The sequence below is a fragment of the Hymenobacter caeli genome (assembly GCF_013294115.1).
GTDB classification, from domain to species: domain Bacteria; phylum Bacteroidota; class Bacteroidia; order Cytophagales; family Hymenobacteraceae; genus Hymenobacter; species Hymenobacter caeli.
Genome location: NZ_JABSNP010000005.1, coordinates 169035 through 226705, shown reverse-complemented (window position 1 = coordinate 226705; position 57671 = coordinate 169035). Strand labels below are relative to the sequence as shown.

Annotated in this window: 45 protein-coding genes and 1 pseudogene (2 of these 46 cut by a window edge); 10 read left to right on the top strand and 36 right to left on the bottom strand. The window is 62.2% G+C overall.

The features are described from left to right. Positions 1-113, top strand: partial view of a hypothetical protein gene (locus HNP98_RS07575; RefSeq protein WP_173809450.1) — the end only. The gene continues 454 nt to the left of window position 1, outside the view; only the last 113 of its 567 coding nucleotides appear in the window; its start codon lies off the left edge, out of view; the stop codon is at positions 111-113. Positions 114-118: 5 nt separating this feature from the next. Here the strand turns inward: HNP98_RS07575 and HNP98_RS07570 are convergent, their stop codons facing one another. Beyond that, positions 119-637: a DinB family protein gene (locus HNP98_RS07570; RefSeq protein WP_173809449.1), complete on the bottom strand. Its 519-nt coding sequence runs from the start codon at positions 635-637 to the stop codon at positions 119-121. Between the two features lie 82 nt (positions 638-719). On the opposite strand from HNP98_RS07570, the gene lysA reads away from it, so the two are divergent. Then, positions 720-1925, top strand: coding sequence for a diaminopimelate decarboxylase (gene lysA, locus HNP98_RS07565; protein ID WP_173809448.1), 1206 nt, complete (start codon positions 720-722; stop codon positions 1923-1925). A gap of 249 nt (positions 1926-2174) precedes the next feature. Here the strand turns inward: lysA and HNP98_RS07560 are convergent, their stop codons facing one another. The 5 genes from HNP98_RS07560 to HNP98_RS07540 all read right to left on the bottom strand — a co-directional run bounded on the left by HNP98_RS07560 (position 2175) and on the right by HNP98_RS07540 (position 7514). Further along, positions 2175-2789 (bottom strand): Hsp20/alpha crystallin family protein, encoded by a 615-nt coding sequence (locus tag HNP98_RS07560; protein ID WP_173809447.1) that lies wholly within the window; start codon positions 2787-2789, stop codon positions 2175-2177. A gap of 204 nt (positions 2790-2993) precedes the next feature. After that, positions 2994-4064 carry a chorismate mutase gene (locus HNP98_RS07555; protein WP_173809446.1) on the bottom strand — a complete coding sequence of 357 codons (1071 nt, stop codon included), beginning with the start codon at positions 4062-4064 and terminating at the stop codon, positions 2994-2996. A gap of 79 nt (positions 4065-4143) precedes the next feature. Next, a complete protein-coding gene (locus HNP98_RS07550) occupies positions 4144-4989 on the bottom strand; it encodes a prephenate dehydrogenase (protein WP_173809445.1) in 846 nt (281 codons plus the stop codon). Positions 4990-5212: 223 nt separating this feature from the next. Beyond that, positions 5213-6415 (bottom strand): pyridoxal phosphate-dependent aminotransferase, encoded by a 1203-nt coding sequence (locus HNP98_RS07545; protein ID WP_173809444.1) that lies wholly within the window; start codon positions 6413-6415, stop codon positions 5213-5215. Between the two features lie 229 nt (positions 6416-6644). Next, positions 6645-7514 (bottom strand): prephenate dehydratase, encoded by an 870-nt coding sequence (locus HNP98_RS07540; RefSeq protein WP_173809443.1) that lies wholly within the window; start codon positions 7512-7514, stop codon positions 6645-6647. A 442-nt stretch (positions 7515-7956) separates the two neighbouring features. Between HNP98_RS07540 and HNP98_RS07535 the strand changes: the two genes are divergently transcribed. Continuing rightward, positions 7957-10062 carry a M13 family metallopeptidase gene (locus HNP98_RS07535; RefSeq protein WP_173809442.1) on the top strand — a complete coding sequence of 702 codons (2106 nt, stop codon included), beginning with the start codon at positions 7957-7959 and terminating at the stop codon, positions 10060-10062. 117 nt (positions 10063-10179) lie between these two features. On the opposite strand, the gene HNP98_RS07530 is transcribed toward HNP98_RS07535, so the two are convergent. Continuing rightward, positions 10180-11031 (bottom strand): pirin family protein, encoded by an 852-nt coding sequence (locus tag HNP98_RS07530; protein ID WP_173809441.1) that lies wholly within the window; start codon positions 11029-11031, stop codon positions 10180-10182. Positions 11032-11182: 151 nt separating this feature from the next. Then, a complete protein-coding gene (locus HNP98_RS07525; protein WP_173809440.1) occupies positions 11183-12535 on the bottom strand; it encodes a Gfo/Idh/MocA family protein in 1353 nt (450 codons plus the stop codon). Between the two features lie 148 nt (positions 12536-12683). On the opposite strand from HNP98_RS07525, the gene HNP98_RS07520 reads away from it, so the two are divergent. Continuing rightward, positions 12684-13760, top strand: coding sequence for an NADH:flavin oxidoreductase/NADH oxidase (locus HNP98_RS07520; RefSeq protein ID WP_173809439.1), 1077 nt, complete (start codon positions 12684-12686; stop codon positions 13758-13760). Between the two features lie 72 nt (positions 13761-13832). Here the strand turns inward: HNP98_RS07520 and HNP98_RS07515 are convergent, their stop codons facing one another. Further along, complete coding sequence (locus HNP98_RS07515) at positions 13833-14255, bottom strand: hypothetical protein (RefSeq protein WP_173809438.1); 423 nt, start codon at positions 14253-14255, stop codon at positions 13833-13835. A 121-nt stretch (positions 14256-14376) separates the two neighbouring features. On the opposite strand from HNP98_RS07515, the gene HNP98_RS07510 reads away from it, so the two are divergent. The 4 genes from HNP98_RS07510 to moeB all read left to right on the top strand — a co-directional run bounded on the left by HNP98_RS07510 (position 14377) and on the right by moeB (position 18383). Beyond that, positions 14377-14982: a pentapeptide repeat-containing protein gene (locus HNP98_RS07510; protein WP_173809437.1), complete on the top strand. Its 606-nt coding sequence runs from the start codon at positions 14377-14379 to the stop codon at positions 14980-14982. Between the two features lie 35 nt (positions 14983-15017). Continuing rightward, entirely contained in the window at positions 15018-15854 is an 837-nt protein-coding gene (locus HNP98_RS07505) for a tetratricopeptide repeat protein (RefSeq protein WP_173809436.1), read from the top strand. 332 nt (positions 15855-16186) lie between these two features. After that, positions 16187-17224 carry an acetamidase/formamidase family protein gene (locus HNP98_RS07500; RefSeq protein ID WP_173809435.1) on the top strand — a complete coding sequence of 346 codons (1038 nt, stop codon included), beginning with the start codon at positions 16187-16189 and terminating at the stop codon, positions 17222-17224. 61 nt (positions 17225-17285) lie between these two features. Continuing rightward, a complete protein-coding gene (gene moeB / locus HNP98_RS07495; protein ID WP_173809434.1) occupies positions 17286-18383 on the top strand; it encodes a molybdopterin-synthase adenylyltransferase MoeB in 1098 nt (365 codons plus the stop codon). Positions 18384-18455: 72 nt separating this feature from the next. Here moeB and HNP98_RS07490 read toward each other — a convergent pair whose 3' ends face one another. The 7 genes from HNP98_RS07490 to HNP98_RS07460 form a co-directional block, all read right to left on the bottom strand. Then, positions 18456-21002 (bottom strand): DUF5686 and carboxypeptidase-like regulatory domain-containing protein, encoded by a 2547-nt coding sequence (locus HNP98_RS07490; protein ID WP_173809433.1) that lies wholly within the window; start codon positions 21000-21002, stop codon positions 18456-18458. 218 nt (positions 21003-21220) lie between these two features. Next, positions 21221-22495, bottom strand: coding sequence for a WcaI family glycosyltransferase (locus HNP98_RS07485; RefSeq protein ID WP_173809432.1), 1275 nt, complete (start codon positions 22493-22495; stop codon positions 21221-21223). A gap of 31 nt (positions 22496-22526) precedes the next feature. Then, positions 22527-23078: a WcaF family extracellular polysaccharide biosynthesis acetyltransferase gene (locus HNP98_RS07480; RefSeq protein ID WP_173809431.1), complete on the bottom strand. Its 552-nt coding sequence runs from the start codon at positions 23076-23078 to the stop codon at positions 22527-22529. Between the two features lie 54 nt (positions 23079-23132). Then, complete coding sequence (locus HNP98_RS07475) at positions 23133-23672, bottom strand: VanZ family protein (RefSeq protein WP_173809430.1); 540 nt, start codon at positions 23670-23672, stop codon at positions 23133-23135. Then, positions 23673-24839, bottom strand: a complete 1167-nt coding sequence (locus tag HNP98_RS07470; RefSeq protein ID WP_173809429.1) for a glycosyltransferase — start codon at positions 24837-24839, stop codon at positions 23673-23675. 186 nt (positions 24840-25025) lie between these two features. Then, on the bottom strand, positions 25026-29585 hold the full coding sequence (locus tag HNP98_RS07465) for a malectin domain-containing carbohydrate-binding protein (RefSeq protein ID WP_173809428.1): 4560 nt from the start codon (positions 29583-29585) through the stop codon (positions 25026-25028). Between the two features lie 576 nt (positions 29586-30161). After that, positions 30162-30647, bottom strand: a complete 486-nt coding sequence (locus tag HNP98_RS07460; RefSeq protein ID WP_394368140.1) for a transposase — start codon at positions 30645-30647, stop codon at positions 30162-30164. 459 nt (positions 30648-31106) lie between these two features. Here HNP98_RS07460 and HNP98_RS07455 point away from each other — a divergent pair, with 459 nt between their 5' ends. Both HNP98_RS07455 and HNP98_RS07450 read left to right on the top strand, forming a co-directional pair. Continuing rightward, positions 31107-32057 carry an IS481 family transposase gene (locus tag HNP98_RS07455; protein WP_173809426.1) on the top strand — a complete coding sequence of 317 codons (951 nt, stop codon included), beginning with the start codon at positions 31107-31109 and terminating at the stop codon, positions 32055-32057. A gap of 285 nt (positions 32058-32342) precedes the next feature. Then, on the top strand, positions 32343-34334 hold the full coding sequence (locus HNP98_RS07450) for a hypothetical protein (RefSeq protein WP_173809425.1): 1992 nt from the start codon (positions 32343-32345) through the stop codon (positions 34332-34334). A 193-nt stretch (positions 34335-34527) separates the two neighbouring features. On the opposite strand, the pseudogene HNP98_RS22430 reads toward HNP98_RS07450, so the two are convergent. The 20 genes and pseudogenes from HNP98_RS22430 to metH form a co-directional block, all read right to left on the bottom strand. After that, positions 34528-34725 (bottom strand): annotated as a pseudogene (locus HNP98_RS22430) (transposase); the annotation flags it as partial. 160 nt (positions 34726-34885) lie between these two features. After that, positions 34886-35560 (bottom strand): acyltransferase, encoded by a 675-nt coding sequence (locus tag HNP98_RS07440; protein WP_173809424.1) that lies wholly within the window; start codon positions 35558-35560, stop codon positions 34886-34888. 4 nt (positions 35561-35564) lie between these two features. Next, positions 35565-36704, bottom strand: coding sequence for a glycosyltransferase (locus HNP98_RS07435; RefSeq protein WP_173809423.1), 1140 nt, complete (start codon positions 36702-36704; stop codon positions 35565-35567). Positions 36705-36708: 4 nt separating this feature from the next. Next, positions 36709-38085: a hypothetical protein gene (locus HNP98_RS07430; RefSeq protein WP_217425688.1), complete on the bottom strand. Its 1377-nt coding sequence runs from the start codon at positions 38083-38085 to the stop codon at positions 36709-36711. 18 nt (positions 38086-38103) lie between these two features. Further along, a complete protein-coding gene (locus tag HNP98_RS07425; RefSeq protein ID WP_317171060.1) occupies positions 38104-39036 on the bottom strand; it encodes a glycosyltransferase family 4 protein in 933 nt (310 codons plus the stop codon). Positions 39037-39675: 639 nt separating this feature from the next. Then, positions 39676-39906 (bottom strand): hypothetical protein, encoded by a 231-nt coding sequence (locus tag HNP98_RS07420; RefSeq protein ID WP_173809421.1) that lies wholly within the window; start codon positions 39904-39906, stop codon positions 39676-39678. A gap of 68 nt (positions 39907-39974) precedes the next feature. Next, entirely contained in the window at positions 39975-42329 is a 2355-nt protein-coding gene (locus HNP98_RS07415) for a GumC family protein (RefSeq protein WP_173809420.1), read from the bottom strand. A 39-nt stretch (positions 42330-42368) separates the two neighbouring features. Beyond that, on the bottom strand, positions 42369-43166 hold the full coding sequence (locus tag HNP98_RS07410) for a polysaccharide biosynthesis/export family protein (RefSeq protein WP_173809419.1): 798 nt from the start codon (positions 43164-43166) through the stop codon (positions 42369-42371). Between the two features lie 532 nt (positions 43167-43698). Then, a complete protein-coding gene (locus tag HNP98_RS07405) occupies positions 43699-44373 on the bottom strand; it encodes an exopolysaccharide biosynthesis polyprenyl glycosylphosphotransferase (RefSeq protein ID WP_173809418.1) in 675 nt (224 codons plus the stop codon). A gap of 1051 nt (positions 44374-45424) precedes the next feature. Then, positions 45425-46759 carry a family 1 glycosylhydrolase gene (locus tag HNP98_RS07400; RefSeq protein WP_173809417.1) on the bottom strand — a complete coding sequence of 445 codons (1335 nt, stop codon included), beginning with the start codon at positions 46757-46759 and terminating at the stop codon, positions 45425-45427. Positions 46760-46842: 83 nt separating this feature from the next. Continuing rightward, a complete protein-coding gene (locus HNP98_RS07395; RefSeq protein WP_173809416.1) occupies positions 46843-48534 on the bottom strand; it encodes a GMC family oxidoreductase in 1692 nt (563 codons plus the stop codon). A 98-nt stretch (positions 48535-48632) separates the two neighbouring features. Further along, the gene (locus HNP98_RS07390; protein WP_173809415.1) at positions 48633-49238 is read right to left on the bottom strand and encodes a gluconate 2-dehydrogenase subunit 3 family protein; all 606 of its coding nucleotides are present in this window, start codon (positions 49236-49238) and stop codon (positions 48633-48635) included. Positions 49239-49428: 190 nt separating this feature from the next. After that, a complete protein-coding gene (locus HNP98_RS07385; protein WP_173809414.1) occupies positions 49429-49569 on the bottom strand; it encodes an MFS transporter small subunit in 141 nt (46 codons plus the stop codon). Between the two features lie 33 nt (positions 49570-49602). Beyond that, a complete protein-coding gene (locus HNP98_RS07380; RefSeq protein WP_173809413.1) occupies positions 49603-51012 on the bottom strand; it encodes an L-lactate MFS transporter in 1410 nt (469 codons plus the stop codon). 246 nt (positions 51013-51258) lie between these two features. After that, positions 51259-52104: an SDR family oxidoreductase gene (locus HNP98_RS07375; RefSeq protein WP_246275034.1), complete on the bottom strand. Its 846-nt coding sequence runs from the start codon at positions 52102-52104 to the stop codon at positions 51259-51261. Between the two features lie 171 nt (positions 52105-52275). After that, the gene (locus HNP98_RS07370; RefSeq protein WP_173809411.1) at positions 52276-53058 is read right to left on the bottom strand and encodes an MIP/aquaporin family protein; all 783 of its coding nucleotides are present in this window, start codon (positions 53056-53058) and stop codon (positions 52276-52278) included. Between the two features lie 57 nt (positions 53059-53115). After that, positions 53116-53679 carry a hypothetical protein gene (locus tag HNP98_RS07365; protein WP_173809410.1) on the bottom strand — a complete coding sequence of 188 codons (564 nt, stop codon included), beginning with the start codon at positions 53677-53679 and terminating at the stop codon, positions 53116-53118. Between the two features lie 14 nt (positions 53680-53693). After that, entirely contained in the window at positions 53694-54173 is a 480-nt protein-coding gene (locus HNP98_RS07360) for a tetratricopeptide repeat protein (protein WP_173809409.1), read from the bottom strand. Positions 54174-54316: 143 nt separating this feature from the next. After that, the gene (gene metF, locus HNP98_RS07355; RefSeq protein WP_173809408.1) at positions 54317-55273 is read right to left on the bottom strand and encodes a methylenetetrahydrofolate reductase [NAD(P)H]; all 957 of its coding nucleotides are present in this window, start codon (positions 55271-55273) and stop codon (positions 54317-54319) included. Between the two features lie 94 nt (positions 55274-55367). Next, positions 55368-57671, bottom strand: partial view of a methionine synthase gene (gene metH / locus HNP98_RS07350; RefSeq protein WP_173809407.1) — the 3' portion only. The gene runs 1422 nt beyond the window's last position; only the last 2304 of its 3726 coding nucleotides appear in the window; its start codon lies beyond the right edge, outside the window — the gene reads right to left on this strand; the stop codon is at positions 55368-55370.

Genomic DNA, 57671 nt, shown 5'->3' with positions numbered 1-57671 from the left:
AGTCGGTGTACGAAGACAAGAACAAAGCCGGCCGCTACGTGGCCCGGTTCACCGAAGGCGGCCAGACCAAGGAGCTGCGCTTCGACGGCCAGGGCCAGCCGGTGGCCGAGTAGGGCCCCTAGCCGGCCAAAATGCGGGCCGTGACGAGCAGCTGGCCCACGTGGCGCTGGGTGTGCTCGGCGGCGTGCACCAGCAGGCCGATGACGGTGGAGGGCAGCGCGGCCCGGCCCACCGGACGGTAATCGGTTAACGCAGCTTCGGGGGTGCGGTGCAGCTGGGCCAGGGCCTGCTGCACCGCACCCCCGAAGGCTTTTTGCAGCGCTTCTACTTGCGCTGCCGGGGCCCCGGCGCTGGGTGCGGGGTAGCCTTCGGCGGCGAGGTAGGCGAGCTGGGCGGGGCTGAGGGGCTGGTTTTGGGCGTAGGTGAGCATGCGGTCTAGCACGCCGGCCAGGTGCTGAAGGTGGAAGCCCACCGAGGCCACACCGGCCGGGCGCTCCCACAGCTGGGCGGCGGGAAAGCGGGCGAGGGCCACGGCCACGTCGGCCTGGGCTTGCAGCAGGGCGTGGGCCACGGGCTGGAGCAGGGGCGGCACCTGGGGCAGGGGCCCCCGGAGCCATACTTCGGGTTGGTTGGGCATGGGTAAAAATAGCGCCCCTACGCAACCCGCCAGCCGCCAAAACTTCCCGTCGGGGCCCGGGCGGGCCGTACTTTTACGGCCTATGTCCGCTACCATCCCCGCCGAGGCCCTGCTGGCCGCTGCCGAGCAGTTTGGCACCCCGCTCTACGTGTACCAGGCCGAAACCATCGCCCGGCAGTACCACCAGCTCGAAACGGCCTTCACCGGCCACCCCACGCGGTTTTTCTATGCCTGCAAGTCGCTCACCAACCAGGCCGTGCTGCGCTACATCCTGGGCCTGGGCGCGGGCCTCGACTGCGTGAGCATCAACGAAGTACGGCTGGGCCTGCACGCCGGGTTTGCGCCCGAAAACATCCTCTTCACGCCCAACAGCGTCACGTTTGAGGAAATCGTGGCCGCCAAAGACCTGGGCGTGCACCTCAACATCGACAACATTTCGATGCTGGAGCGCTTCGGCACCACCTTCGGCGGCAGCTACCCGGTGTGCATTCGGCTGAACCCGCACATCGAGGCGGGCGGCAACTACAAGATTTCCACCGGCCACATCGACAGCAAGTTCGGCATCAGCATCCACCAGATGCGCCACCTGGAGCGTGTGGTGAAAGGCACGGGACTGAACGTGAAGGGCTTGCACATGCACACGGGTTCCGAAATCAAGGACGTGGACGTGTTCCTGCGGGCCCTGGAAGTGCTGTTCGAGGCCGCCCGCCGCTTCCCCGATTTGGAATTCTTAGACTTGGGCTCGGGCTTCAAAGTGCCCTACAAACCCGGCGACGTGGCCACCGACATGCCCGAGCTGGGCCGCCGCGTGACGGCTGCCTTCGCCGAGTTTGAGGCCGAATACGGCCGGCCGCTGCAAGCCTGGTTCGAGCCCGGCAAGTACCTCGTCAGCGAGGCCGGCTTCCTGCTGGTGCGCGTGGCCGTGGTGAAGCAAACCCCAGCCACGGTGTTCGCCGGCGTCGATTCGGGCTTTAACCACCTCATCCGGCCCATGTTCTACGACAGCTACCACACCATCAGCAACCTGAGCCACCCCGAGGGCCCCGAGCGGGTGTACACCGTGGTGGGCAACATCTGCGAAACCGACACCTTCGCCTGGGACCGCCGCCTGCCCGAAGTGCGCGAAGGCGACCTGCTGGCCTTCCACAACGCCGGGGCCTACGGCTTCGAGATGAGCAGCAGCTTCAACTCGCGCCCGCGCCCGGCCGAAGTGCTGCTCGAAAACGGGGCGCTGCGCCAGATTCGCCGCCGCCAAACATTCGAGGACCTGCTGGCCGGCCAGGAGTAGCCGCGGCGCACGGGTCGCCTGTGGTTCCGCCGCGTGTGTTGGCTGCATGTGTTGTCGAAGCAAGACGGGGAGGGAGGGCCCCGACCAAGAGTTTATCCCAATAGGTGCAAAAGGAAACGGTCATGCCGAGCGCAGCCGAGGCATGACCGTTTCCTTTTGCACCTATTGGGATATACGCTGGCTGAAACCAAAAAGGGGCGCTCCAGCTGGAGCGCCCCTTTTGTGTCTGACTACTCAGAAAGCAACTGGCTAATTGGCCGCGCTGGCGGCCGGCTGGGCCTTGCCGTTGGCGCTGCCGTCGAGTTGGGAGCCGCCGTTGTTGGCGGCACTGGCTGCCTGGGCGTTGGCCACCTGGGCGCTGGTGTGCTGCGTGTCAGCGGCTTGCTGGCCGATGCGCTCCGGTGCGGGCCCCTGGGCGGGCTGGCTGCCCTTCACCTGAATCTGGTGGCGCATGGTTTTCTGCTCGTCCTTGGGCACCGTTACGTGCAAGATGCCGTCCTCGAAGCTGGCTTCGATCTGACCCGGGTTCACGGTGTCGGGCAGCTGAAACGAGCGCCGGAACGAGCCGTAGGCGTTTTCCACCACGTGGTAGCGGCGGTCGCTGCGGTCGCTGCGGAAGCTGCGCTCGCCCGAAATGGTGAGGCGGCCCTGGTGGAAATCCACTTTGATGTTGTCTTGCTTGAGGCCGGGCAGCGCCACCTCCAGCTGGTAGCCCTTTTCGGTCTCGTAGGCATCGACCTGCGGCGAGAACGCCGCCACCCGGCCCCGTCCTGCCACCGAATCATTAAAGAAGCGGTCGAGCATGGTGGAGAATGTCTGCGGCACGAGGTCCCCGAAGGAATCCTGATACGTTTGAATGGCCATGACGTGAAAAAATTGAGGGTTAGAAAAAAGGTTGAGAAGAATGAAAGTCGTTGCCGACTTGAGGATTTTTACGAACCTGTTTTTTTCTGGGTTTCAAAAAAAAGTACCCTCATAAGGCTACGAGGGTACTTTTTTCAACTTTTTTCCTCGCTGGCCGCGGTGCTGGGCGGCAACCCAGCTGCCGTCCGAAACCGCGGCACTGGCCTAGCCCTTCATTACCTTTTCCTGGCGCAGCACCGATTCCAGGTGCACGGCCTCCATGTAGCGCTCCACGAAGTCTTCGGTGAGGCCTACCTGGGCCCCCTGGCGCTTGCTGCGGGCCAGGATTTCGTTGAGGCGGGCGGTTTGGAGGATGGTGATGTCGTTGTCCTTCTTGTATTGGCCAATTTTCTCGGCCACGGCCATGCGGCGGCCCAGCAGCTGCATCACCTCGGCGTCGAGGTTGTTGATTTGCTCGCGCAGGCCGGCCAGGGCCGTCAGGAATTCCTCTTTGTCGGTGGTTTCGTGCCGCCACACCAGGTCGGTGATGAGCTGGCCCAGCACCTCGGGCGTGATTTGCTGCTTGGCGTCGCTCCAGGCTTTGTCGGGGTCGATGTGGCTCTCGATCATCGTTCCGTCGAAGTCCAAATCCAGGGCCTGCTGGGCCACGGCAAACAGCGTGTCGCGCCGGCCGCAGATGTGGCTGGGGTCGTTGAGGATGGGCAGCTCGGGCAGGCGGCGCTTCATCTCGATGGGCAGGTGCCACATCGGCGCGTTGCGGAAGTCGGTGTTGCCGTAGCTCGAAAAGCCGCGGTGAATCATGCCTACCTGCTTCAAGCCGGCTTTTTGCAGGCGCTCGATGGCCCCCACCCACAGCTCCAGCTCGGGATGAATGGGGTTTTTTACCAGCACCGGAATGTCCACGCCGCGCAGCGCGTTGGCAATTTCCTGCACCGAAAACGGGTTGCCGGTGGTGCGCGCGCCCACCCAGACCAGGTCCACGCCGAAGGCCAGGCAGTCTTCGACGTGCTTGGCGGTGGCCACTTCCACGGCCACGGGCAGGCCGGTCAGCTCACTGGCTTTTTTCAGCCAGGGCAGGCCCTTGGCCCCCACGCCCTCGAAGCCGCCGGGCTTGGTGCGCGGCTTCCAGATGCCGGCGCGCAGGGCCTGCACTTTGCCGGTGGCGGCCAAACGCTGGCAGGTTTCTAGTACCTGGATTTCGGTTTCGGCCGAGCAGGGCCCTGAGATGAGGAACGGCTTGTCGTTGGGTTGGCGGTTGAAAAGTTTGTCGAACATGGGGTTGGGGAAATTATTGTTTGCGGAGAGAATAGCAAGCCATAGTTTGTGCTGGCTTGTACTTTTTATTACTGAATCCTTAGGGAATGGTCTTGCGGATGTGGTTGGCTTGGTGGATTTGGTCGGTCAGCCCGGCGTAGTCTTCCTGCGCCAGTAAGTCGCGCAGGTGCTGGAGCTGGTGCAGGTGCTCGTCGAGCACGTCGAGCACGTTGGGCCGGTTCTGGCGGAAGATGGGCACCCACATGGCCGCCGAGCTTTTGGCCAGCCGCACGGTGGAAGCAAAGCCGCCGCCGGCCAGATCAAAAATGCGCTGTTCCTCTTTCTCCTTCTCCAACACGGTGAGGGCCAGGGCAAACGAGGTGATGTGCGAGATGTGCGACACGTAGGCCGTGTGCAGGTCGTGGGCCTGCGCATCGAGGTAGAGCAGCCGCATGGGCAGGGCCCGGAACAGCTTCTCGACCAGCTGCAAGGCGTCGGCGTCGCTGTGGCCGGTGTCGCAGAGCACCACCGTTTTGCCTTCGTAAAGGCCCAGCACGGCGGCCTCGGGGCCCGAATATTCGGTGCCAGCCATGGGGTGCGTGGCCACGAAGCGGCCGCGGCGCGGGTGCCCGGCCACGGCCGCTAGCAGCGTCACCTTGGTCGAGCCCACGTCAATCACCGTCTGCTGGGGCCCCGTGGCGTCGAGCACCTGGGGCAGCACGGTCAGCATGGCATCCATGGGCACGGCCACCACCACGAGGTCGGCGCGGCGCACGGCGGCGGACAAGTCGGTTTCTACCTCGTCCACTAAACCCAGCTCCAGGGCCCGGCGGGCGTGCTCGGCGCTCTGCTCCACCCCGATGAGGTGCGCCGCCAGCCCGTGCTGCCGCAGACTAAGCGCCAGCGAGCCGCCGATGAGTCCCAAGCCGATGATGGTAACGGTCATGATTTAGGGCAGGAGGGTGTGAGGGTAGGCGGGTAGACGGTTTGCATCTACCTAGAAAATTTGAAAATTTAAAATAGAACGTCATGTCGAGCGCAGCCGAGACATCTCGCCCGCTCACTAATGCTGGATTACTGCCGCACGCAAGATGTCCCGGCTGCGCTCGATATGACGTTTTGACGATTTCCTAAACAGCTTGTATCTAATTATTTGGCACGGCAACTAATTAATTAACCAGTGGAAGAACGACTTCGCTGCGCTGGCCTTTTTGCATTGCCACAACCCGGGCCAGGGCCTCGCGCAGCAAGGCTTCTGGCTGGCACAGGCTGGCCCGGATGTAGCCCAGCCCGTTGCTGCCAAAAATGCCGCCGGGCGTCAAAAATACCCGGGCTTCGGCCAGCACGGCATCGCTCAGGGCGTAGCCGTCGGCGTAAGACGGCGGCACGGGGGCCCAGATGAAGAGGCCTACCTGGCCCGGGGCCGGTGCGCAGCCCAACGCTTGCAGCAACTCAACGACCAGCGTGCGGCGGGCGCGGTAAGTGGCATTTAGCTCCTGAAACCAGTCGTCGCCCAGCGCCAGGGCCGCCACGGCGGCCTGTTGCACGGGCAGGAACATGCCCGAATCCATGTTGCTTTTGAAGCGGAGCACGGCGGCCAGCCAATCGGCGCGGCCCACCAGGGCCCCCACGCGCCAGCCGGCCAGGTTGTGCGACTTACTCAGCGAGTTCAGCTCCAGGGCCACGTCCTTGGCGCCGGGCACGGACAACAAGCTGGTGGGTGGCGTCTCGTTCAAGACGAAGCCATAAGGGTTGTCGTGCACCAGCAGGATGTCGTGGGCGCGAGCAAATTCCACCAGCTCGGTGAGGAATGGCCGGCCGGCCGGCGTGCCGGTGGGCATGTGCGGGTAGTTCACCAGCATCATTTTCACTCGCGACAAGTCGGTGGCCGCCAAGGCCCCCAGGTCGGGCAACCAGCCGGTAGCGGCGGTCAAGTCGTACGCGCGCACCTCGGCCCCGCAGATTTCGGCCACGGCGCGGTAGGTCGGGTAGCCGGGGTTGGGGATGAGCACCGCGTCGCCGGCTTCCAAAAACGTCATCCCAATGTGCATCAGGCCTTCTTTCGAGCCCAGCAGCGGCAGGATTTCGGTGGCCGGGTCGAGGGCCACGCCGTAGTGGCGCTGGTAGAACTCGGCCAGGGCCCCGCGCAGGGCGGGCGTGCCCTGGTAGCTCTGGTAGCCGTGGGCGTTGGGCAGCGCCGCCGTGGCCGCCAGCGCCGCCGTCACGCTCGGGTGGGGCGGCAAATCGGGACTGCCGATGCCCAGGCTGATGATGTTGGCCCCCGCCGCGTTGAGGGCCGCCAGCTCGCGCAGCTTGCGCGAGAAATAGTATTCGCCGGTGTGGCTGAGGCGGCTGGCTACGGAGACGTTCATAAATTCAGTTGACAGTCAATAATTATCAGTTGGCAGTTATCAATTGGGCTTTGTAATTAATTAGAACGTCATGCAGAGCGCAGCGAAGCACTTTTTCTGCTTAACTAATTAATTAATTAGGTTGTCATGCTGAGCGCAGTCGAAGTATTTCTCCCGCAGCAGTAATTAATCATTTATTCAGCGGGAGAGATGCTTCGACTGCGCTCAGCATGACGGCTTTATGATAGTCTTATCTATTACCCGCCAGCGCCTTGCTGTCCGTCACTAATTCCCCAAATTCCATGCTGCCGCGCTGGTACACGCCCAGCACGCGCAGCTCCTCCGTCACGCGGGGCAGCTCTTGCAGCAGTGTGGATAATTGGGCGGGGCTGTCGAATTCTACGTCGGCGTGGAAGCCGTAGTGCCAGGGCTGGCGGGGGCGGGGGCACGACTGCAACTTGCTCAGGTTGAGGCCGTGGGCGGCCACCAGCGTGAGCACCTGGGCCAGGCAGCCCGGCGCGTGCGAGGTGTAGAAATACAGCGAAGCCTTGTCGGGCGCGGCTACGGGCTGGGCTTCCGGGGCCCGCTCCAGCACCAGGAACCGGGTGTAATTGTGCGGGTCGTCGTGAATGGCGGGGGCCAGCAATTGCAAGCCGAACGCCGCGGCCGCCTGGGCCCCCGCCACCACGGCCACGCCTGGGGTTTGGCGCTCGGCCAGCAGCTGGGCGCTGAGGCCGGTGTCTTCGGTTTCAACGAGCTGCCAGTGGGGGTACTGGGCCAGGAAATCGCCGCACTGGCGCAGGGCCATGGGGTGCGAGTGCACCGCTAGTACGTCGGCCAGCGTAGTGCCGGGCAGCGCCAGCAAGTGCTGGTGAATGGGCAGGTACACCTCGCCGGTGATGGTGAGGTCGGCCCGCTCCAACAGTAAATAATTAGGTAGAATGCTGCCGGCCAGTGAGTTTTCCATGGCCATGAGGGCGGCATCGGCGCGGCCGTCGGCTGCCTGGGCCACCACTTCGCCGAAGGTGGCGCAGAAACTCAACGCCGCGGCCGTCCCGAAGTACTGGCCGGCGGCTACTTGGTGGAAACTTCCCTGGAAACCCTGGATGGCAACGCGCATGGCAGTGGGGAGTAAAAAACGACAATAAAAAAGGCCGCCGGAAGTCCGGGGGCCTTGCTGGGTTGAGGAAGTGTGCTGATTAATTAGCACCCGCAACGGCAGGCCCGGTTCTTCTTAAAAAAGAAGAAGCTGCGGTAGCCGAAATAATAAAAAGCGGGGGCAGTAAGCATCGGCGTAAAGAAAAGCAGGCATTAAAAAAGCGCCTCCCGAAGAACGAGCGGCGCTAGCGGTGGGCTACACGGTGGCTCGTTCTACGCGGCGGCGTAGAAGTAATAAAAGCCAAAAAAGTAGCTGGTGCGGGGCATGCGGGGGAGTGTTTGCGGCGGCAAGTTGCGGGCGGATACTGGAATATCCTAGCAAGTGAAGAAAAAGATTGCCCCCAGGGTCCATAACTAACTGGCGTTAGTACAGTTTTTTCCGTCAAAGATTCTACTTTCGCAGCATGATAAAAGCACCTCTTTGCGCTGGCTTGGTAGCCACGGCGCTGGCCCTGGCTGGCTGCGCCGGCAGCGCCCCGGCCACCACGGCGGTGGCCCCGCCGGCCGCTAGCCCCGCCGCTCCACCTGCCGCGCCCGCCCCGAAAGGCGTGGGCCTCGACGTGGCCGACCTTGACCGCACGGTGGACGCGTGCGATAACTTCTACCAGTTTTCGGGCGGCAATTGGCTCAAGAACAACCCGCTGCCCGACTACGCCTCGCGCTGGGGCCCCCGCAACCTGCTCGGCGAACGCACCCAAAAACTGCTGCGCCAGATATTGGAGGACGCCGCGGCCAACCGTAGCGCCGCCCCCGGCTCGAACGCCCAGAAAGTGGGCGACTTCTACGCCGCGGCCATGGACACGGCGGCCATCGAGCGGGCCGGCCTGGGGCCCCTGCGGCCCGAGCTGGCCCGCATTGCTGGGCTGCGCGACCGGATGCAATTGCCCGCCCTCATCGCCCACGAGCACGAGCTGCAGACGGGCGTATTCTTCCGCGGCGGGGTGCAGGTCGACGAGAAGAATACGACCCGCTACGTGGTGCAAATGGACCAGGGCGGCCTCACGCTGCCCGACCGGGATTACTACTTTAAAGACGACGCGCGCACGGCCAAGGTGAAGGCGGCGTACCGTGCGTACATGGCGCAGGTATTTGGCCTGCTGGGTGATACGCCCGCCGAAGCGGCCCGCAACGCCGCGGCCGTGGAGCGCATCGAAACGCGCCTGGCCAAGGACTCGCGCACCCGTGTGGAGCTGCGCGACCCGCAGGCCAACTACAACCAAATGGCCCTGGCCGCCGCCCAAAAGCGCTACCCGGCCCTCGACCCCGCGCGCCTGCTGGCGGCCCAGCAGCTGGGCAAAGCGCAAGAGGTGATTGTGGGCCAGCCGGCGTTTTTCGACGCGCTGAACACCGTGCTGAAAACCGAGCCGCTGGCCGACCTCAAGACTTACCTGCGCTGGCACTTGGTGCGCTCGGTGGCCCCGGCGCTGCCGGCGGCCTACGCCGACGCGGCCTTCGCCTACAGCCAGGCCCTGACCGGGGCCAAGCAGCAGCCCGCCCGCTGGAAGCGCGTGCAAACCGCCACCGACCAGAACCTGGGCGAGGCCTTCGGGCAGCTGTACGTGGACCAGGCCTTTAGCCCGGCGGCCAAGCAGAAGGCCCTGGAAATGGTGAACAACGTGAAGGCCAGCCTAGCCGAGCACATCCAGACCAACACCTGGATGAGCGCGCCCACCAAGGCCGAAGCCCTGAAAAAGCTGGGGGCCCTGCACGTGAAAATCGGCTACCCCGACGTGTGGAAGGACTATTCCCAACTCACCATCAGCCGCGCTTCCTACGTGCAGAACCTGCTGGCCGCCCGCGCCTGGGACAGCCGCCAGGAGCTGGCCAAGTTCGGGGGCCCCATCGACCGCAACGAGTGGGGCATGACGCCCTCCACCATCAACGCCTACTACAACCCGCCGCTGAACGAAATCGTGTTCCCGGCCGGCTACTTGCAGCCGCCGTTCTTCGACCCCCAGGCCGACGACGCGGTGAACTACGGGGCCATCGGCGGGGTGATGGGCCACGAAATGACCCACGGCTTCGACGACCAGGGCCGCCAGTACGACGCCCAGGGCAACTTGCGCGACTGGTGGACGCCCGCCGACGCGGCCGAGTTCACGAAGCGCGCCGCCCTGGTGGGGCGCCAGTACGACGCGTTTTCGCCCCTCGACTCGGTGCACGTGAACGGCAAGCTGACGATGGGCGAGAACCTGGCCGACTTCGCCGGCCTCACCGTGGTGTACGGGGCCCTGGAGAAGCAATTGCAGCAGCGCTACGGCGCGGGGCCCCGGCCCAACTTCGACGGCTTCACGCCCGAGCAGCGCTTTTTTCTGAGCTGGGCCCAGCTGCGGCGCTCCAACATCCGGCCCGAAGCCCTGCGCCAGCAAATCCTCACCGACCCGCACTCGCCCGACCAGTACCGCACCATCGGCCCCATCATGAACATGCCGCAGTTCCAGGCCGCGTTTGGCTGCCAGGAGGGCAGCAAAATGACGCGGGCCACAGCCGACCGGGCCGTGATTTGGTAGTGGGTCGTGGTTGCTAGTTATAATGGTAGTGCCGTCATGCTTCGATAAGCTCAGCATGACGGCCTTATGTGTTACAGCTACTTATTGACCACACTAATTGATTACCTGCGCCAAAACTCACCCGTTCCAGGAGCCAAACTTGCCTACCTGGTAATCGGCGTAGGCCTCGCGAATCTCGGCTTCGGTGTTCATTACGAAGGGGCCGCGCGTCACCATCGGCTCTTTGAGCGGTAGAGCGTGGCCTAATAGCAACACGCTATTGGCCAGGGCCTCGATGGTTAATTTGTCGCCGTCGTGGTTGAATTCGACCAGCTGCCGGGCTCCGGTTTCGGTGCCGTTGACCCGCAGCCGGCCGGCCACGGTGTAGAAGAAAATGGTGCGGGCGGCCGCGATGGACAGCGTGACCCGGGCCCCGGCCGCAAATTCCAGCCAGGCCAGGTGCACGTCCACCAGCGGCTGCACCGCCCCCGCGGTACCGGCCCAGCTGCCCGACACGGCGTGGATGGTGACGCCCGCCGTCGGCGTGGCCAGCGGGATTTCGTGGGCCTGCCGCCCCAGGTAGCGCGGCTCGGTCATCTTGTAGCGGGCCGGCAGGTTCAGCCACAGCTGCAAAATCTCCAGGTCGCCGCCGGTGGCCTTGAACTCGTCCGACGATACCTTGGTGTGAATCAGGCCCCGGCCGGCCGTCATCCACTGCACGCCGCCGGCCCCCACCACGTCCTGGTGGCCGCCGCTGTCTTTGTGCAAAATGTCGCCCTTGAGCACAAACGTCACCGTTTCGAAGCCCCGGTGGGGGTGGGGGCCGAAGGGCAGACCGCGGTTGCCAGGCGGGTACACCTGGGGCCCGTGGTGGTTGAGGAACAAAAACGGGTCGATGTACCGAACCGATTCGGTGGGCAGGGCCCGGTAGGTAACCAGGTCGGCGATGGGCACGCTGGCCGCTTGGTGCTGTTGCTTAACGGTGCGCATGGCCAGGGCGGTGGTAGAGCCCGGACGGTGGGTGGTGGCCCCCGGGCAAAAAGAAGAATCTCAGCAAGTTATAACAATTTATAGTAATATTTAATTTACTATAAGTTATTCGTCTTACCGAGGTCTTACCCAGGGCCGTGGGGCCCCGGCCCTACGCCATTTCCTCGGTGGGCGGGGTGCCGCGGAAGGCGTCCAACTTGCTTACGGCGGGCAGCTTCACGGGCCGGTTTTCCTTGGCCGACTGGTAGATGGCTTCCATGATGCGCTGGTCCTGGAGGCCTTCCTCGCCGGGCGTGTAGGGCGTCTTGTTGCCCCGCACGCACTCGGCCATGTGGTCCATTTCGAGGGCAAACTGCTGCTTGTGGGGGTTGCTGGGCTGCTCGACGACCTGCTTGCCGCCCGGGGCGTGCACCAGCTCCTGCTTGAGGCCTTGGTAGGTGAAGGCCGGGTCCATTTTGATGGTGCCGGTTTCGGCGTGCACGGCGTAGCTCTTGCCATTGAACGAGCCGTAGCCGCACATGCACTGCGAGATGACGCCGCTCGGGAAGCGCAGCGTAAAGCTCACGTTCTCCTCGATTTCCCGGAACCGGTCGTCGCCCGGCGTGCTGTAAAGCTGGGCCGAAACCTCGGTGGGCTCCTCGCCCAGCAGAAAGCGGGTGGTGTTGAGGCAGTACAGGCCCACGTCGGGCAGCGAGCCGCCGCCGGCCAGGGCTTTTTTGTGGCGCCACTGCTGGTCGTGGGCCTCGTTCTGGCAGTTCATCATCTGGATGAGCTTGGGGGTGCCGTAGGCTTTGTCGCGCACCAGTTTCATGGCGGCGCGGTTCAGGGGCTCGTACTGGATGCGGTAGGCAATCATCAGCTTTTTGCCGGCCTTGTTGCAGGCGGCAATCATCTCCTCGCACTGTTTGGCGGAGTCGGCCATCGGTTTTTCGCACAGGATGTGCTTGCCCGCCTGGGCCCCCCGGATGGTGAACTCGTGGTGCATTGAGTTGGGCAGCACGATGTAAATCACCTGCACCTCGGGGTTATTCTTGAGTTGGTCGTAGGTCTGGTACGAGTAGCAGCTGCTGGCCTTGATGCCGTACTGCTGGGCCGCTTTGGCCATTTTGTCGGCGTCGCCGCTCACCAGGGCCACCGGCTTGGCGTGCTTGCACTGCCCAAAGGCGGGCAGGATTTCGCCCAGCGTGAGGTGGCCCAGGCCCACAAGGGCGAAGCCCACGCGCTGGTCGGGCGCGTCGGGGTTGGGGAAGGGACTGGCCTTGGGGTCCGTCGACGCTTCGAGCGGCGGCAGCTTGATGTCGAGGGGCCCCGTGGGCGGCGTGAAGGTGGCATCAGCCGCGGCATCGGCGGCGTGGGCGGCCAGGGGCAGGGCCCCGGCCACGGCGGTGGCCAGCAGGCCGCGCCCGGCGCTGTGCAGGAACTGGCGGCGCGAGGCATCGGCGGCCCCCAGGGCGGCCTGGTCGAGCCCGGCGCTGAGACCGGGGGTAGGAGTGACTTGAAACATAGCGGGAAAAAATTGGCGGAAAGCTGCGGCTAGGCTGTACGAGTCGGGCAGGCCTTTGCGTTACTACGGCCGCGCTTGAGGGCCAAAAAAACCCGGGGCCCGGTTGGGCCGTTGCGGGTAGTAGATTCCTCACTCCGAATACCTCCTTATGCCCTCCCTCTTTGATTCCTTCGCTCTGCGCGGCGTTACCCTCAAAAATCGCCTCGTCGTGTCGCCCATGTGCGAGTACAGCAGCATCGACGGCTTCGCCAACGACTGGCACCTGGTGCACCTGGGCAGCCGGGCCGTGGGCGGCGCGGGCCTCGTCATCACCGAGGCGGCCGCCGTGTCGCCCGAGGGCCGCATCACCCCCGACGACCTCGGCCTCTGGAAAGACGAGCACATCGGCTTCCTCAAGCGCATCACCGACTTCATCGGCGCCCAGGGCAGCGTGCCCGGCATCCAGCTGGCCCACGCCGGCCGCAAGGGCAGCACCTACACCAGTTGGAAAGGCAGCGGGGCCGTGTCCGTGCTCGACGGCGGCTGGCAGCCGGTGGGCCCCGGCGACGCGCCTTTCGCCGACGACTACCCCCGGCCGGCGGCCCTCGACGCGGCCGGCATCCAGAAAGTACTGGCCGATTTTCGCGCCGCCACGGTGCGGGCCCTGGCGGCGGGCTTCCAGGTCATCGAGATTCACGCCGCCCACGGCTACCTGCTGCACGAGTTCTGCTCGCCCCTCAGCAACCAGCGCACCGACGAATACGGCGGCTCGTTCGAGAACCGCATCCGCCTGGCCGTGGAAGTGGTGCGGGCCGTGGGGGCCCTGCTGCCCAACCACTTGCCGCTGCTCGTGCGCATCTCGGCCACCGACTGGACCGCAGGCGGCTGGACCATTGAGGACTCGGTGGCGCTGGCCAAGGTGCTGAAAGCCGAAGGCGCCGACCTCATCGACACGTCCACGGGCGGCAACGTGCCCCACGCCACCATCCCGGCCACGCCCGGCTACCAGGTCGAGTTTGCCGAGCGCATCCGCCGCGAGGCCGGCGTGGCCACCGGGGCCGTGGGCCTCATCACCACCGCGGCCCAGGCCGAGGAAATCATCGCCCGGGGCCACGCTGACCTCGTGCTGTTGGCCCGCGAAGAGCTGCGTGACCCCTACTTTCCGCTGCACGCCGCCCACGCCCTGGGGGCCGACGTGGCCTGGCCGGTGCAGTACGAGCGGGCCAGGCCGCGGCATCAGGTGTAAGGCTTTTTTCCCACCAAAAGGGGCTCCGGCATTGTTTGGGGCTTCTTTTTGGTGAGAAGGAGCGGCTCCGCGCTACGGACGCGCCACCCCAGCGGCCAGCAGCCACTCGGCGGCTTCGGCTTCGGTGCTGAAGGTCTTGTAGGTGTTGCCCAGTTCGCGGGCAGCCAGGGCGAGGCGCGTCATGCTCACGCGGGCAAACACGTCTTCGGCCAGCACCACGGCCCCGTAGCGGTAGTTGGCCTCGCGCACGGCGCGGGGCAGCCATTCGCCCACCAGCCAGGCCCGCTCGGCGTCGGAGTACGGGGCCATCTTGCGCTGGTCAATCAGCAGCTTGCCCCGACCCCGGCGCGTGAGGGCCCGCAGCGCGTGGGTGAGCAGGGCCCGGAAGACTATTTCCTCGCGCGGGCCCGGGGCGTATTCCAGCCGCAGGTAGTCTAAGGGTTCCTCCCAAATGCGGCCGGCGGCGTTTTCAAAATAAAGCGAGCGTGAAGCCATGGCAGCGGTGAGCACGGCCCGGGATGGGCCAGCGGGCGTTTAACTGCAAGGACAGGGCGCGGGTTCGCGGCCGCCGCGGCCGCCGGGCTACTTTTGGGCTTCGCCCCTTCGCCCGCCCGCCATGAAACCCCCGCGCCCCCCCGTGGCCCCGCGCCCGCCCGCCCGCTTCCCTGCCGACCAGATTGTGGAGCGCTGGACCGCCGCCCAGCTCCTGGCCCAGGGCCCCGAGCTGGAGCAGTACCACTTCGTGGGCGGCGACTTCGGGGGCGCAAACTTCAGCCGCCTGCGCTTCACCGACTGCCGTTTTGAGCGCTGCAACCTGGCGTCGGTGCAGCTCACCCAAACCGCCCTGCAAAACGTGGCCTTCGACGGCTGCAAGCTGCTGGGCGCCCCGTTCGGGGCCTGCCGCGACATGCTCTTCGCGGTGCACTTCGACCACTGCCAGCTGCGCTACGCCACCTTCGGGGGCCGCAAAATGCCCGCCACCCGCTTCGCCCACTGCACCCTCGACGAGGCCGATTTCACCAACGCCGACCTCACCGGGGCCCAGTTCGCCGATTGCACCCTGGCCGGCACCGTGTTCCACGGCACCCAGCTCGCCGGGGCCGACTTCCGCACCGCCACCGGCCTCGCCCTCGACCCCGAAGCCAACGGCCTCGCGGGGGCCCGCTTCACCCTGGCCAGCCTGCCGGGGTTATTGGGGAAGTATGGGCTGGTGGTGGAGTGAGGGGTGGGCGAGGGAGTGCGGGAGATTTACGTGCTATGGATGACCATTTACAAAACGTAAAAGGAGATTTACTTTGTTTAAACCACCGTTTCCTCATACTCTTGATGATTCGTCTACGCTGCTGTGTTCTGCTATTTGTTGCTGGGAGCTGCTCCCATAAACCGGTTGCCCAGCTGGTTGAGGAAGGCGAGGAAGCCACCGGAAAGAAAGCTATTCGGCTGTACACCCAAGCGCTTGCCAATGAGCCCACCAACGTGCGGGCCTTGTGGCGACGGGGCGACGAATACGCCAAAACGGACCAGCCGGAAAAGGCGCTTGCGGATTTTACCCAAGCCATTGCCTTGGAGCCAACCTACAACGCCGGATATCTTTTTGGGGACCGGGGCGAAGTATTAGAGGCGACAAACCACCTGCCCGAAGCCATCCGGGACTACACCACTGCCTTGGCGGTTTGCCGCCGAACCCTCTCCCCAAGTTTACCCTCTACACCCATGGAGAACTTTTACTTCTATCGGGGACGGGCGCGGTTGAAGGCTGGGGACACGACCGCAGCGCGGGTGGACACAGATAGCGCGATTTACTACTATCCCAAGTTCCCAAGAGCCCATTTCCAACGTGCCCGTTTGGCGGTAATCCGCAGGGAATACGACCAAGCACTGGCGGATTATGAAGTTGGAAATCTAGGGCCGAATAGTATGGAGTTCCCAGACTACGCAGACGACTTTTTTTACTTGGGCTTATTGAAATTTAACCGACAGGATACAAGCTATTGTACTTGTTGGGCTGCTGCTGCACGCTATAATCAGCAACAAGCGAAGGCCTACCTCGCGAAGTATTGTAATGCAGGCGGCAGAAAGGGACAAAAAAGATAACGCTCCTTTTCCTGAACGACTAACAGCTAAGCACCGGGTGCCAGGTGCCTGCTGCAGGGCCAGCAGAGTTTAAGAAATCCGTCTACGATTCAAAGTTTACGAAATAGTCCGCAGGAATGAGTTTCGTAAACGCCCAAATCTGGAACTTGGCCCCCAGTAAAGTGCTACGCCGGTCGCTTCGAGAAAGCGAACTCAAACCCGTACTTATTCCAAGAATGGGTTTACAAGCAATATTATGCGAAGTACTTAATATACTACGTAAAAGCACTGCTGAATAGTAACTCAACCAAGCTGCCGCACCAACCGACGCCTCCGCGGCGTACTTTCCGGCCATGAAAACACTTTTCCTTGGATTACTGCTAACCGCCGGCCTGCTGGGGGCCCCGACGGCCCGGGCCCAAAAAGTCCAGCACGAGCTGCAAATCACGCCCGCCACGGCCGCCTGGGGGTACTACGACGCGGCCGCGCCGCCGGTGCTGCGCATCAAGTCGGGCGATGTGGTGCGGGTGCACACGCTCATCACCTCCAACCCGGCGCGGCTGGAGGGGGCGGGCGTGGCCCCGGCGCAGGTCGAGCAATCCTTGCGCGACATCACCACGCAGGTGACCAACAAGGGGCCGGGGGGGCACATCCTCACGGGGCCCATTTTTGTGGAAGGGGCCGAGCCGGGCGACGTGCTGGAGGTGCGCATCCAGCGCATCAAGCTGGCCATTCCCTACGCCTACAACGCGTTTGGGCCCAAGAGCGGCTTCATCCCGGAGGACTTTCCCTACGCGAAGATGCGGATTATTCCGCTCGACGAGAAGCAGGGCGTGGCCCACTTCGCGCCGGGCATCGACGTGCCGCTGCGGCCGTTTTTTGGGAGCATGGGCGTGGCCCCGCCGGTGGCGGCGGGCCGCATCAACAGCGCCCCGCCCGGCATCCACGGCGGCAACCTCGACAACAAGGAGCTGGTGGTGGGCACCACGCTGTACCTGCCGGTGCACGTGCCCGGGGCCCTGTTTTTCGTGGGCGACGGCCACGCCGGGCAAGGCAACGGCGAGGTGGACATCACGGCCCTGGAAACGTCGCTCGTCGGCGACCTCCAGTTCATCGTGCGCAAGGACCTGCACCTCAAGCTGCCCCGCGCCGAAACGCCCACCGCCTACATCAGCATGGGCCTGAACGAGGACCTGACCCTGGCCGCCAAAGACGCGGTGCGCGAGATGATTGACTTCCTGGTGGCCACCCGGGGCCTGAGCCGCGACGACGCCTACATGCTGGTGAGCGTGGCCGGCGACCTCGACGTGACCCAGGTGGTGGACGGCACCCGCGGGGCCCACGTCATGCTGCCCAAAAGCATTTTCGGGAAAGAAAAGGCCGCGAAGTAGCCGCCGGGAAACCCCGGGCCCGGCCCGGCGGTTCTACCCGGCTGCTTTCCTTTGTCGCGCCATGCCCACCGCCCCGCTCACCCCCGCCGAAACCGACCGCTACAGCCGCCACCTGCTGCTGCCCGAAATCGGGACGGCCGGCCAGCTCAAGCTCAAGGCCGCCAAGGTGTTGGTCATCGGGTGCGGGGGCCTGGGCTGCCCGGTGCTGCTGTACCTGGCCGCCGCCGGCGTGGGCACGCTGGGCCTGCTCGACTTCGACACCGTGGCCGAGAGCAACCTCCAGCGCCAGGTGCTGTACGCCACCGCCGACGTGGGCCGACCCAAGGCCCTGGCCGCCGCCGCCCGCCTGGGGGCCCAAAACCCGTTCATCACCCTCGTGCCGCACCAAACGGCCCTCACGACCGCCAATGCCCTGGGCCTGCTGGCCGGCTACGACGTGGTGGTGGACTGCTCCGACAATTTCGCCACCCGCTACCTCGTCAACGACGCCTGCGTGGTGCTGGGCAAGCCGCTGGTGTACGGGGCCATCTTCAAGTTCGACGGGCAGGTGGCGGTGTTCAATTATCAAAATGGCCCCACCTACCGCTGCCTCTACCCCGAGCCCCCGGCCCCCGGCGAGGCCCCCAGCTGCGCCGAAATCGGGGTGCTGGGCGTGCTGCCCGGCCTGGTGGGCACGCTGCAAGCCGCGGAAGTGCTCAAAATCCTGGCCGGCATCGGGGAGGTGCTCAGCGGCCGGCTGCTGGTGATTGACGCGCTGGGGATGCGCTTCCAGACGCTGCGCTTCCGGGCCGTGCCGGCCCAGCAGCAGCGCACCGCGCTGGAGGCCGACTACGCCGCCTTCTGCGGCGAAGCGCCGCCCGCCGCGCCGCCCGCCCCCGAAATCAGCGCCGCCGACCTGCGGGCCTGGCAGGCCAGCGGGCGGCCCGTGCAGCTGCTCGACGTGCGCGAGCCCCACGAGCACGCCCGGCGCCACCTCGGCGGCCGGCTGGTGCCGCTGGGCCAGCTGGCCGGGGCCCTGGCCGACTTGCCCGCCGACGTGCCCACCGTGGTGCACTGCGCCAGCGGCGCGCGCAGCCAGCGGGCCGCCCAGCTGCTGCTGGCCCACGGCTTCCGCGAGGTGTACTCGCTGCGCGGTGGGCTGGCGGGGTTTGAGTTATGAGTTATGAGCATCCTTTGAATGCCTTCGCATGGATAAGCACAGACTCCTAACCCGTAACTCATAACCCATAACTCATAACCTAAACTGGGCCCCCAGGCGAATGCCGAAATTGCGGGGCCGGGGCTCGTTGGCCCCCGTGCTCATGGCGTCGCGGTAGGTGAGGCGGTGAATGAAATCGACCCGCACGAACTTGAAGATGTTCTCGATGCCGTAGCCCACTTCCATGTAGGGCAGCTTGCCGAGGGTGGGTAGCGGCGGCTGCGGGCGGCCTTCGGCATCGAGCGGCTGGCGCTGGTTCTGGTCGCTGAGGCCGCCGTATAAAGCGTTGGCCGTGGCCACCAAGCGCCAGTTCAACGACCGGATGCCCGGGATGGCGTTCAAAATGATGCCCTCGAAGTGGTGGTCGAGCCGCAGCGACACCGAGCGGTCGGTGATGAACTCGTAGTAGTTCATCAGGTTGAAGGCGTTGGCGTTGTAAAACGGCGTTTGGTTGCCCAAGGGGATTTTGAGGAACAGCGCCGGCAGACGGTTCGGGGCATAGCTGCCTTCGGCCCGGTAGCCGAGGCGGCCCAGGTGGCCCACCGACACACTGTGGCTCACGAGCAGGTTGAACTTCTGGTACGAGCTGCTGGCTTCGGTGAACAAGTCGCGGGCCCCCATCGTGTAGCGAAACGTGAACACGGGCCATTTCTTCAGGCCGATGGCGCGGCGGCGATTTTCCGACTGCACCAGGTTTTCGTCGGGCGCGTAGCGCGACTCAAACACCACTTCCGAGAGCGTGACGTCGGGCACTACCCGGTTTTCGCGCCGCAGTACGAAATCGTTCAGCACCTGAATGTTCTGCTCGCGCACCGTCACCGTTTCGGTGAAGCCGTGGAACAAGTCGCGCTGCACCGAGCCGGCTATCAGGTCGCGCAAAATAGGCTTGCCCTCGCTGAATTTTCCCCAACGCGAAGCCGCCACGAACAGGTTGTTGTCGGGCAGGAAGTCGTTGTCGAGCAGGGCCGCTTGCTCCACGTCGTGCCGAAATTCGCCGGTGAACACCGTCCAGTGGCGGCGCTCGGCGATGTAAGCCGACTTCAGGCCGTACTTCACCCGCCCGTCGCGGGTGCCGTAGGCCACGTAAGCCTGCGTCACAGTGTTGCGGCTAACGGCGGGCGTGGTGCGGAAGCCCACCCGGAAGCGGCTGCCCTCGTAGTCGTTGTGCGAGTACGCGTTGATGATGGGGCCCAGCTCGAAGTTGCCCACGTGCTTGTAGCCGTTCACCACCAGGTCAATCAGGTCCAGGGTGCTGCGCACCGACGGCAGCTCGCGGGCCGAGTCGAGCACGGCAAAGGTTTGCCGCTCGCTCAGGCTCAGCGTGTCGGGCCGGTGCTGGTCGAAGTAGCCGTCGCCGGCCTTGGCCTGCCCGCTGATGAGGCCCAGGCTGCCGCGCCCGTTCTCGGCCGGCTCCATGATGGTGGACACGATGGGCTGGTCGTAGAAGCTGCCCTCGTGCGGCTGGTTGCGCACCACGTTGCTGGTCACGGTGGTGAAGCGCACCCGCATGGCGGCCTGCTTGTCGTAGGGCCGCAGGCCCACCACCAACTTGGTGCGCACGGGCAGCCCGGGCCCGGCGGCGGGCGGCGTCAGCTCCTGGAAGATGCGCAGGTCGCTCACGAAGTTGATGTTGGCGTTGGGGTTGGCCGCCAGGTCCACGCGGCGCAGGGCGTAGCCTTGCTGCGTCACCCAGATGGTGCCCTGGAAGGCCAGGTCGTGGCTGCGCTTGGGGGCCACCGTCAGCTTGTAGCAAAAGTCCTGGCCCACGAGCACTGAATCGACCAGCTCGTAGTTATAGGTGAGGCGGCCGCCTTCGGCGATGGGCGAGATGAAGTCTTTGCCCAGAATGTTTTGCCAGTTGGGGTAGAAGTCGAAGTTCTGGAAGTTCGCGCCCAGCATCTGCGAGAGAATGGAGCCCTCGCGGGGCCCCGCGCCGCGCATCTGCTTGTGCTGGATGTCTTCGCGGCGGCGCAGGGGCCCGTAGCGCTGGTACACCCGCGAGCCCACCTCGGAGGCAAACAGCGGCAGGGGCGCGTCGGGGTCGGCGGCGGCGGCGGCCCCCTGGCGCACGGCCAGCGCCCGGATGTCGCGCACCACCTTGCGCTTGGCCAGGGCGGGCGGCAAGTCCGTCAGGCTCACCTCGATGCGGTTGTAGGCGTCGTACTCGGCGGCGCTCAGGGCCCCGCGCTCGTTCTGGGGCTTGTGCTTCTGCACCTCGCGCAGGATGCGGAAGGCCGGGTTTTCGCCGGGCCGCACCAGCACTTCGGCCAGGGCCACGCCGCCGCCCTTTTTCAGGCGCAGCAGCACGGTTTGCTCGGAAGCACTGCTCAGCTTGTACCGGGCCGTGAGGAAGCCCAGCGCCGAGGCGGCCACCGAATCGGGGGCCCCGCTCAGCGCCAGCTTGAACTTGCCCTCGACGTCGGCCGTGGCCCCGGTGCTGGTGTGCGGCACAAACACGGACGCAAACGGCACCGGCTCGCCGGTGGCGGCTTCCACCACCTGCCCGCGCAACACAATTCGCTGGGCTACGGCCGGCAGTGCCAAAAGGCACGTCAGCAGCAGCGAAGCTAATAATTTCATATGAAGTTGGATAGCGCCAAGCTACAAGGCATGCCGATGGTCACGCAAGTTACGCACGGCGGCAGCCGTCCCAAACAGTTCCGGGCGCGGAGGAGTGTTTTTTATCAGCGCCTTGGGTTGCGCTGGCCCCGGGGGGCCGCCGGCCGGAGCCCCCGCCCGGCTGCGCGGCGCTGGACGCCCGAAACAAGCCGGTTACCGGCCCGCTGCTATCCGCCGGCTCATTTGGCCGCGCAGATGGGTGGGCCGCCGCCCGTTTGGAGCTGGCCTGCGAAGTCCCGCATCACGCCGTCGATGGAAAGGTGCTCTTCGGCGTAGCGGCGGGCGTTGCGGGCGGTGGCGGCGTGGTCGTGGCCGAAGGCCTCGGCCAGGCCCGCGTTGAGAGCGGCCTGGTTCTCGGCTTCCACCAAAATGCCCATCCGGTGCTGCTGCACCAGCGCGTGCATGCCCGAGCCGGGGTTGGACGTGATGAGCGCCACGCCCCCCACGGCCAGCACGGTGGTGAGCTTGGAGGGCATCACCAGGTCGCCGGCGTTGGCCTTCTGGATGACCAGGTGTACGTCGGCCAGGTTGAGGAAATCGTTGAATTTCTCGAACGGCTGCAAGGGCAGGAATACCACGTTGGGCACGTCCAGGGCGCGGGCCAGGGCCACGAGCTTCTCCTTGTAGGGCCCCGAGCCGCAGATGACAAACTTCACGGCGGGCCGGTCGCGAAACGCGGCCGCGGCGTGCAAAATGGCCTCCAGGCCCTGTTTTTCGCCGATGGCCCCCGAGTACAGGGCGATCCAGTCGGTGGGCCGGAAGCCAAACTCCTCCTTCAGCCGGGCCCGGTCGGCCACGGGGTAAAACTTCGTCACGTCGGTCCAGTTCGGAAATAGCGCCACGGGGCGCGTCGTTTTTTCCTGAATTTTGGCCACCATGCCCTCGCCCACGCTGGTCACCACGTCGCTGCGGTCGAAAATGTACCGCTCCAGGCCAAACAGCAGCCCGATGGCTTTTTTCGACTTGATCATGCCCAGGTCGCGGGCGGCCTCAATTTGCAGGTCCTGGATGTGGTAGGCCAGGCGGCCCCCGCGCAGCTTTTTGTAGAGCACGCCCAGCAGCCCGAACTGGAACGACGGGGCCACCGCCACCACGTAGTCGAAGCGGGGCCCCGGCAGCAGCGCCAGTACTTTGAAAAATGCCGAGAGCGAAAACGAAAAGTCGAGCAGCATGCGCTTAAGGCCCGTGGGCTGGGCCGGCACGTACATGGGGCAGCGGTGCACCGTCACCGTCGCGCCGGGCGCGAGCTGCTCGGTTTCCTTCTGGTACCAGAAGCGGCGCTTGCGGTAGGGCTCCTGCACCGCCCAGTGCGGGTAGTAGGGGTAGGTGGTGATGACGGTGCAGTCGTAGCCGTTGCGGGCCAGCCAGGCCATCATCTCGCCGCTGTACTTGCCGATGCCGGTGGGCTCCGGGGCATAGTTGTAGCCAATCAGCAGGACGCGTTTTTTTGTCATGAAACGTTTCGCTCAAATGAGAAGGTGTTTGCTAAGCGACCCGCATTTTGCGGGCCCGCACGAAGGCGGCCGGGTTGCCAGTGTAGATGCCCCAGGCGTCGAGCGACTTGGTAGCCACCGAACCCACCGTGAGGATGGCGTGCGAGCCGCATGCCACGCCCGGACACACAACGGCTTGGGCACCTACCCACACGCCGTCAGCGAGGCGGATGGGCCCCAGGCGGTAGGGAAAATTCGGTACTGTGTAATCGTGGTTGCCGGTGAGCAGCAGGGCCCCCTGCGAAATGTTGACGTGGCTGCCAATGGCCACGTCGGCCAAGTTGTCGATCCAGGCCGACTCGCCGATCCAGCAGTGGTCGCCGATGGTTAGCCGCCAGGGATTTTTGATGCGCACCCTAGGCTTGATGACCAATCCTATGCCTACCCGCGCCCCGAACAGGCGCAACAGCCGAGTTTTAAAGCCGTAAGGCCACGGAAAAGCGCTGTTGAACACGTAATAATTCACGAAGTACCAAATTAGCACTTTCATTCGGGGGCCGGCGCGGTAGTCGCCTGGGTCAAATTGCGAAAGGTTGGTGAGCATCAAAGTGAAAGGTCGATAGCAAGAAGTAGTGCAGCAGTGGAATAAATAATGGGGTCAGGCGGGGCGTGCGCCGAGGACTTGGTAAGCCACGCGCCGGTGAAGTTTGCGGAACACCAATTCCCACAGTACCACGCCCAATAATACACCCATGCTGTTGAAAATGACGTCGTCGACGTCGGGCACGCCCAAGTGCCACACGTATTGAATGGTTTCGATGAGCACGCTCACCGCCATCCCAATGGCAAACAGCCATCGTCGGCTGCGCAAGCCCGTGGTGCTTGCCACCAGTGTGGGCAGCGGCATAAGTAAGGCCACATTGCCGAAGATGTTGCTCCAGTAGTTCCACCACCCAATGCCCTCAATATAATCGTGGTCGCGGATGGTATGAATGAGCGGCACCAAGTTCACCAGCCCCGGGTTCCAAACCAGTGCCTGGCGGCGGCGGGCCAGGAAAACGACGTACACCACCACTGCCGCGTACAGCAGCAAGGCCAGCCACAGGGCGGCTTTCACAAGGGGCTGGGTTCTGCGGGGGGTGACGCGCAGCGAGTCGCGCCAGGTGCGGGCCGCGGCGGGGGGCGGGGGCTGATCCAATCAGGTAGCGATAAGGGCGGCCAACAGGCGGTCGGTGGCGGGGCCGGTGGCAAAGTAGTGCTCGAACGCCGCGCGGGCGCGTTGGCCCATGGCGTGCTGCTCGGCGGGCGTCAGGGCGCTCCAGCGCGTCAGCAAGCCGTGGGTGCCGGCGGGGGTGGCGTCGGCCACCAGGCCCGCGCCCGCGGCCTCAATTTCGCGCCAGATGTTTATCTGGTTGGAGATAAGCACGGGCTTGCCGCACGCCAGCGCCTCCACCACAGCGATGCCAAAGTTTTCTTGGTGGCTGGGCAGTACAAACGCGGCGGCCCCGTAGAACGCGCCCCACTTGCTGGCACCGGCTACCATGCCCGGAAACGCCACAGTACCTGCGGGGGCCCCCGCAGCCAACGCCCGCACCCGCTGGCCGTAAGGCGTGTCGAGGCCCGGGCCGGCCACCACCAAGTGCGGCGCGGGTGCCCCTGCTGCGCCACCGGCGTAGGCCTGCACGAGCATATCGGCGCCTTTTTTTTCGTGTAGGCGGCTGAGGAACAGTAAATACGGTTGCGCTTGGGCATTTGGCATTCTCTCGGCAAAGGCGGCGCGCATGGCGGGCACAAAAACCGGGGGTTCTTCTACGCCCAAGCCCACCACCAACTCGCGCTTGGGGCGGTAAGGACGGAACGGCTCGCGGGCCAGCCGCCGCTCCTCCTCGCACGTAAAGAGTACCCCCGCGGCATCGTTCACCACGGCGCCTTCCATTAGCTTCCAGTAAACCCAGTTACGAACGGCCTTGAGCCGCCGCCCTGGCGCCCGCTGGAAGTAGGGGTCGAGCATGCCGTGGGGCATCACGAACAGGGGCGGGGCCCCCGCTCCCTGGCGCTGCCGGGCCCGCCGGGCGGCGTAGCTGGGGTACAGCCACAGGCCGTGCACGATAACGGCATCGAAGCGTGCCAAGTGGGCGTCGAGCCACGGGCCGAGGCGGGCGCTGTACGCCCAGCCCCGCCGGCCGGGCCCCAGCGCGTGCAGCGGGAAGGCTTCGGCGGCCACGTAGGGCGCGGTGGGGTCGTCGAGGCTGGCCACCTCGCTGGCCACGCCCCGAGCGGTTAGGCCCGCTATCATGGTGCGCACGGCCTGACACACGCCGCCCCCCCGCGGGTCCATGTCGGCGGTGATGTGTAAGATGTTCATGCGACGGTAGAACGATGGCCGGCTAAGAAGTGAGTGAACCGCTTTCCGGGCGCTAAATGCAGCGCCCCGGCCCGTTTCCGAAGCAAGTTATTCAGGAAAAAACGCTTGCCGTACGCCGGACCGCGGCGCGGCGCCGGGTCTTTGCGGGGCCGGGGGCTGCCGGGGACCGCGAGCAGGGCTGGTGCGTCACTTGCGCACCACCTTCACGGATTGCCCCCGGCCGGCCTGCTGCACGTGCAGCACATACAGCCCTTTGGGCCATTGCGCCGATTCGGCCAGCACGAAAGTAGTACTGCCCTGGCCCAATGCTACTTGCTGCTGGCTGAGGGTGCGCCCCACGGCGTCGGTTACCAATAAGCTGGCAGCCCCTCCCGCCGTCGTGCTGATGCGCAGGCTCAGCGGCTCGCCCGATGCCAGCGGGTTGGGCCAGGCCGCCACCTCGAAGTCAACCGGCTGGGTGGCCTGCACGGGCCGCACCTGGGAGAGCGTTTCGGTGCCGTCGGTATCGACCTGGCGCAGCCGGTAATACACCACGTTGGCTTTGTAGCGGGCCAGGGCCAGGTCGGTGAACTGGTAGTGCTGGGCCTGGCTGGTGGTGCCGTAGCCGGCCACCTTGCCCAGGCTGTCGAAGGTGGTGCCATCGGTGCTGCTTTCCACCTCGAAGTAGGCATTGGCTTGCTCCGACGCCGTGGCCCACGTCAGCAGCGCGTCGGGCCCCCGGCGCTCGGCCCCGAAAGCGGCGAGCGTAACGGGCAGCGGCGCGGCCGCCGCCAGCACCTCGATGGCCGCCACGGTGGGCTGGTCCACCCCGCCGCTGCTGGCCAATGCGCTAAAATTCACGTTCAAAGTGCCGTCGGCTACGGCCACGTCCAGGGTTTCGGTGGTGGCCGCAGCGGCCCCCACCTTCTTGTAGATGTCGTAGCCGGCCAGCATTTTATGGTCCTCCAGCGCCACGTCGAAGACGCGCTTGCCGGCGGCGGCCCACGTATTTTCGGCAAAATGGAGGATGACGGTATACTTGCCGTTGGGTACGGGTAGGCTGTAGTTCAGCACGCCGTTGGTGCCCTGCCGCTGGCTCTGGTATAACTCGCCGCTGCCAGTGTTGGCAATGGGGGTGGCCACGAGGGCGGCGATGCCCGGAGCCGGCCAAAAGCTGGTATCCGCCGCGAACACCCCTAAAGCGGTGATGAGCCTACTCCCGCCGGCGTTGATGCGGTAAACTGCTTTGGCCACGGCTTGGTCGATAATGGCAAACGGGGCCGTGAGGGCGGTGCCCGCCGGGCCGCTGCCGTTGCCGGCGGCAAACGGCGTGGCCTTGAGCGCGTAGGAGCCCGTCGCGGGCGTCCAGGCGTTGTACCTGCCGTTGGCCGTACCGAATAGGGCGTAGGGGGCAGTGTTGGCAATCAGGGCTTTGGTTTGCTTGCCGCTCAGCTCCAGGGCTACGCTCCCCACTGCCGCGGGGCTAGTGTTTGCGCGGATGTTGAGGTTGCGGGTGGGCAAAATGGCCAAATTAAGGGTTTCGCCCGCGTGGAGGGTTTTGATCTCCTGGCCCTTATCGGCGTTCACGAGGGTGAAGCCGGCCAACTGTCCGACCGGGGCCACGGATACAGCCAGGGGGTCACCGTCCAGAAAAATGGCCTGGAGCGTACCCGCGCTGCCACCTTGGCTGTCAACCGTTAGCGTAACCGGTCCTTTAAAGCGGAACTGAAAGATGTGGCTGCGCCCGTAGCTTTCGCTAACGGCGTAGCGCACCGCCGCGCCAGGCTGGCCCTGGGGAGCCAGCGTCACCACAAAACGGCGGGCGTCGGCGAATCGGGACGGGCAGCACGCCGTCAGGTAGTGCCATTTGTCGTCGGCGACGCCGATGTTGATTTGGCCGGTAGGGTTGCTGTATAAGCCAAAGTTGTTGCCGGCCAGGGCGTCTACGTTGAATTGAAAGCTCAGGAAATCGTCGTTTCGCCAGCCGGAGCCCTTGGTCACGGTGAACGGCGGGCGCACGTTGGCGTTGTCAATGTTTGGCCCGCCCCAGTTGTAGAGCACGTAGCCTTGGCTGCCCACCTGGGATAGTGCCGAGGTACCGTCTTCGTAATGCAAAACGGGCTGGAGCTGCACGGCCGGCTGGTTGCTGCCAGGGGCCGTGGAATTGACGGTGAACACGTTGGAATTAGTAGATTGATTGCCGGCTAGTTGTACAAGCGATGAAAGTGCGTATGGCACTGCCGTTGCTTCGGCTGAGGCCGGTCCCGTGCCGCTGACCAGCTGGGGCACCACCGATAAGTAATAGCGGGTGTCGTTGGCCAGCTTGGGCACTGTATAAGTGGTGGCTGTGTCGTGGGTGGCGGTAGTTATATAGGGCCCGCCCGGGGCCGAGGCATAGCGAATGGTGTAGCCCGTTGCGCCCGCGGCGGCCTGCCACGTAAGTTGGATTTGCTGGTTACCGGGCGTGGCCATCACCCGTTGTGGAAACGCTGCCGCCGGAGCTACCAAGGTAATGGTAGCGCCCAAGGCCCCAGTACCGGTGGCTTCTTGCACCGTGCCTGCCCCCACCAGGTGCCAACGCTGGGGCCCGTGGCCGCCCTCGTCGTTCACCCACAGGTACATTTCGCCGTTGACCGTGGTCAGGCACGGCGACAGGCCGTTGCCGGCCGAGCCCGCCACGGCCCCCTCGGCGGCCAAGTGGCCCAGGTTACTTTCCCCAAACTGTCCTATAAACAGGCCGTCGTCGTAAAAATGCATGTGCTGGCAAGCCTCGGCGTAGTTCCAGCCCTCGCCGTGGTAACCGTACAGTACGTGGCGGCCCGAGGCCATTACTGCGTTGCCCGGGTATTGCACGCTGTTCCCAATATCGAAGCTGCCTTTGCCGTCTAGGGCCCCGGTGGGGCTGGCTTTCCACAGCCACTTCGTACTCCCAACCCGTATGCCGCCTAAGTGCCAGCCAGAACTCTTCGAGTTATCGAAAGAGACCATGACGCCGGAAGACGTAACAGGGGCTCTGGTGGCATCAATTCCGCCGATGGGGTGCGGAACCGGGTCCTGGGGGCCCGCTTGCACGCTGGCCAAGGTTTTGGGAAGTGCCCACTGCGGGTTGCCGCTCCCATCAAAGCCGGTTAGAGCCCGCACGTGCCATGCCACCGCGGTATTGGTTCCTACGGAATGGGGGGCCAAGTACACCGTGCCGTCGGGCATCAGGGTAGGCTCTTCCTCAACAGTAGCCAGCCTAATACCAGTGGGCCGCAGATAGTTGCCGCCAAGTTCGGCCGTCTCTGTGTAGAAGTCGCTGAAATTGCGGAGCAGGGCATAAGTTCGCCCGTTGGCCAGGGTGGCTACCTGGTGCAGCCCTTGAGTAAATCCGATGTAACGGGCGTCCAGGCCCGCTCGCCAGTTGCGGACCAGGGTCCACGAATCGCCGATGGGCTTAGTATAATCGACCTTGAACTCCAGGAAATCGCTGAAAACACGGGTCGGATCGTTTGCGTCGACCGAGGTGGTGTAGGAAAAGGGTTGGTACATGACCTGCTCCAAATAGGCCCGGGTGGCTGAGAAGTGCAGGCAACGGTTGTTGCCGATGTCGCTCACCCAAAAGGAATGATCAGGCAAAACGGTAATGAATGCGGTTTCGCTCGTGACGGAGTTCTCGAACCAAAGCTTATCGTTGCGCACCGCGCTGCCGTTGGCCACGTAGCCCCCCGCCTGGCCATACGTCCACAGGGGTACCCCAATGCGCGAGTAGGCTTTCACCTGCTGGCTGGGGCCACCGTCGGCCACCAGCACCAAGTCTTCGTTGGCGGGGTCAGTGCCCACGGCCAAGGGGTGGGCGAGGCCGGGAAGTACGGCGGCCACCAGGGGCAGGGTGCTCAGGTTGGTATAGCGCACCACGCCGTTGGCCACCACGGCCCACAGGTCGCCGGCGGGCGTCATGCTCAGCGAGCCGGGGCTGGCGGCCGGCAGGTTCGCTAGCAGTTGCCCGGTGGTTTTGTCAAAGAGGCGGATGACGTTTTGCCCTCGGTGAGCCACGGCCAGGATGCGGCCGGTGCGCTGCACGGCCAGGCCGGTGGCCCCGTTCTGGAGGAGGCCCGGGGAAGGGGGGCTGGTCTGGTCGAGGTCGATGACGCTCGGGTAGTACTGGCCGGGCCAGCTGCCATTAAGCCGCACCTCCTGGCCCGCCGTGAAGGTGAGTTCGGTGTCGTCTTTGAGGCGCCGGGCGTAGACAAACGAGGTTTTGTTGCCCGCGCCCACCCCGCCTTCGTTGTCGGCCAGGTACAGGTTGGTGCCGTCGCTGGCTATCAGGCTCACCGACGTGAAGGCATCGACACGGCCAAGGTTCGTTTTGCTGCGGGGGTTGGTATGCCTGAAGCGGTGCAGGTAGGGTTGCCCTTCGTTATAGCCCTGTGTATAGAAAATAGCCGTGTCGTTGGCCACCATGCCACGAATGGGTAAAAATCCCTGGAAAACACTGGTGCCCGACTGCGCCGCTGAAGTGTTGCCGATAGCCCCATCCCAAACATAGTTGATGTTGTGCGACAGCACCCGCACTTCGTAAGGCCCCGCCGGCAGGGCCTGGCCCTGGTCGTCTTTGCCATCCCAGGTGGCAGTGTGTGGCCCTTCTGAGTAAGAAACTCCGCGCCAAAGCGTACGCACCAGCGTTCCATCGGACGTGTACGCTCCCGCGCTAGTCGTCGCCTCCTGTTTGAGAATGAATTGTATTTTAGTTTGACCAAATATTGGTAATACTGTAAATAATGCCATTACTAGGAATAAGCTGCTGGACAAATAATATAATTTTGACATACAGTATGTTCTGTTTAGGTAATTCAAATTATTTCCCCCTCGTATTTGCAAATATATTACTTGACAGTGACTTATCCCCCTTTGTTCGTATACATTCAGAATTAAAAAATATGATTTATTCAATAAAATGATAATATTAACTTTTGTAAATTTGTAATTTTATCGTATTCATCCACTAAATTTTTTTGTTTTATCAAAAATTAAATACAAATGACAAAATGTGATAAATATAATTATTTTATTCAATCACATAAAAAAATAAAATTATTGAGCGGTTATTATTCAATAATTGAGGGTTATAATTCCAGCGGGCATAAAATTTATTGAGGGGGTGTATGGAATGGCAGTTAATCCAAAAGAAAACAAGCCCACAGGTGATGGGCGGAGTTCCTAGGCCCCCACTCGCCTTATGCCTTATGCCTTATGGTTGAAAGACATCAGCCCCTAACTGACCCGCAGTGGCAAATTGTTGCCCTGGGCTTCGTGCCCGCGGCCACGCGCTGGGCCGTGGAGTGCATCGTTGAGGTGGTCTAGCTACGCCGGACAGAACTGGGACGTGGTTTGGAGTTGCGTTTCGAAGTAATTGGGCGAGCGGTAGCCAATGGCTGAATGGCAGCATTCGGCGTTGTAATAGGCGATGTGATGGCTTATTTCAAGCTTGGCCTCTTCCAGTTCTGAAAAGCTGCCGCCGTCGAGCAGTTCGGCCTTGAGGCGGCTCCAAAACGATTCGGCGTGGGCGTTGTCGTAGCAGTTGCCGCGCCGGCTCATACTTTGTTGTGCCCCGTGCCGCGCGATTAGTTCTTTAGAGCGGGTGGCCATGTACTGGCTGCCCTGGTCGGAATGCACGACGAGCCCGGCCGCTGGCCGGCGCACGGCCAAGGCGTAGCGCAACGCTTCGCCGACCAAGTGTCTCGCACACGTCCCAGCCCACGGCCTTGCGCGAACAGCGGTCGAGCCAGCCAGCCAGGTAGAGCCCGTCGCCCTGGCACGGCAGGTAGGTGCTGTTGCCCACCCACACACACCCGGTTCGGGGCGGTGGAAGCCGGCTGGCCGAGCAAGCGGTTGGGGGCGGCGCGCACGGCCGGGTCGGAGTCGGCGGTGCGCGGCACGAACGAACGGGGCTGCTGGGCACGCAGGCAGTGGGCGTGGGGCACGCGGCGGAGGCGTCAGCGGCCCACCGCGTGGCCCTGGGGGTACTTCGATGCGCCACTGGCGCGTGCCGTGCTGGCCGTGATGGGCAAACGCTTCACGCACGGTTACTTGCTAGGCCGGCACGCCCAGCGGCACCTGCTGGCGGCGGCGCGAGGAGCAGTAGGCCGCCGGGGCCACACACACAGCACCTGGCAGAGCTGGCACACGGGCGGCCCGCTGGGCGATATGCTGGTAGGTGCTCACCGGGTCGGCTGGCCGGAGGCGGCTTAGATGTATAGTCCCAGGGAGTGATGGTGTATTTTCCGGGCTGGAATTTCGCACTACTCTATGGGACAAGTACTCCACGGCAGCGCCCGCACAACTCAGGCGATACGGCGCGCTATCCAACACAGCCAGGAAAGCCTACAAAGCTTAGCCACGCGCTACAGCATCAACCCGAAAACGGTGGCCAAGTGGCGCAAGCGCCCCGGCGTGCGGGATGCGCGCATGGGCCCAGAGCCAGTTTCAACGATGCTCACGGCCGAGCAGGAAGCCATCGCCGTGGCCTTTCGCCGGCACACCCTGCTGGCGCTAGACGATTGCCTCTACGCGCTGCAAGCCACGATTCCGCACCTGTCACGCTCGGCGCTGCACCGCTGTTTTCAACGCCACGGCATCAGCCGCCTGCCCCTGAACGAAGACGGGCAGAGCCCGCCGAAAAAGAAATTCAAGGACTACCCCATCGGCTACTTGCACGTCGACTTCGCCGAAGTGCGCACCGAAGAAGGCCGCCAGTACCTTTTTGTCGCCATTGACCGCACCAGCAAAGTGGCTTTTGCCGAGTTGCACCCGCGGGCCACGCGCATGGTCGCGGCGGACTTTCTGCGGCGGGTGCTGGAAAAGCTGCCTTACAAAGCCCACACCGTGCTGACGGACAACGGGGTGCAATTCACGCTGCAACCCCACCAGTGGTTTCCGGGCGGGCACAGCTTTGCCCGCATCTGCCGGGCCTTTGGCGTGGAACACCGGCGGACCAAACCGGCGCACCCGTGGACCAACGGCCAGGTCGAGCGCATGAACCGCACCATCAAAGAGGCTACCGTCCAGCGCTACCACTACCAGACCACCGACGAGCTCAACGAGCACCTGCAAGCCTTTTTGCTGGCCTACAACCCTGCCAAGCGCTTGAAGACCCTGCGCGGGCTGACCCCACACGAATTCGTATGCGCCCAGTGGCAAAGCAACCCCGCCATTTTTACCCGAGACCCGACCCACCTCATGCTGGGACTATACAGCTAAGTATCGGGGAAGCAATGGCGCGGTTCCGAGGCAGGAGCCCGAGCAGGACGGGCTGCGGCCGGTAAAACATTGGTAAAGCAGCGCATTACCAGGGCCTGCTCCGCCGTGGGCAGCGTAGCTGGGAGGAGTTGAATACTCTATATTTACTCTGTTGCGTGCGGGACAGATCTTTTTTGCCCCTACCCACCCCCGCGACTTGTATTCAGTGGGCGAAACAAGTTTTTCCTCGTACTTCGCGCCGGTGCTGCGACGTGCGGCTAAGGCAAGGTTTGGTGCCCCATATCAGTGCACGTAAAACAGTGTCAGCAGGCGCTACAACGCAGCCCGTTCATCTACATAGAAAGGAATATGGCGGACCTAGCACCCGTTAAAATACGAAATAGCTTCGACGTCTTCGACACGTGCCTTACGCGTTTGTGGGCTAACCCTAGCGATTCTTTCCTGCTACTAGGGCAGCAATTGCAAGCGCTTGCGCTCATTGGACCGCAAATAGCTGACTTCACCACGCGCCGGCAAGCAGCGGAAGTTGTCGCTTGGCAACAAGGACAGTACAAAAAGCAGCCGTCCATGCAGAAGATCTATGCGCACTTAGCTCTGGATCTGGGGTGGACGGATGAGCAGAGTGGCCGGGCGCTGGAAACCGAGCAAGAACTTGAGGTGGAGACGTTAAAGTCAGTACCCCAAATGTTGGCTCTTGTGACGCGTATCCACGACGCCGGAGAATCGGTTGTGTTCATATCGGATATGTACTTACCGAACGAAGTAATCCTGCGGATGCTGCGCCAGAATGGGTTTTGGCGACCGGGGGACCAGTTGTTCGTATCAGCGGAGGCGGGCTGCGGAAAACACAACGGCCGTTTGTTTCGGCACGTGCGGCGAGCCTTGGCTCGGCCGCCATTTGCCATCAAGCACACCGGGGACAACTACCGGTCAGACTATGTCATGGCTTGGCTAAGCGGCTTTCGCGGACGGCATTTCCGCCCGGGACTGCTCCACGAGCGGGAAAGAGCAACGTTGCAGCCGCTTGGAAACGTACCGCTGGGCAGCCGCCTAGCGGCCCTCTCCCGTCTGACGAGAGTTAGCTTCACCGGCCCTGATAGCCAGCGCGGCCTTTGGGATGCAGTTGTCACTGGGTTTGCGCCACTCATGTTCTCCTTCGCGTTCCACTGCCTGCTTCAGGCCAGGGAGCAAGGGCTCGCGGACCTGTTTTTTTGCTCTCGCGACGGCAGTTTGCCCATGCAGGTGGCACGTATCATTAACCAAGCCTACGGATTCGGCCTCAACATCCACTACTTCCGGTGCTCCAGGTCGGCCTGGTGCAAAACCAATTTGACAGGTCCCAATCCCCAAGGCCTCGCCGCTGCCCTAGAAAATAGCAAGAACCTTACCGTCAGAGCAATCAGGGAACGATTGGACCTGGCCGAGGCAGACCAAGCCGTGCTACAGGCCTTTGTGGGCGGAAATATGGGCACAGACACTCCGCTTTCGAAGAGGCAGAAGGAGGCGTTGCTGCAAGGATTTGCCGCAGGGTTGCTACACGAGCAATTAGCTGCGGTGGAAGAAAAAACCCGTTGGACCTGTCGGCAGTATTTTGCACAATGTGGAATGAATTCCGGCCGAGGCTTTCTGTTAGTTGACGGCTTCTCGCGGGGCACGATAGAATTTCTGTACGATGGCATCGTGGCGCCCGCAGTTAATCGGGCAGTCTGGGTATACCTGAAATTTCTCAACCCCGAAAGGCAGAACCCAACAAATTCATACTTACCGCCCGACCAAGGAAAATTTCCTTTCTCTAAAATTGCGTTGGCCGAAGCCCTCTTGGCTACAAACGAGCCCTCTTTGATAGCATACCGCTGCGCAGGGACTGACGTTTCGTTGGAATTTGGGCCAGCCGAGGTTTCGCTGGAAAAAAGACAACGGTGCGACTTGGTTCACCAAGCCTGCACCACGTTCGCGCAACTCACTGCCGAGCATTTACTACTGGGGGAAACCGATAAGACCATACTGGACCTATACGCTACCACGGCCTTTAATTCTTTGGCCAGCAATCCTACCCGCGCCGAGGCAAACGAACTGCGAAAACTGCCTTTTGAGTACTGGAGCGGCAAAACCGAGCTGGCCCGGCGACCCGGCCTGCGCGACTTGGCCAAGAGCGCCCGATATCGTTTTCAGCCCAATGCCGGTCAACTCATCCTGGACGGCCCCTGGATGGCGGGTAGCCTCGCGCTGGCCGATCCAGTGAGTCGGAGCCTGCTCCGACTGCTTATGCGCGGATAGGGCGTGTGAGGAGTTAGTTTAGCAGCTGTTTGCGTTAGTTTGTAAGCTGTTGGAACGGGGGTAGAGACGCATTTTTGCGTCTCCGGTTAGGCCGAAACCGTTCAATCCGAAAACGAAGATGCGCCGCTACACCGTGTGGGGGCCCTCCAAATTTAACTCAAACAGCTTCTAAGGCTTTTTAAATGTCCAACTCCTACTCGGCTCGCTTTAGGCGGGCCAGCAGGGTACGCACTCCCGGATCGTGGGTCACATTTTCGCGGGCCACTTCGGCCACGAGTTGGGCCTGCCGCCAGCGGTAGAGCAGCTTGGGGCTGACGCCCAACTGCCGCGCCGCAGCTTGGGCGCTGCGGCTCTCGCTAGCTAAGCGCAGGGACTCTGCCTTGAAGGTCTTGTCGTATTTACGCTATTTGCCGGGCGACGTCCCGCTGGATTTGGTTACCATAACAGAAGAAATGTGCGTCCTTCTTCTGTCCGTCATTCCCAGGCCACTGCAATAAAGTGCGGTCTGCATTCACGAATTTAAATATAACCTAATTAACTGAGCACACCCCTTAGTACACGAAACCGTCAGAGCGGCTGAAATACTTGGCGGTGCGCGAAATTTCGCGCACCGGCTTGGCGGGTACGCCCCCGTAGAGCATCCACTCAGCGGTGTAAGGCTTATTGAGCAAGGACTTGGCCCCGAGCACCGAATATGCTGGCAGCACTGCCCCGCCGAGTACCACCACGTTCGTCCCAACAAACGTATAGTCTCCGATATGGATGGGCGCGCTGTCCTGACGGCCTTCCATCACGTCGATGGAATGAGTAAGAAACTGTGACTGGTAACCCGCCACCGTCGAAAAATTACCAATCGTCAGTTGGTTCGTGCAGTCCAAGTGATGGTTTTTGGTGACTGCTGCCGCTTCGCCTAGCACCAGTACGGCCCGCCGCTCGGGCTGGTGCCCGAAATGCCGGGCTGAGCCGGTGCCATCGGTCGGAAAACCGGTTATCCAGTTACCGCGACCGATGGTGGCCCTGGCCCCCATGCGAATGGCGTCCAAGTGGATGGCCACAGTGAAGTGGTCAATACGGGCCCCGGCGGCCATGCTGAGTTTGTTGGGGAACACCCAGGCCCAGCCGATGCGGGCCGTGGGGTGCAACTCGAAGCCGAACCACTTCCCCAGCGCCTGGCGGCGTAGCGGCCAGGGCAGTAGGCAAGAAATAATCTTGAGCAACAACTTCATAAGGCTATGCTGGCACCAAGCCGTAAAGATTGAGATAGGCTCGGACCATGTAGGTAGTCTCGAAGCGGCGGCAATTGGCGAACCCCTGCTGTACCAGTGCGTCGCGGGCCCCGGGCTGCTGCAAAGCCAATAGGGCCGCCGCAAAGGCCGACGCGTCAGTGGGGTCGGCGTGCAAGGCCGCGCCGCCGCTTACTTCGGGCATGGGCTCTATGTTACTGGCAATTACTGGGGCCCCACAGGCCTGCGCCTCAATGATAGGCCAGCCAAAACCCTCGCTAAGCGAAGGAAACACGAAAGCCTCGCAGGCACTGTAAAGAGCCACGAGCGTGGTATGGTCAGGCTTCACTACCGACGCTACCCGCCCACGCAGGCCCAGGGCTCCGGCATGGGCAAGCAACGCCTCGTCTAAGGGTTCTCCGGCAAAGCATATGGTACCCACCCAGCGGTTGCCCAGTGCGTGCACCATATCGAGCAGTAAGCTCCGGTTTTTGCGGGGCAGGCCCGAGCCCACATGAAGTAAAAAAGGCGCGGGAAATGAAAGGCCTGCCCGGTGCAGCACCGCTTCGCGGGCGACGGGCGACAGGGGCTCAAAATCGGCGTTGAACGCGTTGTGGATGACCCGCCACCCGGCAAGTGGGCCGGCACCCGTCAGTTCTACCAACTGCCGTAGGGTGAACTGAGAAACGGATGCCAAGCGCCTGGCTTGGCTCAAATGGCGAAAAATCCATTTTTGAAGCGTTTGTCCCAGGCGCGAGGCGACCACATGGGCGTCGGCGTAGCCCAGGCCCCCGCGGATGGCTAGCACGTCGTGGCAAGTAATGCTAGCACGCTGTGGATCCAGATGGGCCAAGTAGGGCGCATTGGAATGGTCGCAGACGTGAAATCGCACGTTGGACTCTTGCAGCGCCGGCCGGCGCTGCCGCCAACGCAGAACGAGGGGAAAAATCATCCACTTGTCGAGGTAGCCCAGCCACTTCCGGTAGCCCGCATTCGTTGCGCCCACCCTCGCCCCAAACACCGGGACCGGCCGCCAAATTTCGGTGGCGGCCCCGGCGTTGCGAAGGCCAGCGTCCAGCATTTGCGCGAATCGCTCCATACTTTCCTGGCCGTCTGGAGGATAGTTGCCGATCAGAATAATTCGCATACAACTAAGCTGATTGCAAACGAGGAGCTGCGATGGGCTCAGGCCGGGGCTGGCGCAAGGCGGCCAGCATTAATCCGCTCACCATTATGCTAAAGCCCAGTGCCGTGGGCTGCGCCCACTGCCCCTGCGTCAGCGCAAATATGCCAAAGCTGACCAACATCCAGGGCAGGAACTGGCCCCGGGCCAGCTGGCGGTAGCTGGCCCAAGCAATCTTCAGTCCAAGTCCCAGGCGAATGAAGATGGCTGTGAGTCCCAGCACCATGCCCATCTCGCCGATGAGACGGCCCCATTCATCCTCGGCAATTAAGAATTCGCTGCGGCCGGAAAGCAGGTTGCTACCCACGTTGGTGCCCATGCCGATACCATAGCCAAAAAATGGCTCCCGGGTAGAACCCGTCCCGGTAAGGGCCCTTACCATGCCGCCAAGGTAACGGTCACCGAAAGTGCCTTTCACCACCCCGCCTTCATAGTCGCTGGCCAATTCGATGCGGGTGGTAAACGCCTCGAGCGGTGTTTTCAATAAGCTGGTCTGGCTAAAGGGAACCAGTAGAAAGGCCCCTGCTACTAGGGCCGGTACAATGCGGGCCAGGTATTTGGGCTGGCGGGATGCCGCTAGTAATGCGAATAGCAGCGAAATAATGGTCTGGAACAGCAAGGACCGCGCAATGGAAAATGGAATGGCCGCCAGCAGTCCAACGGTAGCCGCCGCCAGCACCAGTCGGTTTGCGCGGCCGCCTTGCAGCCAGAAATAGAACACGAAGCACGCCAGCAGGCTGTAAAACTCGGTGTTGCCGGTGGCGAACGAAAACGTGCCAGGCGGCCGAAAAAAACCTAGTGCACCGCTGAAACCGGCCCCCTCCATATCGCCGCCCACGCCGCGGTTCACCCAGGCCGACTGCGGGCTGTAAAACTGTAGGCCGATGAGCACGGTCATGGGAATGGCAATCCAGAGCATGGCCCGGCCGATGCGTTCCACGTCAGAGCGGTCGAACACGCGCCCAATGACGAAGATGAGTGGAAAGTGCAGTAGCAGAATGCGAGCCCCGTACACGGCCACTGGGATGCTGCCGTGGCCGAACAGCAAGGCGGTGAAAAAGGCGATAATCCCCACTGCAGTCATGCTCCCCAGGTAACCGTTGGCAGGTAGCAAACCCTGTCGCCAAGCGGCCAATACGAGCCACAGGGCCAGCGGGTCGCGAATGATGAGCAGTGGTGTGGACAGGCCGGGCAGCACCCATTTACGCAGTGCGCCTTCGAACAGCAGTAATAAAAAGTACGCCCAAATGCCTTGCTTTAGTCGCTGTATGGGGTCGGCTGCGGCGCGGCGCGGCGCAATGGGCGCGGCCGGCGCGGCGGTAAAACGGGTGAGGGAAGGGAGCATAGCGATATGTATTTGGGCCTACTGAGCCAGGGCCACGGCCAATTCGTGGCCGTAGACTGCCCACGGCCGGCGGCGGGCGGACTCCTGAGCGGCCCGGCCGGCCCGGGCTACGGCTTCGGGCCGGTGCAGCAGTTCGGCCAACGCGGCCTGAAGGGCTTCGGTCGAGCCGGCCTCCACGAGCCAGCCGTTGTGACCGTGCTCGATGAGGTCGGGGCCCGCCGTGCGGTCGGTGGTTATTACAGGCGTGCCCTGCGACATAGCTTCGGTAATGACGAGTCCAAAGCCTTCGAACAGCGACGGGAAGGCAAGCACGTCATGCGCCCGCATCAAGTGCAAGATGTCGGCGTGGGGCAAGCTGGGAATCCAGCGGTGCCGGGCCAGTGCCGCGTCGAGGGCCGGGCAAGCATCGCTTGACTTATGGCCCACTACCGTCAGCTCGATGTGCGGAGCCAGTGCCGCGACGGCCGCAAACAGATTGGCGACGCCCTTGCGTTGCGAGAGGCCGCCTACGAAGAGCAGTTTTAGTACCCGGCCCGGGTGTGCCGTGTAAATACGCGTTTCGCCTACGGGCGGAAAACCGTAGGGAATGATTTCGACCGGTGCCAGCGGGCCGGGGTAATCGCGCAGGGTGTCGGCGGTGAAGCGACTAGCTACGAAAATACGGTCGGCCAAGCGTAGCTCTTCGTCTTTTCGGCCCAACTTGGCGGCCGAATCGCCGAAGCCCACAAGCGTGGGGGCCCACGCGGGCCATCGTTCGCGCTCGGGCGCCAACAAGCGCTGCGCGGCCCGCCAATACCCAATGGGCAAGTCATAGTAGCATTTCAGGCCCAAGTTTTTGGCCGCTCGGAAAGCACCGGCAGCCCCGTCTTCGTAGGCGTACACGCCCGTGGCCCCCGCCTTGGCGGCCTGGCCCAGTCCGGTAGCCACCCGTCGGTCGAGGCTTTGGTACACGGCATCAACCGAGAATGCTCCGGTTTCGGGGCGCACTAACGCTTCCCAACCCGTACGCCCGGCCAGCAAACGGCCGGCCTCGCGCCATGGCCAAGTGTGCGTAAAGGGTGCCAGCGCCGGCTCGAAGCTCCGGCGGCGCAGTTCGGCCAGCGGGCCCACCGCGCCCAGGCGATCGAGCCAGCTACCCGGGAAGGCAGCAATGGCAGTATGGAACGCGGCCAACTGACCGCTTTGGGCAAGCCCGTTAGCAGCAGCGCGCACGTTGGCGTTGCCCGTGGGATGCGAAAAAACGAATTTACCGGTCATATCTCATCGGTTCTTGTCCGAATAATCACATCGCTACACAACTATTTCGCGGGTAGCAGCGGCTGTGCTTATCCCTTCCGCCAATTTCGAGGCCCACTGCGCCTGCTGTATTTTGATAATGCTGTAAGTAATCGGTATGGTGGACTAGCTGGAAACCACAAAAATAGTTAGGTCGGTAATCTCCTTGAGCGTGAAAACGTCAAGCATCGCTACCCAAAATAATGAGAAAGATGTCGGCCGGAATAAAAAGTAACGTGTCGATGCTCAGTCACGAAAAGTGTACAGGGCACAAAAGACGATTGGTAGGAGGCTCGGGGTGCCGGTACCCATGTTTCAGCCAAGCATGGTGCTGGCCAGCGCATTTAGGTCGTAGTCCTTAGTAATAAGCAGCCGGATGACGAGAATGCAGCCAGCAAAGCTGAAGGCTTGTAACGTTAGTTGGACCGACTCTGTAATTCTAGCTAGCGTCAGCCATATCAATACCGGGGCCAGTACAGGGTGGGTGATAATATGCTGAAAAATGCTCCTTGCTGGATAAGTTTTACAGCTTTCCGGAATGAACATAGGGACAAAGTAAGGGCTGGGGGCGCAAACCCAACGCCCAATAAGAAGGGCCCCAAAGTCCTACGTATTTATGCCTTAACTTTTGACATGTTGCTTTGATTGCTAACAATATCGGCCGATTTGTCGTCGTACCCATACCCGTAGCCGTATGTGTTTTTGCCATTTACATCGTTCAGCACAATCATGCAGTGGCTTAGTGTACTGCTGCGATATAGGTTCTCGACGATGGCCACTTGCTTTTTGTAAGTGTAGTTGCGGCGAATCAAGTAAATAGACGAATCTACCAACGGACTTAGACTCAAAGCGTCGGCAACCAGGCCCACGGGAGCCGTATCAATAATAATGTAGTCGAAGCTCTGCCGCAACTCAGAAAGTAAGTGGGCCACTTTAGGCGACATCATTAGCTCGGCCGGATTGGGCGGGGTGGGCCCCGAACTGATTACCATCAAGCCGGGCACCTTATTCGAGGCCTTGATAAGGTCATGAATTAGCATGTCGTTCGAAACTAAGTAATCGGTCAAGCCCGGTCCAGCAGTTAAATCCAGTTCCTGCGACAGCGCTGGTTTGCGAAGGTCTAGTTCTAGCAATAGCACCCGCTTGCCCGCTAACACCAAACTAGCCCCCAGGTTGATACTGAAAAAAGTTTTTCCTTCGCCGCTCATGCCCGACGTTATCAGCAGCACCTTGTTTTCCCGGCCTCCCGCCGCAAACGTTAGGTTGGCCCGGATGAAGCGAAACGTTTCCGCCGCAGGGCTACGATTATTTTTGGTCACGATGACGGTGCCATCCGTGTTGTGAGCCAGCTCGCCGAGGATAGGGGTGTGCGTAAGCTGTTCCACGTCTTGGCGGGTTTGCACCTTATCGTCGATCATATCCCTCAGGAAAATGCCAGCAAAGGGTACGCCCAAGCCCAACAGCACGGCTACTAAATACAACAGTCGTTTGTTGGGACTCACCGGATAAGGGTCGGCGGCCGCCGCGTCGATAACGCGCGACTTGGAGGTAGTGGCCGCCAGCACCAGCGAGGCTTCTTCCCGCTTTTGCAGTAAGTATTCGTAAAGGGTTTGTTTAATGGCTTGCTGGCGGCCAATTTCGAGCAACTCGCGCTGAATAACTGGCACATTTCGGATACGGGAAGAAAACTGGCGCGAATTGGCCCTTAGGTTGTTGCTCGTCAGAACCAGACCGCCCTTGATGTTACGCAGGTTTTCCAGAATGTTAGAACGCAGATTGGTTATTTGCTCGTTCATGGTCTGCACAAGCTGATTACCCGGTTCAGCGGTGCGGAGCATGCGTTCACGCTCTAGTTGCAAGTCGTTGAACTTGCTGATCAAGCCCGTTAACGTTTGGTCTTGGATGCCTAGCGTGCTCGGCACTAGTTGGGCTTGACCAGGCCCCACGCCCTGCCGCAAGTAATCCTCAATCGATTCAAGAACGGTTATCTGTGCAGCCCAATCGTTTAATTTGCGGCTATTTTCGCCGGCTTGCGCCACGTAGCTTGATGCCTGGGTGCCCACATCGGCTACTTCATTCTGGCGCTTGTACTGCTCCACATTTTTTTCCACGCCAGTTAATTCGGCGGTGAGGCTGTTCAAGCGGTTGTCCAGAAAAGCAATGGTACTGGTAGCGGCCATGTTTTTGTCTTCCAGCGCTTCCTTGTTGTAATCTAAAAGTAGTGCGTTAACCACGGCGCGGCCGCGCTCCGGCAACGCATCCACTAGACTCACTCGCAAAAGGTTGCTTTCTTTTTTCAACGGCGCTACCGTAATGTTGCTACTAAACTCGTCAACTAAATCGTGTGGTGAACGAAATCGGATAATGATTGGCTTATTGTTTGCGCCCTGTTGCTTGGAAAAATCGGGTGTTGAAACAATCGTAAACGTGCCGTAAGGCCGAGTAATTTGTTGTCCAAATTCGTAAGATTGGCTCTTGCCCGTGTGCTCGTTCAGTGAAAACGAATTACTCGATGTGGGTTGAACAATAATAGTTTTATTGTAAGCAGTTGAATCTAATTTATTAATGATTAATTTGATAGACATGTCCTTTTCATACACTTCCACATCCTTGAACCGGCCCTGTACATAGTAGCTGGTATTTAACGATAATTCATTTACTACCCGTAATAATAGATTTTTCGATTGTAGCACTTCAACTTCGTCTTCGCTGCTTTTGCTTGGCGACGTTGCCTCAGCGGTGAATTTACCTGTTCCCGATAAATCAGGGGTTGACTTATCATCCTTGATTAGCAACGTGCTTGTGACCAGATATTTAGGTATTGCCAGGTAACGTAAGTATGCGTATGTACAGCCCAACGTTAGCAATATACCAAGTAGAAACCAGTACCAATAACGCACGTAACCAGCGATAATGGCGCTCAAGCTTTTTGTATTGGGTTGCTCAGTGCTCAGCGGAAACATTTCCATAATAATTAGCGATGTAATTTGGTGTTGGGACTAATTAAATTAACGGTAAAGGACAGTTGTTAAAAAGAAAAGCAGAACAGAAGCCACGGACAAATAAATGGGTAAGTTGACAGACCTAGTACTGACTTGCAATGCCTTGGCATGGTCGGGTTCCACGTAAACTATATCGTTTTGCTGCAGATAAAAAAACGGCGAATTTAAAACGCTTTTGTTATTTAAGTTGATGCGGGTCGTGGTCCGCACATTATTTTTTTCCCGAATGATGAGCACATCGTCGCGGCGGCCGTAGCCGGTCATATCGCCAGCTAGTCCCAGGGCTTCCAAAACGTTTATCTTTTCACTGGGCACCGTAAACGTAGCGGGCCTGTTCACCTCGCCAATCACCGTGACCCGGAAATTTAAAAAGCGTACGGTTACAATAGGGGATTTTGCCGATTTTCCAACAATTGTTGTGATTTTATCCGCGGCCTCTTCCTTGGTAAGGCCGGTCATTTTTATTTTGCCAATGGTTGGTAAATTGATTTCACCGTTGGAGTCAACCAAATACCCTTCGTTAATCCGGTTAGTGGCGGCTGTTCCTGCGCCGCCACCAGTGGCTGCCGGAAGTAAAATGCCGCTGTTAAACATCAGGTTGGTCTCGGCATTCAGGCTGCTCACGATGATGCTCAACAAGTCACCGGACTCAATCTTCGTTTCGATTCTGTTTTGAATGGGGGTTTGGTCCGTGCTTGTGCCAGTCAAATCGCTAAAGTAAACCAGGTTGCGCCCCGCCGAGCAAGAAGTGAACAACGCTATGGCAATGCAAAGGAGGGCGTATAGGTACTTGGTAAAAGGCATGAATAGGGTTTTTGTAGTCTTTGGGAGCATGCTCGGCTGGTTTAGAGTCGGTAAATAGGATTATAGGATTAGAAACTCGCACCGGATTATTAATCTATGCAGTTGCCCAGTCCTAAAGATATCAAAAAATTCTAATACTGGTAGGTTGGTCCAGATAGTACCAGCCCAGCACCGTACATAACAGCGCAATGGCAGGCAAAGGCGCCATGCCGAGGAGAGCAATAGGCTGGTTTTACCAAGCGCAATGCAGGGACCCACTATTTTAGGCTACGCGCTTACGAGCGCTAGCATGGGCAACGAACCCAACGGCTTAGGACCCGGCGTGTTGGAAAAGTGGGTGCCCGCCAGCCGCATGGCCAGTGCCGCTACGGCTCGGCCTTGCGGCTGGCGGGCACCGGCCCGGGGGAAGCTGACCACTTATGGCCCGAATTCCATCGCTTTGAAACTTGAGCAGGACGGAACGGCGTTGCACTAGCGCCCCGCAACAATCGACCCTTGGAGTTGTAGTAGCGTGTTGCCCGATTGCAATGAATTAAAAAGCGTTATCGTGGCCTTTAATGGCTTGAATGACGGTCATCACGACGATTTTCAAATCGAGCAAAAACGACCAGTTCTTGATATACCAGATGTCGATTTTCACCCGCTTCGCCATTGCGATGGTTTCCTTCGTTTCGCCGCGGAAGCCGCGTACCTGGGCCAGGCCCGTGATGCCGGGCGTAACCGTGTGGCGCTCCATGAAACCGTTCACAACTTGGGAGTATTCCTCGGTGTGTTTGAGCATGTGAGGGCGCGGGCCCACAATAGACATCTCGCCCCGGAGGACATTGATGAATTGGGGGAGTTCGTCGATGTTGGTTTTGCGTATGAATGACCCAACACGGGTGATGCGGGCGTCCCCTTTGCTCGCCTGCCGATGGTTAGCTTCGGCATTCACACGCATGCTGCGAAACTTGAAGCAATAGAACGGTTGGTTGTCTTTGCCGGTGCGCAGCTGCTTAAAGAAGGCCGGGCCCTTGGATTCGAGCTTGATAAGTAAAGCCACCAAGGGGATGAGCCAGCTCAGCAAGAATACTACAACCAACAGAGCGAAAACGATATCGAATACCCGCTTGGCAGAGACGGCCTGTGCCTCGCTGCTTTGGTTACGGTATTCCCCGCTGGCGCTGATCGAGCCCCTAGGGTTGGGTAGCGTTAGGTTATATTCCATAATAAAGATTTGTGAAAGAGAGGGTGTTTATAAGAGGAGGTAAGGACAGACTGTGGGTGATAGAGAGCAGCTTCGGAATCTTTGCCGTTCAAACCGGCTGAAGTGGTGGTTGGGTGAATAAGTAGTCTGGCTCGCGGCCGTTATATATCAGGTTTTTTGTGTTAAACCTTACTGCTTAGGCTAGCAGAGGGGGAGAACGCGGATTAATGCAACTTTCCGATTTTTGTTCAATTGTGTACAGAACCGGTTGATTATCTAGCAAATATATGGGCCAATTGGCTTATGCCAAGTAATATATTTGCTTTCTGGTTTTTTTGATAAAAAAAACCACCAAAAAGTACTTGAAAAAATTGTATTTCGCAAAGGCAGACTTTGACCCGTTGTGAAAGCATTGGTGGAAGCCTGCTCCTGTTCGTTGTCGCTTCAAAAAACAACCTGATAATCTTATATCATTGGTTTTGAGTAATTTAAATAATATAAATATTTTAATAATTATATGTATTTAATGATTTGATAAGCTAGAGCGTTCCAAAGCCAATCAGCTGTGCAATCAGATACTACCGGCTAAGAAAACACGCAGTCCTTATCTAAATCCGTGATTTTACTATTTTATATATTCTTAAAAGTCCTTGTTAAACTGCCAACCCCCAAAAGACCGATTTACGGCATACCCATTTAGTCTAGGCACTGATTGTCGGCGATTGGCTCGATCCACAAGGCCTTGTGGTAAGCATTTAGGCGCCGAGTAAAGGCATTTAGTGCTATTCCCGTTAGGTTAAAGCCCCTAAGACTCGTTAAACGCAGCTAACCGCCCCACGCAACGGGCGGGTAGCCGTCTGCATCAAGCGGCGGCACGCCCTGCGCGTAGCGGTGCTAGTAAGGCCATTTTGTCTGGACGATGCTGCAACCGGCTGCCCCGCTCAGCGGGTCACCGGTTGCAGGCCGTTCGCTGCGCCATGGCCCACGGCCTTGGGCACGCGGTACCTACCCAACGGGGGCCTAACGGCCCGTTAGCGGTGGGAAATGGGAAGCCCGGATTGCGCGGCGGGTGCTATACTTCCACCTTCAGCGTGGCGGGCCGGTCGGTTACTTCAAACAGCTCGCCGTGGGGCACGATGGTAATCTGGCCGTATTCCTGGAGCAGCATCTTGTAGGCGTCGGCCACGGGGCGGGGCTTGCGGTCGAGGTCGTAGAGGCCACACGGGTTCACGGTCCCGGTTTTGGTGGCCAGGCCCTTGTCCCAGTCAATCTGGTCGATGAGCGAGTACCACGTGAAGCCCAGCACGGGCACGCCTTCTTTGCGCATGCGCAAAATGTTTACCCACTGCTTCCAGAGCCAGGTAGGGCCCTCGGCAACCTCCAGCACGTTGGTTTCGGTGTGCATCACCGGCTTTTGGTAGCGCTGGTAGTAGTCGTGGGTGATGTTGTACCAGCCCAGCACGTCCATGCTGACAACGGTTTCGCCGTTGGGCAGCATGATTTTTTCGTTGCGGCCGTAGTAGTCGTTGCCCATCACCTGGTACCCAGGAGGCTCACCGGCCATGAACCAGTCGTACTCACGCCGGGTCAGGCCGTTGTCGTACAAGTAGTTGAGTACCTCGCCTTCGGGGTGGTGGGCGTATAGCAAATCCAGCGAGGTGAAGCGCAGCAGGTTTTCCAGCTGCACGGCCGACGTGTGCGCGGCCCGCAGCTCGTGCGTGAACTCGGCCGACTCGCTCTGCACAATCACGCAGTCGGGGCGCTGCTTGGCAATTTGCTGGGTGCCCATGATGCTGGCCGCCACGCAGTGCTTCAGGGCCGTCACGAAGGCCTTGTCCGACTTCAACTGCTCGTTCCAGATGCCGTCTTTGGCGCTCATCTTGGCCGTCACGTAAATCTCGTTCACGGGCGTGTAGTAGCGCACCCACGGGTAGCGCTTGGCCACTTGCTCGCAGTAGTCGGCGAAGTGCACCACCAACTCAGGGTTCTGAAAATTACCCAACCAATCGGGCACCCCAAAGTGCATCAGGTCCAGGATGGGCGTGATGCCGAGGCGCTGCATCTCGGCCATTGCCAGGTCGGCAAATTCCCAATCGTACTTGCCGGGGCCCTGCTGAATCTTGTAGTATGGCAGCCCGTAGCGCAACACCTTCAGGCCCATTTCTTTCACCAAGCCCAGGTCTTCCTTGTAGCGGTTGTAGTGGTCGCACTCGGCCAGCAGGTCGCGGCGGGTCTTGCCGTTGTCGATGGTCGGGTAGCTGCACTCGATGCCGGTGGCGAACATAAAGTTGTTGGGCAGGCCCGTGGGCAAGCCGTTGCCGTTGTGCCCGTTAGCTCCGCCAAACTGGTCGCCCTCATAGTTGCCGTCCCCAAAACGGTCTTTTATTTCGGTGAGAAAGGATTTCATTTATAATCAATTAACAATGAGCATTTAACAATTAACAATAGCACAGACAATTGCTCATTGCCCATTGCTAATTGTTCATTGGCTTACGCATCGCGGCGCCGCTCGCGCTCCAGGAATTTATCGGCCGTGCGCAGGCTCAGGGCCATGATGGTCAGGGCCGGGTTCACGCTCAGAGCGCTGGGAAACGTGGAGTTGTCGGAGATGTAGAGGTTGGGCACATCGAAGGCACGGCCGTCGCGGTCCACTACGGCGTCGTCGCCGCTCAGGCCCATGCGGGCCGTGCCGATGACGTGGGCGTAGCGATTAAAGGCCCAGATGTCGGTGGCCCCGGCTGCTTCCCAGATGTCGCGCATGATGCGCTCGGCGTGGGCGTTCATGCGGTGCTCGTTTTCCTGGGCCGTGAAGTGCAGGCGCGGCTTGGGCAGCTGGCGGGCGTCCAGCTCATCGCTCAGCTCCAGGTAGTTGCTGCTGTGGGGCAGGCAGTCGCCGAGGATGTTGATGCCGGCGATGTGGTTGAAGCTGCGCATGTAGTCGCGCAGGGGCTGGCCCCACAGCTTGCGGCCCCGGGCCACCTGGCCGGAGAACGTCACGGGCATCACCCCGATGCTTTGCAGCAGGTAGCCGCCGGCAAAGTCGGCGCCCTTGGGCCGGTGGGTATCCTGCGAGATGAGGCCCCCGGGAATGCCTTTGTTGGGGCGCACCTCGTCGGCAAACGTGCCCCAGACCTGCACGCCGGGGTGGGCCATCAGGTTGCGGCCCACCTGGCCGCTGCTGAGGGCCAGCTCGTTCATCAGCAGCAGGCGCGGGGTTTCCACCGAGCCGCCGCAGAGGAACAGGTGGCGGCAGGCCTGGCGGTGCTGCTGGCCGTTCTGGGTGTACACCACGGCCGTGACGAGGCCCTGGGCGTTGCGCTCAATCTCGGTCACGAAGCTGTTGGGGCGGATGTCGGCCCCGTACTTCACCGCCAGCGGAATGAACGTCACGTCCATGCTGGCCTTGGCGCCGTTCGAGCAGCCGGCCTGGCAGAAGCCGCGGTTGGTGCAGGCCTCGCGCCAGCCCACGCCCTCCTGGTAATAGCGGGCCGACAGCGCCGCGTTGGCCGCGGGGGCCGTGCGGATGCCGATTTTTTCGGCCCCGCGCATCATCAATTGGGCGGCGCTGTTGAGCGGCAGCGGGGCCAGGGCGTAGCCCTTGGGCCGTCTGGGGCCCCAGGGGTAGGGCGTGGGGCCCGAAACGCCCAAAAACTGCTCCACCTCTTCGTAGTACGGGGCGAGGTCGTCGTAAGTCAGGGGCCAGTCTTCGCCCTTGTCAAAGTCGCGCTTGATGTGCAAATCGTCGGGCAGCGGGCGGGGGGTGTAGGCCGTGTAGTGCAGCGTGGAGCCGCCCACGCCGGTGCCCGAGTTGTTTTTGCCCATGGCCAGCGGGTCGCCGCCGGCCGAGAGGCGCTCATCGTTCCAAAACAGGAAGTCCTGCGCCCGCTCGTCGGTGGCGAAGTCCTTCTCGGGGTTGTGCCAGGGGCCGGCTTCCAGGGCCACCACCTTCAGGCCGGCCTGGGCGAGGCGGGCCAGCAAGGGGGCCCCCCCGGCCCCGAGGCCGATGACCACGCAGTCCACTTCTTCGAGGGGCGCGGTGGTGGGCTGGCCTTTTTCCTGCGGGATGTCCAGAGTCGGTGCGGTAGCGGGCGCATCGGCCATCAGCTCGCGCAGCAGCGGGTCCTGAATTACGGGTTCTACTGGGGTCAGCAGGCCTTCTTCTAGTACTTCTTCGTCGGGCATCTTTGCAGTGGGTGAGTGAGTGAATGAGCGAATGGGAGAATAAGGCTGTCGGGGAGCGTGTGCTGACATTGAAGTCATTCACTCATTCCTTCATTCGCTCATTCACCCATTGTCACTTCCCGGTCGTCCTTCTCGTTGAGGCCGATTTTGGTCCAGGCGGGCAGGTCGGCCATGCCTACGTAGCCGATTTCTTCCTGGGCCAGCGGGTGGGCGTAGTAAATCTCGGTCAGCTCGGCCAGCATTTCCTCGAAGAAGCGGGCGGCGTCCAGCGTTTGCCAAATGGCACCGGGCGGGGTGCCGCCGGCCACGGCCTCCATCACGTGGTGGCGCTGCTGGGTGTCGAGGGTTGGGAAATCGTTGAGGAACAGGGCCTGGGCGGTTTCCTGGATGCCGCCCAGGCCCAGGCGGTAAGCCTCGCGGTCGGGGGGCAGGGCGTCGTAGCGCCAGCCGTCGGCCCGGCCTTCCAGCAGGCGTTGGTCCACCGACGGGGCCAGCGGGATGGGCCGCTCGGGGCGGTCGGGCTGCGGAAACAGGCAGGCGGCCACGGCTTCGAGCAGGGCAAAGGTTTCGGGGGCCAGGAACTGCGGGGCGTAGTCGGCGGGCGCGTCGAGGCGCTGCTGCAAGGCCGTGCGGGTGGCCCCGGACACGTGCGCGGTGGGCAGCAGGGCGCGCACCGTGCCGGCCGGGTAGTGGGGAGCAGACATCAAGAAAGGGGGAAGCGGGCGGTGAAACGGCAAGGGCCAATAAACTCAACGGTGGATACCCGCCGCTGGTTGCCGAAAGCCTTTGGCAATCTTAAACCACCCGGGGCCCAATCGGTTGGCGCTGGGGCCCAAAAAAAGCAGCCGGCGCGGGCCGGCTGCTTTGGGCAACGAAGAAAAATGGGCGCCGGGCTTATTTGAACAAAGCCAGGGCCTTGAGGAAGGTTTGCGAAACGCCCCAGGCGAGGGGCAGGCCCACGAAGAGCCAGGCAATGACGGCGGAACCGCCCGACGAAGTGTCGGCGGCGTTGGAATTAGGGGCTTGCGGATTCATAATAAGGGGGCTGAAAGGTGAAACGGCCGCGGCTCAGTGGCCGCCGGCTTCGACGGTGACGGGGCCCTTTTCGTAGTACTGCTCCTTCACGGCGGTAATGGCCAGGTCGGCCAACAGGCCCACTACCAGTAAGCCCGCCATGGTGTAGAACACGTTCTGGTAGGCCGCTGCGCCGGTCAGGCCCTGTTCCTTGGCGTGGTCGTGCAGCTGGTGCACGATGAGGGGCCCCAGCACGCCGGCCGTGCTCCAGGCCGTGAGCAGACGGCCGTGAATGGCCCCCACCTGATACTTGCCGAACAGGTCGGACAGGAACGCCGGGGCCGTGGCAAAGCCGCCGCCGTACATGCTCACAATTACGCAGGCCGCAATCACATAAAACGCTAGTTGCAGGTTGTGCCCCAGCGTCGGCACCAGCGTATAGAGTAAAATGCCGAGGCCGAAGTAGATGGCGTAGGTGGTTTTGCGGCCCAGCTTGTCGGAAGCCGACGACCAGAAGAAGCGGCCCAGCAGGTTGAACAGGCTGAGTAGCCCCACGAAGCCCGCGGCGGCGGCGGCCGTCACGCCCAGGCCGGCCCCCATTGCCTTGTCCGAAAACGTGTCCTGGATGAGCGGCGAGGCCGTTTCGAGCAGGCCGATGCCGGCCGTTACGTTAGTCAGCAGCACCACCCACAGCAGCCAGAATTGCGGGGTTTTGATGGCGTTATCGGCCGATACGTTGCCCGCCGTTACGAGCGCGCTGTGCTCGGCGTTAGGCACATAGCCGGCCGGGGCCCAGTCGCTGGCGGGCACCCGGATGGTCCACACCCCGAACTGCATAAAGATGAAGTAGATGATGCCCAGCGTGATAAAGGTGGGCGCGACGCCCTGCGGGGCCGAGGCCTTGAAGTGCGTCATCAGCGCTACCGAGAGCGGCGAGGCAATCATGGCGCCGCCGCCGAAGCCCATGATGGCCATGCCCGTGGCCACGCCCTTGCGGTCGGGGAACCACTTGATGAGCGTGCTCACCGGCGAAATGTAGCCGATGCCCAGCCCGATGCCGCCCACGAAACCGTAGCCGAAGTAGAGCAGGAAAATGTTGTGCAGGCTCACGCCGAGCGAGCCGATGAGGAAGCCGCCGCCGAAGCACAGCGCCGACGCCAGCATGGCCTTGCGGGGCCCCACGCGCTCCAGCCACTTGCCAAACAGGGCGGCCGACAAGCCCAGCAGCACGATGGCGATGGAAAACGTGATGCCGATTTGGGTGGGCGTCCAGTCCAGGGCGTCGGGCTTGGCCGGGTCGCCGCTGATGAGCGAGCCCAGCGGCTTGTTGAACACGCTGAAGGCGTAGGCCTGCCCAATGGCCAGGTGAATGGCCAGGGCCGCGGGGGGCACCAGCCAGCGGTTGTAGCCGGGGCCCGCAATGGTGCGGCTCCGGTCGAGAATTGAAGTCGAAGTATCGGCCATGAAAGAAGGGGAGAGAGGGTGGGGAAAAAGAATAGCCTGGCAAATTGGGCTTTGGGAGGCCAACAATTTAAAGGAAGAAAGGTAGGCGCGTTTGCAGCCGTTCGGCCCTTTCGCCGCCAGAAACTTTGCTAATTAACTATAGGCAGGTTTCAAAGTGAATGAGTGAGTGGGCGAATGAGTGACTGAGCGAAGGTTAGACTTGCAACGCTCTCATTCACTCGTTCGCCCACTCACTCATTGAAGAAGCTACTCGTCGCTGCTGAGCTTGCCGCCGGTCACGTGCACGAGGCTGCCGGTCATAAACGAGCCGTCGTCGGAGGCGAGCAGCACGTAGGCCGGGGCCAGCTCGTCGGGCTGGCCGGGGCGCTTGAGGGCGACTTCGTGGCCGAACTTCGCAATCTCGTCCAGCGGCATGGTGCCGGGGATGTTGGGCGTCCAGACCGGGCCGGGCACCACGGCGTTCACCCGGATGCCGCGCTCGCCCAGGTACAGGGCCAGCGACTTGGTGAGGGCGTGGATGCCGGCCTTCGAGCAGGCGTAATCGACCAGCAGCGGGATGCCCGTGATGCCCACGATGCTGCCCGTGTTCACGATGGCGTCGCCCGATTGAAGGTGCGGAATGGCGGCCTGCGCCATCCACACGTAGCCCAGGATGTTGGTGTCGAACGTGCGGCGGATTTGCTCTTCCGGGATGTCCTCGAACTTCTCCTGGGCCATCTGGTAGGCGGCGTTGTTCACCAGCACGTTCAGCCGGCCGAACTCCTGCACGGTGCGGCGCACGGCCTGCTTGCACTGCTCGGGGTCGCGCACGTCGAGCTGGAGCACCAGGCAGCGGCGCTTTTCGGCTTCCACCATGGCCTGGGTTTGCTGGGCGTCGGCCAGGTTTTCGTTGAACACGACGGCCACGTGGGCCCCTTCCTTGGCAAAGGCCACGGCCACGGCCCGCCCAATGCCCGAGTCGGCCCCGGTGATGAGGGCAATTTTGTCCTGGAGCTTGCCGGCGGCGCGGTAGGCCCGCAGGTCCGACTGCGGCTGCATTTTCATGTCGGCTTGCTTGCCGGGGTAGGGCAGCTTCTGGGCCCCGGCCTTCATGTCTTTGGCCGTGGGGCGCACGGGGGCTTTGGAAGGGGCGGGTTTTTTGGGCTTGGGAGCGTCGGTGGGGCCCTTGGGGGCCGCGGCGGTGGGTTTTTTGGGGGGCATGGCGCAAATGAAGAGTGGGCCCTGGCTGTACGGCAGAATGGCCCCAATGGCTACGCCGGGGCCCTACGCTGCGGGGTCGGGGTACAGGGGCGGGCGCTCGGGCAGGGCGTGGCGGGTGCGGTAGCGCCCGTACCACACGGCGGCGGCCCACATGGCCAGCAGGGGCCCCACGAAGTAAATCCACAGCCCAGGGCCCAGCTGCGCGGCCACCGCCGTGCCCGTGGAGCGGGCCGGGTTCAGGCTCATGCCCGAAATGGGCGACTCGAACACGATGAAGAAACCGATGAGGCCGCCCGCAAACACGCTCGAAAACTTCTTGAGCCGCGGCGAGTGCAGCGCCGCCAGGATGGTCAGCAGAAAGCTCGCCGCAATCACCATTTCGGCCCCCAGCGCCAGGGCCCAGCCGTAGTCGCCGTCGATGGGCCGGGTGAGGTTGTGGTGCACTGATGGGTAGCCAAACCACGGCTTCAGCAGGTTGAACATGGCGAAGCCCGCCGCCAGGGCCCCCGTGAACTGGGCCAGCACGTACCACACCGCATCGGCGGTGCGGATGTGGCCCAGCTGCCAGAAGCCCAGCGTCACGGCCGGGTTGAAGTGGGCCCCCGAGCGCTTGCCCCAGGGCGACGCGCCGCAGGCCATCACCGTGGCGGCAACTACCAGGGCCAGCCCCGCGCGCTGCAACATCTCGTTGGGCCCCAAGGCCTGCACCACCCGCGAGCTGGGGTGGTGAAACACCACGGACGTGAGGCTCGACACCGTGAGGAAGATGGCGGGCCCGGCTACTTCGACCAGATAGTAGCGCCAGTGGCGGCGCAAAGCCGGAAGCAATTCGGAGGCAAAACCCATGGAACAAAGAGCGCTGGTAAACGCTCTACAACGCGGAAATGCCCGCGTGGTTGAAAATCAGTGGCGGGCGGCGGCCGCGGGGCCGCGGGTGGCGGCGTGCAGCTCGGCGGCGGTGTGGCCGGCTTGCAGGGCCACGAATTCGGCCTGCCAGGCCCGCACGCGCAGCTCGTCGCGGGCGGGCAGGTCGAGGCGCACGCGGGCCAGGGCGATGTTCACGTCGGCGTACACGGCGCGGGCGTAGTCCCAGTCGCGGTCGGTCCAGGCCTGGCGGCGGGCGCGGGTTTGCTGGAGCAGCTGCTGGTAGGGCCCCCCGATGGTGGCCGGCATCATGGCGTCGAGGTGCCCGGCGTAGGGCCCCAGCAGGTTGGCGGTGAAGATTTTTTTGCGGGCGGGGCTGAGCGGTTCGGCGCGGCGGGCGCGGTTGGCGGCGTCGTACTGGGCCGTTTGGCGGCCCAGGCGGGCCAGGGTGTGGGCCCCCTGCCGGGCCAGCGTGTCGAGCTTGCGCGACTGCTCGCGCACCACGGCCTGGCGCTCGCGCGGGGTCGAGTCGCAGGCCGTCAGCAGGCCAGCCAGGGCCCCCAGCGCCAGCGCGTGGGTCGAGAGCGAAAAGAACGTTTTCATGGCGGAAATGTACTTTAGAAAGCGCCGCCGCCGTCCTCCAGCTGCTCGCGCAGGGCCAGTTGCTGCTCGCGCAGGCCGGGCAAATTGGGGCACAGGGCCTCCAGCTGCTTGAGGGTGCGCAGGGCCCGGCGCGGGTCGGCCAGCTGCCGCAAAATGGCTGCCTGGCCCCACAGGGCCCCGAAGTGCCGGGGCTCGCGGCGCAGGGTTTCGGCAATGTCGGCGAGCGAGGCGCGGTAGTCGCCGCGCTGGTAGTAGGCGGTGGCGCGCTTGTTCCAGCCCTCGGCCAGGTGCGGGGCGGCGGCAATCAGCTCATCAAACACGCCGATGGCGCGGGTGAAATCGGCGGCTTGCAAGGCCCGCATGCCGGCCTCCAGCTGCTTGTCGAGGGCGGCGTCGCCGGTCGTGAGCCACACCTGCCAGATGCCGTTTTGCAGGGCCTCAATCTCGGCCGGCGCCGTGGCGGTGCGGAGCTGGGCAAACAGGTCATTTAACATTTAGCAATTAACATTTAACAAGCTGACGGCTGGGCCGATGTGGGCATAATGTGCCGAAAATAGCTGAGCAAGTGACTGCAACGAACAGCGGGTTCGCCCAAAGCAGTACGGGTGTTAAATGTTAATTGCTAACTGTTAAATGACTAAAACAACTCCTTGGCCACTTTTCGGATGCTCTCGGCCTTGCCCATCGAGTAGTAGTGCAGGCAGGGCACGCCGTGGGCCATCAGCTCGCGGCTTTGGTTGAGGCACCACTCGATGCCCACGACGCGGGCGGCCTCGTTGTCGCGGCACTGGCTCACGGCTTCCACCAGGGCCTCGGGCAGGTTGAGGAAGAAGGTGCGCGGCAGCATGGTGAGCTGCGCTTTCGTCGTCAAGGGCTTGAGGCCGGGGATGATGGGCACGGTGATGCCGGCCTCGCGGCAGCGGCGCTCGTAGTCGAAAAACTGCTCGTTGTCGAAAAACATCTGGGTCACGATGTAGTCGGCCCCGCGGTCCACCTTGTGCTTGAGGTAGCGGATGTCGGCCCCGGAGTTGGGGGCCTCGAAGTGCTTCTCGGGGTAGCCGGCCGTGCCGATGCAGAAGTCGGTGGCCCAGGTATCGTCCTGGGCCTCATCCAAATACTCGCCCTTGTTGAGGTCGGCCAGCTGGCCGATGAGGTCGCAGGCGTAGGCGTGGCCGTCGGGCTCGGCCTTGAACACGCCGTCCGACTTTATCGGGTCGCCGCGCAGGGCCAGCACCGAGTCGATGCCCAGGAAGTGCAAGTCAATCAGCGCGTTCTCGGTTTCTTCCTTCGTGAAGCCCCCGCAAATCAGGTGCGGCACGGTGTCCACATCGAAGCGGTTCTTGATGGCCGCGCAGATGCCCACCGTGCCCGGCCGGCGGCGCACGGTTTTCTTTTCGAGCAGGCCGTTGGGGTGCTGGCGGTACACGTATTCCTCGCGGTGGTAGGTCACGTCGATGAACGGCGGCTTGAATTCCATCAGCGGCTCGATGTTGGAGAACAGCGTGCGGATGTTCTCACCCTTTTTGGGCGGCAAAACCTCGAAGGAAAACAACGTTTTGCCGTCGGCTTTGGCGAGGTGGTCGGTAACTTTCATTGTTGAGCTTTTAGCTATTAGCTGCTAGCTGTTAGCTTTCAAAAAAATATCAATGGCCAAGAGCTAATAGCTAGCAGCTAAAAACCAACGGCTTCTACGAGGGCTCGTAGTTCAGATTCGGCATCAGCCAGCGTTCCAGCTCGGGCAGGGCCATGCCCTTGCGCTGGGCCATGTCCACCACCTGGTCGCGGCCGATGCGGCCCAGGCCGAAATAGCGCGCGTCGGGGTGGGCGTAGTACATGCCGCTGACGGCCGCCGTGGGGTACATGGCCAGGTTTTCGGTGAGGGTGATGCCCGTCTGGCGCTCGGCGTCCAGGAGTTGGAAAAGGGTGATTTTCTCGGTGTGGTCGGGGCAGCCGGGGTAGCCGGGGGCCGGGCGCACGCCCTGGTACTTCTCCTGGATGAGGTCGTCGCCGGTCAGCTTTTCGTCGGCCGCGTAGCCCCAGAACTCCTCGCGCACGCGCTGGTGCAGGCGCTCGGCGAAGGCCTCGGCCAGGCGGTCGGCCAGGGCCTTCACCATGATGCTGGAGTAGTCGTCGTGGTCCTTCTCGAAGGCCTCCACCAGCTTCTCGATGCCGATGCCGGTCGTCACGGCAAAGCCGCCCATGTAATCGGCGCGGCCGCTGTCCTTGGGCGCCAGAAAGTCGGAAAAGGCGATGTTGGGGATGCCGGGGCCCTTTTCGCCCTGCTGGCGCAGCGTGAAAAACTCGGCCGCCACGGCCTGGCGCGAGTCGTCGGCGTACAGCTCAATGGTGTCGTGGCCCACCGTGTTGGCCGGCCAGAAGCCCACCACGGCGCGGGCCGTGAGCAGCTTCTCCTCAATAATTTTCTTCAGCATCACTTGCGCATCCTCAAAGAGGCGACTGGCCGCCTCGCCCAGGTTTTCGTCGGTGAGGATGCGCGGGTAGCGCCCCTTCAACTCCCAGGTGTGAAAAAACGGCGTCCAGTCGATGTACTGGGCCAATTCAGCCAGGTCGTAGTTGTCGAACGTTTTGGTGCCCAAGAAGCTGGGCTTGGTGATGGGGGCCCCGGCCCAGTCGATTTTTACGCCGTTGGCGCGGGCATCGGCAATGGTCTGGTAGTTTTTGTCGCGCTGGCGGCCGGCGTAGTCGGTGCGCAGGGCGGCGTAGTCGGCGGCCACGGTTTGGGCGTAGGCGGCCTCGCCCGAGCCGAGCAGGCCGGCGGCCACGCCCACGCTGCGCGAGGCGTCGTTCACGTGGACCACGGCCCCGTCGTAGGCCGGCGCGATTTTGACGGCCGTGTGCAGGCGCGAGGTCGTGGCCCCGCCGATGAGCAGGGGCACTTTCAGGCCGCGCTTTTTCATGGCCTGCGCCACGTACACCATCTCGTCGAGGCTGGGCGTAATGAGGCCGGAGAGGCCGATGATGTCGGCCCCCTGCGCCACGGCCTCGTCCAGAATCCGCTCCAGCGGTACCATCACGCCCAGGTCCACGATGTCGAAGTTGTTGCAGGCCAGCACCACGCCCACGATGTTCTTGCCGATGTCGTGCACGTCGCCTTTCACCGTGGCCAGCAGGATTTTACCCGCCGTTTGGCGGTCGCCGCTCTGCTTGTCGGCCAGCAAATACGGCTCCAAATAGGCCACCGCCTTTTTCATCACGCGGGCCGATTTCACCACCTGGGGCAGGAACATCTTGCCGGCCCCGAACAGGTCGCCCACCACGTTCATGCCGCTCATCAGGGGCCCCTCAATCACGTCGAGCGGCCGGCCTACTTGCTGGCGTACCTCCTCGGTGTCCTGGTCGATGAACTCGGTGATGCCTTTAATCAAAGCGTGTTGCAGGCGCTCCTGCACCGGCAGGGCGCGCCAGGCGTCGGCTACTACCTCGGTTTTGTCCTTCTTCTTAACGGTTTCGGCGAAGTCCACCAGGCGCTCGGTGGCGTCGGCGCGGCGGTTCAGCAGCACGTCCTCCACCAGCTCCATCAGGTCCTTGGGCACGTCGTCGTACACGGCCAGCTGGCTGGGGTTCACGATGCCCATGTCGAGCCCGGCGCGGATGGCGTGCAGCAGGAACGACGAGTGAATGGCCTCGCGCACCACGTCGTTGCCCCGGAACGAGAACGAGATGTTGCTCACGCCGCCGCTCGTCAGGGCCCCCGGCAGGGTGGCCTTGATCCAGCGCACGGCCTCGATGAAGTCGAGCGCGTAGGTGCGGTGCTCCTCCATGCCCGTGCCCACGATGAGGATGTTGGCGTCGAAGATGATGTCCTCGGCCGGGAAGCCGATGCCCAGCAGCAGGTCGTAGCTGCGCTGGCAAATTTCCTTGCGGCGCGCCAGGGTGTCGGCCTGGCCGTCCTCGTCGAAGGCCATCACCACCATGGCCGCGCCGTACTGGCGCACGGTGCGGGCCCGCTGCAAAAACACCTCTTCGCCCTC

What these genes read in the sequence shown, in the direction of transcription:
- HNP98_RS07570 (WP_173809449.1), bottom strand. Translation starts at nt 637, where the DNA reads ATGCCCAACCAACCCGAAGTATGGCTCCGGGGGCCCCTGCCCCAGGTG.
- lysA (WP_173809448.1), top strand. Translation starts at nt 720, where the DNA reads ATGTCCGCTACCATCCCCGCCGAGGCCCTGCTGGCCGCTGCCGAGCAG.
- HNP98_RS07560 (WP_173809447.1), bottom strand. Translation starts at nt 2,789, where the DNA reads ATGGCCATTCAAACGTATCAGGATTCCTTCGGGGACCTCGTGCCGCAG.
- HNP98_RS07555 (WP_173809446.1), bottom strand. Translation starts at nt 4,064, where the DNA reads ATGTTCGACAAACTTTTCAACCGCCAACCCAACGACAAGCCGTTCCTC.
- HNP98_RS07550 (WP_173809445.1), bottom strand. Translation starts at nt 4,989, where the DNA reads ATGACCGTTACCATCATCGGCTTGGGACTCATCGGCGGCTCGCTGGCG.
- HNP98_RS07545 (WP_173809444.1), bottom strand. Translation starts at nt 6,415, where the DNA reads ATGAACGTCTCCGTAGCCAGCCGCCTCAGCCACACCGGCGAATACTAT.
- HNP98_RS07540 (WP_173809443.1), bottom strand. Translation starts at nt 7,514, where the DNA reads ATGCGCGTTGCCATCCAGGGTTTCCAGGGAAGTTTCCACCAAGTAGCC.
- HNP98_RS07535 (WP_173809442.1), top strand. Translation starts at nt 7,957, where the DNA reads ATGATAAAAGCACCTCTTTGCGCTGGCTTGGTAGCCACGGCGCTGGCC.
- HNP98_RS07530 (WP_173809441.1), bottom strand. Translation starts at nt 11,031, where the DNA reads ATGCGCACCGTTAAGCAACAGCACCAAGCGGCCAGCGTGCCCATCGCC.
- HNP98_RS07525 (WP_173809440.1), bottom strand. Translation starts at nt 12,535, where the DNA reads ATGTTTCAAGTCACTCCTACCCCCGGTCTCAGCGCCGGGCTCGACCAG.
- HNP98_RS07520 (WP_173809439.1), top strand. Translation starts at nt 12,684, where the DNA reads ATGCCCTCCCTCTTTGATTCCTTCGCTCTGCGCGGCGTTACCCTCAAA.
- HNP98_RS07515 (WP_173809438.1), bottom strand. Translation starts at nt 14,255, where the DNA reads ATGGCTTCACGCTCGCTTTATTTTGAAAACGCCGCCGGCCGCATTTGG.
- HNP98_RS07510 (WP_173809437.1), top strand. Translation starts at nt 14,377, where the DNA reads ATGAAACCCCCGCGCCCCCCCGTGGCCCCGCGCCCGCCCGCCCGCTTC.
- HNP98_RS07505 (WP_173809436.1), top strand. Translation starts at nt 15,018, where the DNA reads ATGGATGACCATTTACAAAACGTAAAAGGAGATTTACTTTGTTTAAAC.
- HNP98_RS07500 (WP_173809435.1), top strand. Translation starts at nt 16,187, where the DNA reads ATGAAAACACTTTTCCTTGGATTACTGCTAACCGCCGGCCTGCTGGGG.
- moeB (WP_173809434.1), top strand. Translation starts at nt 17,286, where the DNA reads ATGCCCACCGCCCCGCTCACCCCCGCCGAAACCGACCGCTACAGCCGC.
- HNP98_RS07490 (WP_173809433.1), bottom strand. Translation starts at nt 21,002, where the DNA reads ATGAAATTATTAGCTTCGCTGCTGCTGACGTGCCTTTTGGCACTGCCG.
- HNP98_RS07485 (WP_173809432.1), bottom strand. Translation starts at nt 22,495, where the DNA reads ATGACAAAAAAACGCGTCCTGCTGATTGGCTACAACTATGCCCCGGAG.
- HNP98_RS07480 (WP_173809431.1), bottom strand. Translation starts at nt 23,078, where the DNA reads ATGCTCACCAACCTTTCGCAATTTGACCCAGGCGACTACCGCGCCGGC.
- HNP98_RS07470 (WP_173809429.1), bottom strand. Translation starts at nt 24,839, where the DNA reads ATGAACATCTTACACATCACCGCCGACATGGACCCGCGGGGGGGCGGC.
- HNP98_RS07465 (WP_173809428.1), bottom strand. Translation starts at nt 29,585, where the DNA reads ATGGCATTATTTACAGTATTACCAATATTTGGTCAAACTAAAATACAA.
- HNP98_RS07455 (WP_173809426.1), top strand. Translation starts at nt 31,107, where the DNA reads ATGGGACAAGTACTCCACGGCAGCGCCCGCACAACTCAGGCGATACGG.
- HNP98_RS07440 (WP_173809424.1), bottom strand. Translation starts at nt 35,560, where the DNA reads ATGAAGTTGTTGCTCAAGATTATTTCTTGCCTACTGCCCTGGCCGCTA.
- HNP98_RS07435 (WP_173809423.1), bottom strand. Translation starts at nt 36,704, where the DNA reads ATGCGAATTATTCTGATCGGCAACTATCCTCCAGACGGCCAGGAAAGT.
- HNP98_RS07430 (WP_217425688.1), bottom strand. Translation starts at nt 38,085, where the DNA reads ATGCTCCCTTCCCTCACCCGTTTTACCGCCGCGCCGGCCGCGCCCATT.
- HNP98_RS07420 (WP_173809421.1), bottom strand. Translation starts at nt 39,906, where the DNA reads ATGTTCATTCCGGAAAGCTGTAAAACTTATCCAGCAAGGAGCATTTTT.
- HNP98_RS07415 (WP_173809420.1), bottom strand. Translation starts at nt 42,329, where the DNA reads ATGGAAATGTTTCCGCTGAGCACTGAGCAACCCAATACAAAAAGCTTG.
- HNP98_RS07410 (WP_173809419.1), bottom strand. Translation starts at nt 43,166, where the DNA reads ATGCCTTTTACCAAGTACCTATACGCCCTCCTTTGCATTGCCATAGCG.
- HNP98_RS07405 (WP_173809418.1), bottom strand. Translation starts at nt 44,373, where the DNA reads ATGGAATATAACCTAACGCTACCCAACCCTAGGGGCTCGATCAGCGCC.
- HNP98_RS07400 (WP_173809417.1), bottom strand. Translation starts at nt 46,759, where the DNA reads ATGAAATCCTTTCTCACCGAAATAAAAGACCGTTTTGGGGACGGCAAC.
- HNP98_RS07395 (WP_173809416.1), bottom strand. Translation starts at nt 48,534, where the DNA reads ATGCCCGACGAAGAAGTACTAGAAGAAGGCCTGCTGACCCCAGTAGAA.
- HNP98_RS07390 (WP_173809415.1), bottom strand. Translation starts at nt 49,238, where the DNA reads ATGTCTGCTCCCCACTACCCGGCCGGCACGGTGCGCGCCCTGCTGCCC.
- HNP98_RS07385 (WP_173809414.1), bottom strand. Translation starts at nt 49,569, where the DNA reads ATGAATCCGCAAGCCCCTAATTCCAACGCCGCCGACACTTCGTCGGGC.
- HNP98_RS07380 (WP_173809413.1), bottom strand. Translation starts at nt 51,012, where the DNA reads ATGGCCGATACTTCGACTTCAATTCTCGACCGGAGCCGCACCATTGCG.
- HNP98_RS07375 (WP_246275034.1), bottom strand. Translation starts at nt 52,104, where the DNA reads ATGAAGGCCGGGGCCCAGAAGCTGCCCTACCCCGGCAAGCAAGCCGAC.
- HNP98_RS07370 (WP_173809411.1), bottom strand. Translation starts at nt 53,058, where the DNA reads ATGGGTTTTGCCTCCGAATTGCTTCCGGCTTTGCGCCGCCACTGGCGC.
- HNP98_RS07365 (WP_173809410.1), bottom strand. Translation starts at nt 53,679, where the DNA reads ATGAAAACGTTCTTTTCGCTCTCGACCCACGCGCTGGCGCTGGGGGCC.
- HNP98_RS07360 (WP_173809409.1), bottom strand. Translation starts at nt 54,173, where the DNA reads ATGTTAAATGACCTGTTTGCCCAGCTCCGCACCGCCACGGCGCCGGCC.
- metF (WP_173809408.1), bottom strand. Translation starts at nt 55,273, where the DNA reads ATGAAAGTTACCGACCACCTCGCCAAAGCCGACGGCAAAACGTTGTTT.